At 63.7% G+C, this 57671-nt stretch carries 49 protein-coding genes (2 of these 49 only partly in view); 31 read left to right on the top strand and 18 right to left on the bottom strand.

From position 1 onward, the window contains the following. The 4 genes from LB568_RS04890 to LB568_RS04875 all read right to left on the bottom strand — a co-directional run. Positions 1-41, bottom strand: partial view of a sugar phosphate isomerase/epimerase family protein gene (locus LB568_RS04890; RefSeq protein ID WP_013896997.1) — the 5' portion only. The gene continues 898 nt to the left of window position 1, outside the view; the window shows 41 of its 939 coding nt (coding positions 1-41); its start codon is at positions 39-41; its stop codon lies off the left edge, out of view. Positions 42-141: 100 nt separating this feature from the next. Then, positions 142-1494: an ABC transporter substrate-binding protein gene (locus LB568_RS04885; protein ID WP_140572868.1), complete on the bottom strand. Its 1353-nt coding sequence runs from the start codon at positions 1492-1494 to the stop codon at positions 142-144. A 247-nt stretch (positions 1495-1741) separates the two neighbouring features. Continuing rightward, a complete protein-coding gene (locus tag LB568_RS04880) occupies positions 1742-3025 on the bottom strand; it encodes an NAD(P)/FAD-dependent oxidoreductase (protein WP_224729396.1) in 1284 nt (427 codons plus the stop codon). A 131-nt stretch (positions 3026-3156) separates the two neighbouring features. Continuing rightward, positions 3157-4260: a histidinol-phosphate transaminase gene (locus LB568_RS04875; RefSeq protein ID WP_224729394.1), complete on the bottom strand. Its 1104-nt coding sequence runs from the start codon at positions 4258-4260 to the stop codon at positions 3157-3159. 223 nt (positions 4261-4483) lie between these two features. On the opposite strand from LB568_RS04875, the gene LB568_RS04870 reads away from it, so the two are divergent. From LB568_RS04870 to LB568_RS04835, 8 genes are all read left to right on the top strand, one after another. Continuing rightward, positions 4484-5257 carry an SDR family NAD(P)-dependent oxidoreductase gene (locus LB568_RS04870; RefSeq protein WP_140572865.1) on the top strand — a complete coding sequence of 258 codons (774 nt, stop codon included), beginning with the start codon at positions 4484-4486 and terminating at the stop codon, positions 5255-5257. 82 nt (positions 5258-5339) lie between these two features. Further along, positions 5340-6662 carry a histidinol dehydrogenase gene (gene hisD / locus LB568_RS04865; protein WP_224729392.1) on the top strand — a complete coding sequence of 441 codons (1323 nt, stop codon included), beginning with the start codon at positions 5340-5342 and terminating at the stop codon, positions 6660-6662. A gap of 15 nt (positions 6663-6677) precedes the next feature. Continuing rightward, complete coding sequence (locus LB568_RS04860; protein ID WP_224729391.1) at positions 6678-7739, top strand: zinc-dependent alcohol dehydrogenase; 1062 nt, start codon at positions 6678-6680, stop codon at positions 7737-7739. After that, positions 7736-8467, top strand: a complete 732-nt coding sequence (gene hutC, locus LB568_RS04855; protein ID WP_013896990.1) for a histidine utilization repressor — start codon at positions 7736-7738, stop codon at positions 8465-8467. Before LB568_RS04860 ends, hutC begins: the two co-directional genes overlap by 4 nt. 108 nt (positions 8468-8575) lie before the next feature. Beyond that, a complete protein-coding gene (locus LB568_RS04850; RefSeq protein WP_224729390.1) occupies positions 8576-9868 on the top strand; it encodes a hypothetical protein in 1293 nt (430 codons plus the stop codon). Between the two features lie 250 nt (positions 9869-10118). Further along, entirely contained in the window at positions 10119-11126 is a 1008-nt protein-coding gene (locus tag LB568_RS04845; protein ID WP_224729389.1) for an ABC transporter substrate-binding protein, read from the top strand. A 124-nt stretch (positions 11127-11250) separates the two neighbouring features. Continuing rightward, positions 11251-12018 (top strand): ABC transporter permease, encoded by a 768-nt coding sequence (locus LB568_RS04840; protein WP_198028421.1) that lies wholly within the window; start codon positions 11251-11253, stop codon positions 12016-12018. A 10-nt stretch (positions 12019-12028) separates the two neighbouring features. After that, on the top strand, positions 12029-12811 hold the full coding sequence (locus LB568_RS04835; protein WP_224729388.1) for an ABC transporter ATP-binding protein: 783 nt from the start codon (positions 12029-12031) through the stop codon (positions 12809-12811). A 44-nt stretch (positions 12812-12855) separates the two neighbouring features. Here the strand turns inward: LB568_RS04835 and LB568_RS04830 are convergent, their stop codons facing one another. From LB568_RS04830 to LB568_RS04820, 3 genes are all read right to left on the bottom strand, one after another. Further along, a complete protein-coding gene (locus tag LB568_RS04830; protein ID WP_023764681.1) occupies positions 12856-13185 on the bottom strand; it encodes a hypothetical protein in 330 nt (109 codons plus the stop codon). 174 nt (positions 13186-13359) lie between these two features. After that, positions 13360-15252 (bottom strand): ABC transporter ATP-binding protein, encoded by a 1893-nt coding sequence (locus tag LB568_RS04825; protein WP_224729387.1) that lies wholly within the window; start codon positions 15250-15252, stop codon positions 13360-13362. Between the two features lie 48 nt (positions 15253-15300). Continuing rightward, on the bottom strand, positions 15301-17223 hold the full coding sequence (locus tag LB568_RS04820) for an ABC transporter ATP-binding protein (RefSeq protein WP_412033893.1): 1923 nt from the start codon (positions 17221-17223) through the stop codon (positions 15301-15303). A gap of 280 nt (positions 17224-17503) precedes the next feature. Between LB568_RS04820 and LB568_RS04815 the strand changes: the two genes are divergently transcribed. Together LB568_RS04815 and LB568_RS04810 are read left to right on the top strand one after the other, a co-directional pair. Continuing rightward, positions 17504-18850, top strand: a complete 1347-nt coding sequence (locus LB568_RS04815) for an NAD(P)/FAD-dependent oxidoreductase (protein WP_412033895.1) — start codon at positions 17504-17506, stop codon at positions 18848-18850. A gap of 124 nt (positions 18851-18974) precedes the next feature. Beyond that, on the top strand, positions 18975-20414 hold the full coding sequence (locus tag LB568_RS04810) for an NAD(P)-dependent oxidoreductase (RefSeq protein WP_224729385.1): 1440 nt from the start codon (positions 18975-18977) through the stop codon (positions 20412-20414). A gap of 57 nt (positions 20415-20471) precedes the next feature. Here the strand turns inward: LB568_RS04810 and LB568_RS04805 are convergent, their stop codons facing one another. The 10 genes from LB568_RS04805 to LB568_RS04760 form a co-directional block, all read right to left on the bottom strand. Continuing rightward, positions 20472-21677, bottom strand: a complete 1206-nt coding sequence (locus tag LB568_RS04805) for a glycoside hydrolase family 172 protein (protein ID WP_224729384.1) — start codon at positions 21675-21677, stop codon at positions 20472-20474. A 22-nt stretch (positions 21678-21699) separates the two neighbouring features. Next, a complete protein-coding gene (locus tag LB568_RS04800) occupies positions 21700-22548 on the bottom strand; it encodes a carbohydrate ABC transporter permease (protein WP_013896979.1) in 849 nt (282 codons plus the stop codon). Next, positions 22541-23485 carry a carbohydrate ABC transporter permease gene (locus LB568_RS04795; protein ID WP_224729383.1) on the bottom strand — a complete coding sequence of 315 codons (945 nt, stop codon included), beginning with the start codon at positions 23483-23485 and terminating at the stop codon, positions 22541-22543. Before LB568_RS04795 ends, LB568_RS04800 begins: the two co-directional genes overlap by 8 nt. Before the next feature lie 75 nt (positions 23486-23560). Next, a complete protein-coding gene (locus LB568_RS04790; RefSeq protein ID WP_224729382.1) occupies positions 23561-24907 on the bottom strand; it encodes an ABC transporter substrate-binding protein in 1347 nt (448 codons plus the stop codon). Between the two features lie 71 nt (positions 24908-24978). Next, entirely contained in the window at positions 24979-25983 is a 1005-nt protein-coding gene (locus LB568_RS04785) for a LacI family DNA-binding transcriptional regulator (protein ID WP_140780507.1), read from the bottom strand. 176 nt (positions 25984-26159) lie between these two features. Then, positions 26160-27656 (bottom strand): HAL/PAL/TAL family ammonia-lyase, encoded by a 1497-nt coding sequence (locus LB568_RS04780; RefSeq protein ID WP_224729381.1) that lies wholly within the window; start codon positions 27654-27656, stop codon positions 26160-26162. 147 nt (positions 27657-27803) lie between these two features. Beyond that, the gene (locus tag LB568_RS04775) at positions 27804-28907 is read right to left on the bottom strand and encodes an alcohol dehydrogenase family protein (protein WP_224729379.1); all 1104 of its coding nucleotides are present in this window, start codon (positions 28905-28907) and stop codon (positions 27804-27806) included. Between the two features lie 8 nt (positions 28908-28915). Then, on the bottom strand, positions 28916-30295 hold the full coding sequence (locus LB568_RS04770; RefSeq protein WP_140780504.1) for an aspartate aminotransferase family protein: 1380 nt from the start codon (positions 30293-30295) through the stop codon (positions 28916-28918). Positions 30296-30334: 39 nt separating this feature from the next. Next, positions 30335-31828 carry an NAD-dependent succinate-semialdehyde dehydrogenase gene (locus LB568_RS04765; protein WP_224729377.1) on the bottom strand — a complete coding sequence of 498 codons (1494 nt, stop codon included), beginning with the start codon at positions 31826-31828 and terminating at the stop codon, positions 30335-30337. A 129-nt stretch (positions 31829-31957) separates the two neighbouring features. After that, a complete protein-coding gene (locus LB568_RS04760) occupies positions 31958-32449 on the bottom strand; it encodes an Lrp/AsnC family transcriptional regulator (protein ID WP_041165110.1) in 492 nt (163 codons plus the stop codon). A gap of 83 nt (positions 32450-32532) precedes the next feature. Between LB568_RS04760 and LB568_RS04755 the strand changes: the two genes are divergently transcribed. From LB568_RS04755 to LB568_RS04690, 14 genes are all read left to right on the top strand, one after another. Continuing rightward, positions 32533-33918 (top strand): PLP-dependent aminotransferase family protein, encoded by a 1386-nt coding sequence (locus LB568_RS04755; protein WP_013896970.1) that lies wholly within the window; start codon positions 32533-32535, stop codon positions 33916-33918. Between the two features lie 180 nt (positions 33919-34098). Next, complete coding sequence (ehuA, locus tag LB568_RS04750; RefSeq protein WP_023764691.1) at positions 34099-34890, top strand: ectoine/hydroxyectoine ABC transporter ATP-binding protein EhuA; 792 nt, start codon at positions 34099-34101, stop codon at positions 34888-34890. A gap of 102 nt (positions 34891-34992) precedes the next feature. Beyond that, on the top strand, positions 34993-35844 hold the full coding sequence (ehuB, locus tag LB568_RS04745) for an ectoine/hydroxyectoine ABC transporter substrate-binding protein EhuB (protein ID WP_140780500.1): 852 nt from the start codon (positions 34993-34995) through the stop codon (positions 35842-35844). Positions 35845-36044: 200 nt separating this feature from the next. Further along, a complete protein-coding gene (ehuC, locus tag LB568_RS04740) occupies positions 36045-36704 on the top strand; it encodes an ectoine/hydroxyectoine ABC transporter permease subunit EhuC (RefSeq protein WP_140572843.1) in 660 nt (219 codons plus the stop codon). A gap of 16 nt (positions 36705-36720) precedes the next feature. Beyond that, positions 36721-37380, top strand: coding sequence for an ectoine/hydroxyectoine ABC transporter permease subunit EhuD (ehuD, locus tag LB568_RS04735; RefSeq protein ID WP_013896966.1), 660 nt, complete (start codon positions 36721-36723; stop codon positions 37378-37380). A 4-nt stretch (positions 37381-37384) separates the two neighbouring features. Beyond that, positions 37385-38164, top strand: coding sequence for an ectoine utilization protein EutA (gene eutA / locus LB568_RS04730; RefSeq protein ID WP_224729376.1), 780 nt, complete (start codon positions 37385-37387; stop codon positions 38162-38164). A gap of 5 nt (positions 38165-38169) precedes the next feature. Continuing rightward, positions 38170-39156, top strand: coding sequence for a hydroxyectoine utilization dehydratase EutB (eutB, locus tag LB568_RS04725; protein ID WP_224729369.1), 987 nt, complete (start codon positions 38170-38172; stop codon positions 39154-39156). Further along, positions 39153-40145: an ectoine utilization protein EutC gene (gene eutC / locus LB568_RS04720; protein WP_224729367.1), complete on the top strand. Its 993-nt coding sequence runs from the start codon at positions 39153-39155 to the stop codon at positions 40143-40145. The genes eutB and eutC overlap by 4 nt, the downstream gene beginning before the upstream one ends. 138 nt (positions 40146-40283) lie before the next feature. Next, positions 40284-41462 carry an ectoine hydrolase DoeA gene (doeA, locus tag LB568_RS04715; protein WP_140780497.1) on the top strand — a complete coding sequence of 393 codons (1179 nt, stop codon included), beginning with the start codon at positions 40284-40286 and terminating at the stop codon, positions 41460-41462. A 5-nt stretch (positions 41463-41467) separates the two neighbouring features. Further along, on the top strand, positions 41468-42469 hold the full coding sequence (gene doeB, locus LB568_RS04710) for a N(2)-acetyl-L-2,4-diaminobutanoate deacetylase DoeB (protein WP_224729365.1): 1002 nt from the start codon (positions 41468-41470) through the stop codon (positions 42467-42469). 287 nt (positions 42470-42756) lie between these two features. Next, positions 42757-43875 (top strand): acyltransferase family protein, encoded by a 1119-nt coding sequence (locus tag LB568_RS04705; RefSeq protein ID WP_224729363.1) that lies wholly within the window; start codon positions 42757-42759, stop codon positions 43873-43875. 127 nt (positions 43876-44002) lie between these two features. Then, positions 44003-44683: a GntR family transcriptional regulator gene (locus LB568_RS04700; protein ID WP_224729361.1), complete on the top strand. Its 681-nt coding sequence runs from the start codon at positions 44003-44005 to the stop codon at positions 44681-44683. 98 nt (positions 44684-44781) lie between these two features. Beyond that, positions 44782-45576, top strand: a complete 795-nt coding sequence (locus LB568_RS04695) for a DeoR/GlpR family DNA-binding transcription regulator (RefSeq protein WP_224729360.1) — start codon at positions 44782-44784, stop codon at positions 45574-45576. A 77-nt stretch (positions 45577-45653) separates the two neighbouring features. Beyond that, positions 45654-48131: a GcvT family protein gene (locus LB568_RS04690; protein ID WP_224729358.1), complete on the top strand. Its 2478-nt coding sequence runs from the start codon at positions 45654-45656 to the stop codon at positions 48129-48131. Here the strand turns inward: LB568_RS04690 and LB568_RS04685 are convergent. Continuing rightward, complete coding sequence (locus tag LB568_RS04685; RefSeq protein WP_224729356.1) at positions 48128-48997, bottom strand: LysR substrate-binding domain-containing protein; 870 nt, start codon at positions 48995-48997, stop codon at positions 48128-48130. The genes LB568_RS04690 and LB568_RS04685 overlap by 4 nt on opposite strands. Positions 48998-49265: 268 nt before the next feature. Here LB568_RS04685 and LB568_RS04680 point away from each other — a divergent pair, with 268 nt between their 5' ends. The 7 genes from LB568_RS04680 to LB568_RS04650 form a co-directional block, all read left to right on the top strand. Beyond that, positions 49266-50465, top strand: a complete 1200-nt coding sequence (locus LB568_RS04680) for a 2-aminoethylphosphonate--pyruvate transaminase (protein ID WP_140572834.1) — start codon at positions 49266-49268, stop codon at positions 50463-50465. A gap of 24 nt (positions 50466-50489) precedes the next feature. Continuing rightward, positions 50490-51746 carry a phosphonoacetate hydrolase gene (gene phnA, locus LB568_RS04675; protein ID WP_224729354.1) on the top strand — a complete coding sequence of 419 codons (1257 nt, stop codon included), beginning with the start codon at positions 50490-50492 and terminating at the stop codon, positions 51744-51746. Between the two features lie 142 nt (positions 51747-51888). Beyond that, complete coding sequence (gene phnY, locus LB568_RS04670) at positions 51889-53346, top strand: phosphonoacetaldehyde dehydrogenase (RefSeq protein WP_224729352.1); 1458 nt, start codon at positions 51889-51891, stop codon at positions 53344-53346. A 73-nt stretch (positions 53347-53419) separates the two neighbouring features. Further along, complete coding sequence (locus LB568_RS04665) at positions 53420-54775, top strand: aspartate aminotransferase family protein (RefSeq protein WP_224729350.1); 1356 nt, start codon at positions 53420-53422, stop codon at positions 54773-54775. Positions 54776-54831: 56 nt separating this feature from the next. Continuing rightward, the gene (locus LB568_RS04660; protein ID WP_224729349.1) at positions 54832-55788 is read left to right on the top strand and encodes a C-terminal binding protein; all 957 of its coding nucleotides are present in this window, start codon (positions 54832-54834) and stop codon (positions 55786-55788) included. 253 nt (positions 55789-56041) lie between these two features. Continuing rightward, entirely contained in the window at positions 56042-57073 is a 1032-nt protein-coding gene (locus tag LB568_RS04655) for a 2-aminoethylphosphonate ABC transporter substrate-binding protein (RefSeq protein ID WP_224729347.1), read from the top strand. Positions 57074-57105: 32 nt separating this feature from the next. Then, a protein-coding gene (locus LB568_RS04650; protein WP_224729345.1) for an ABC transporter ATP-binding protein crosses the window boundary here: on the top strand, positions 57106-57671 show its beginning. The gene runs 580 nt beyond the window's last position; the window shows 566 of its 1146 coding nt (coding positions 1-566); the start codon lies at positions 57106-57108; its stop codon lies beyond the right edge, outside the window.

Raw genomic sequence — 57671 nt, 5'->3', positions numbered from 1 at the left:
CCGATCGAGAAGCGCTGCCGCTCGGCGCGAGTCTGCGTCATGTGTTCTCTCCGATTGATGAGGCTGCCCCGAAGCGGGCGGCCCCTGTTTTCATGCTTGGCGCATCACTCGGCTGAATGCGCGTCCGCCCAAGATCGGCGCTTACTTCGGCGGCCAATTGCCCTGGGCCTTGAGGTCGTCGAAGGTGGTTTGGATCGAGGTGGCGGCATCCTCGGGCGTCGTCGTGCCGCCGACGATGCCGGCGATGGCCGAAGCCGTGGCCGTCGCAACTTCCGACGGCCAGATCCAGTCGAGGAACTTGATCGTGCTCGGGAAGGCTTGCTTGCGCAGTTCGACGGCATAGGCATCGTCGACCTGCGGCACCCCCTTGATCGAGGCCGCGATCGGCTGCTCCGGTGCAAGATAGAGCGTCGCCACCTCCGGCTTAGTCAGATATTCGATGAACTTGACGGCGGCATCGAGCTTCTCGGGCGGGATCGACGAGGAAACGCACATGCCGTTGTCGGCACCGCCGCCATGGCCCGGCGCCCCCGGCGTTCCGTCCATTTTAGGAAAGGCAAAGACGCCCCATTTGAAGTTCTTGACGCTGGTCTGGAGCGAGGGGACTTCCCAGGTTCCGCCATAATACATGGCGCTCTTGCCGGCGGCGAAGGCCGCACGCATGCCGTCCTGGTCGACCGAGAGCGAATCCTTGGAAAGGATGCCGTCATCGACCCACTGCTTGATCAGCTTGAACCCTTCGACATCGGGCGCATCGGTGAACTTCGCCGTGCCCTCGAGGTTCTTCTGGGTCTTGGCGACGGCATCGCCCGAGGCCTGCGAGAAGGTTTCGAAATACCACATCGGCCACATCACGGTGTTCGAGCCCTGATGCAGAAGCGGGATCACGCCGTCGGCCTTGAATTTCGGCACCGCCGCCTTCAGGTCGTCATAGGTCGGCGGCACCGGGATGGCGAGTTTCTGGAAGAGGTCGACATTGTAGAAGATCGTCGACGTCGAGAGCGTCGAGATCGGCACGCCGTAGACCTGGCCGCTGATGGTGAAGGCGCCAAGTGCCGCGGCGTCGATCCGGTCCTGGAACGGCTTGATCTTGTCGGTGATGGGCATGACCAGCTTGCGCCGGACATAGGCGCCATTGGTGTAGAAGGCCGGGCAGGCGATCAGGTCCATTTCCTGGTTTGCAAGCTTGGCGGTCATCAGGCGCTGGATCGAATCGGTCTGTGGCCCCTGCGCGTCCCATTCGACAGCGGTCACCTCGGGGTTGGCCTTGAGGAACCCGTCGATGACCTGCTGCTGGATCTTCTTCTGCTCGTCCGGCGGTTGGCGCGGCGCGAGTTCGTCAAGCGCCGAGCCGCCGAAAACCTTGAGTGTGATCCCATCGGCATGGCCTATGCCGGGCATTGTGATCAGGCTGAGGCTTAGCAGCGCGGTGGCGAGGATGGAACTGGCGGGGCTTTGTTTCGAACGATGGGTCACTCTCTGCTGAACGGGCATCTGGCTCTCCTTTTCGCCAATGCCGAGGGGCAACCTCGGGACCAAGATCGTTGATGGTCATATGATCTTGGTCCCCTGTTATGATTTTTGTCAATCGGCAAGTATGCCTATAATTTGGTCGGCCACGCGGTAGCGCTACCGAGCGAAAATGGCTGGCTTCGCGTTCGAATATGAAAAGGGCGCGGACCAAAAACGCCGGCAGCCCGTGACAGGTCCCAGGGCCGTCAGGCCGGGCGAACTCTTCGCGTCAGAGGCCGAACCGATCCTTCAGTCGCCCCGAAAGGATCGCCGCCTTCACGCCGAGCGGCCAGAAGCGGTGAAACCGGATTGGCTTGAGCGGCGATATCGGCATGGGAAACGGCGACGTCTCATCACCGCGCAGGCGCTGCGCCAGGGCAGCGCCCATCGCCGAGGCCATGGCGACGCCACGGCCGTTATAGCCAAGGCAGATCAGCACGCCATCTTCCGGCTCGTGAACGTGCAGGAGATGGTCCTTGGTGATTGCGACCCGGCCATTCCAGCCATGTGTCCACCGTACCCCCGCAAGCGCCGGCCAAAGCCGCAGTGCATAGTCGGTGAGATAGCGAATGGCGGAGGCATTTTCGATCGGACTCATCGGTCCCCGGCCGCCCATGAGAAGGCGCCCGTCGGCATCGATGCGGTAGTACACGGTGATGTTGCCGGCTTCGTAGACGACGGGCCTTTCGGGCAGGATTGCGGCCGCGAGCGCCGGCGTAAGCGGTTCGGTCGCCGCAATCGCGCTGAACACAGGAACAAGGGACTGCTCAAGCCCTGGCCATAGGGCGCCTGTATAGCCGTTGGTCGCGATAAGCACCTTCTCGGCGCTGACGGTGCCGCCGGTGGTTTTGAGCACCCACCGTCCAGCCTCCCTCTTCAGCGCGAAGACTTCGCTGCCGCCAAAAATCCGCGCGCCGGCGCTCTGCGCGGCGGCAGCCAGGCCAAGGCTGTATTTCAAGGGATGGAGGTCGCCGCCGCGGGCATCGAACATGCCGGATGTATATCTGTCGGTTCCGGTTCGTGCCGCCATCGCCTTTGCGTCCAGCATGTCGACCGGCATGCCTCGCCGCGCGCATTGGGCGGCCGTGGCCCGAACGGCGGCTTCCGGCTTCGGCCGGATGGCCGCGCGTATGGTACCGTTCTGCCGCGCCTCGCAGGCGATCGACAGGCGCTTGATGAGGCCGAAGGTGAAATCCGGCGCGCCATAGGAGAAATCGATCGTCCGCAGCCCCAGCTCTGGGCCGAACATTGCCTCGATCGTGTCGGGGTCGTATTTGAGACCGGGATTGACCTGGCCGCCATTTCTGCCCGAAGCGCCCCAACCCGGCTGCTGAGCCTCGAGCACGGCAACGTCGTCGCCGGCTTCCGCCAGATGCAAGGCGGTCGAAAGGCCTGTGAAGCCGCCGCCGACAATGGCGATCCTTGCCCGCTGCGCGCCGGCGAGCGTGGGATAACTGCCGGTGCCGTCTGCCGTTTCGCGGTAGAGGCTCCTGGGCGGGGTGCTCTCGGGCATATTGCGGGCTCTTATGACAGGGTGATGGGCTTGGTGGAGCGTGACCGCGCCCGCGAGAAATTTCGTGAGGGATTGGCAGACCCGCGAATATCGAGCCGGGCGCGCGGCAATTCAGCATGCCTTTCGGGAAATCACAACAGTTGCGAGAGCGCGGCCATGAAGTGATCGTTTTCCAACGGTGAGCCCATGCTGACACGTACATACGTGTCGAATCCTTCCTGTCTCCAGGGTTTGACGATGACGCCTTCGCGCAGCAAGCCCTCGACGAATGCGCTGGCATTTTGCCGGCAGTTGAAGAACAGGAAGTTGCCTCTGGAAGGCGCGACCTCGAGGCCTTTGCTGATGAGGAAACTCTCGACGCGTGCTCTCTCCGTCCTGGCCAAAGCTACGACCTTGGCGAGGTGTTCCTCATCGGCGAGCGCGGCGAGTGCTGCGGCCTGGGCGATGGCGTTGACGTTGAATGGTGTGCGGACACGATCAAACAGCGCACGCAGTTCCGGGTCGCCGACGATGCCGAAGCCGATGCGCAGGCCCGCTAGGCCAAATGCCTTCGAAAATGTCCGCAATACGATCCAGGACCGGTCACGTTTAGCGAGACAGGGCAGGGAGGAAACATAGTCGTCGCCCACGGCATATTCCGCATAGGCCTCGTCGACGACGATCAGCGTCTCGTCGCCGACTGCATCCAGCACCCTCGACAGATCGCTGCCCGACAGCCAACTGCCGACCGGGTTCATCGGGTTCGAAAACACCAGCATGCGGGGACGCTCGCGCACCGCCTCGGTCAGCGCATCGACATTGATCGTGAGGTCGTCGTTGACGGCAACGCGCCTGACGGTCGCGCCCATCAACGTGGCGTAGTCTTCGTGCAGCGGGAACGACGGATAGAGTGTGACGACGGCGTCGCCCGGCCGCAAGACGGCGCGGTTTATGACGGAGAGAAGGTCTTCGGAGCCGTTGCCAAGGATGACCTGATCCCCGGCGACGGTGTATTTGTCGCCGATCGCCTGGCGGAGCTTGCGCCCTGCCGGGTCCGGATAGAGCCGGAACATCTCGGAGCCGGCCTCCATTATCGTCGCCAGGGTCGGGCTCGGCCCAAGCGGGTTTTCGTTCGAACCTAGCTTGGCGATCCTGGCAGGCGCGTATCGCGCCATGACCTCGTCGATGGTCAGCCCTGAATTGTAGGGCAACAGATGCGTGACTTCGGTTCTGACCATATGCGAGGCTTTCGACACGGGGCGCGGGCTCCTCTTCGGCAGCCGACAGACTCCCGTCATCGGCCGGGTTCTCAAACACCGGATTTCGCTGCATCCTCCCGGGGGCAAGCCGGTCGCCTGCAGGGTGCACTGGTGGACGACGTCACAAATAGCCTAGCCGAAATTGTTTGTATATGCTTGTATATGGAACCTAAGGCTGGTTAGTCTTGGACTTGGCGCCGAAGCTGCCCAGGAGGATCACATGCGCAATGCTTCTCTCTTCGACCTCTCCGGCAGGAAAGCGCTTGTCACCGGTGCCAGCCGCGGCATCGGGCGCAGCATCGCCGAGGCGTTGAGCGCGGCCGGCGCCGACGTTGCGGTCACGGCGCGCAGCCTGGCCTCCCTCGATGAGACGATAGCGGCCATCCGCGCGGCCGGCGGAGTTGCGCATGCCGTCGCCCTCGACGTCACCGATGTCGGCCGTTGCCGGGCGGCCACCGCCGAGGCTGCTAGCCTGCTGGGCGGTCTCGACATCCTCGTCAACAATGCCGGGATGGAAGAAGTGCGGCCCTCGCTCGATGTCGACGAGGCGCTCTGGGACCGGATCGTCGACACCAATCTCAAAGGAGCCTTCTTCTGCGCGCAGGCAGCGGCGCGGCAGATGCGCGACGCCGGACGGCCCGGCGCCATCATCAATCTATGCTCGCTGACATCCGAAGTCGGCATTCCGACCGCGGTCCCGTACGGCTCGTCCAAGTCGGGCCTGCTCGGCATGACGCGGGCGCTGGCAGCGGAGTGGGCGGATCTGGGCATCAGGGTCAATGCCATCGCCCCGGGCTATTTCAGGACGGCGATGACGGACGTGTTCTACAGCAGCGAGGCGTGGCAGCAGTCGATGTTGGCCAAGATCCCGCAGCATCGTTTCGGCGATCTGCGCGACCTGCACGGCGTAGCCGTGTTCCTTGCCTCGGATGCTGCAGCCTACATCACCGGCCAATCCATTCCGGTGGATGGCGGCTTCCTGGCATCGATCTGAGGCAGCCCGCTATAGGTTCGAAATCAAAGTTTTCCGCAATGTGACCGGCCGGTACGTTGCGTTCCAACAGAAGGAAATTTCCATGTCCGACGTCAGCTTCCACGATCTGTCATCGCTCGATGCCACCCAGCGGGCCGGCCTTCTGAAACGCGCCGAGGGCGATCTGTCGGTCTTCGTCGAAAAGGTCCGCCCGATCATCCAGGCCGTCAAGGACGAGGGCGACGCCGCTTTGATCCGCTTCGCCAGGGAACTCGACAAGGCCGATGTCGCCGAGGGCGAACTGAAGGTGTCTCAGGCCGAGTTCGACGCGGCATTCGACAAGGTCGAGAAGGATGTCGTGGAAAGCATCGGCTTCGGCATCGACAACATCAGGCGCTTCCATGAAGAGCAGAAGCCGGAAACGATGTGGCTCAAGGAAGTCCGACCGGGCGCCTATGCCGGCGACCGGTACACGCCGATCGCCTCCGTGGCGCTTTACGTACCGCGCGGCAAGGGTGCATTTCCCTCGGTGACGATGATGACATCGGTACCGGCTGTCATCGCCGGCGTGCCGCGGATTGCGATCGTGACGCCGCCGACATCGGATGGTTCGGTGGACGCTGCGACCTTGGTCGCCGCTCGCCTCGCCGGGGTGAGCACCGTCTACAAATGCGGCGGCGCGCAAGCGGTCGCCGCCGTCGCCTACGGCACCGAGACCGTGCAGCCGGCACTCAAGATCGTCGGCCCCGGCAGCCCCTGGGTGGTGGCGGCCAAGAGCGTGCTGTCCTCGATCATCAACACCGGCCTGCCCGCCGGCCCGTCTGAAGCCATCATCTTTGCCGACGACAGCGTCGACGGTGGCCTTGCCGCGCTCGATCTGTTGATCGAAGCCGAGCACGGGCCGGATTCCTCGGCCTATCTGGTGACCCACAGCCGCAAGGTCGCCGAGGCAGCGCTTGCGGCACTTCCTGAACATTGGTCGCGGATGACCGAACAGCGCGTCGAATTCTCGCGCGCGGTGCTGACCGGAAAGCGTGGCGGCATCGTGCTGACCGCGTCGCTGGAAGACAGCTACCGTTTCATCAACGACTATGCGCCCGAACATCTGGAAATCCTGTCGAAGGAGCCGTTCGCGCATCTCGGGCACATCACCGAGGCGGCCGAAATCCTGATGGGCCCGCACACGCCGGTGACCCTTGCCAATTTCGTCCTCGGGCCGAACGCGGTGCTGCCGACCAGCCGCTGGGCGCGAACCTATGGGCCGCTCTCGGTGACGGATTTCGTCAAGCGCTCGTCGGTTGGCTATGTCACCTCGGCCGCCTATCCGGAACTGGCGCGGCACGCCCGCAGGCTCGCCCGCTACGAGGGTTTCAGCTCGCATGAAAACGCGGTCTCGGAGATCCGCGACCGCTACCTCGCCGGCTGAACGGAGGCGATCGCGATGATGGCGGCACGACTTTATGGCCCCGGCGATCTGCGCGTCGAAGATATAGCCACGCCTGGCATTCCGGATGCGGGCTGGGTGAAGCTCAGGGTCGATGCCGCCGGCATCTGCGGTTCGGACCTGCACAATTTCCGCACCGGGCAGTGGATAAGCCGCTCGCCATCGACGGCCGGCCATGAACTGACCGGCACGGTGATCGCCATCGGCGAGGGCGTCGATACCGTCGCCGTTGGCGACAGGGTGGTTGCCGATTCCCGGTTCTGGTGCGGGGACTGCGCGCAATGCCGCGCCGGCAGGCGGCATCTCTGCGGGTCGCTGGGTTTCGTCGGAGAAATCTGCGACGGCGGCTTTGCCGAACAGGCCATGTTGCCCGCACGTCTGCTGCATGTCATCGATGCCGACCTTGACGAGCGGGTTGCCGCGATGGCCGAGCCGCTTGCGGTGGCGCTGCACGCGGTGCGGCGCCTGCCAAAGACGACGGGCTCGGTGCTTGTTGTCGGCTGCGGGCCGATTGGCGGTCTTGCCGCGCTGCTGCTGTCGCAAACCTTCGCCGGCACGGTGCTGGTCGCCGACCGCAACCAGGCCCGCTGCGCCCGTGTGGCCCAGGTGACTGGAGCCACGATTGTCGATCTCGACCGCGATGCCATTGCCGCGGCAACCGCCAACGCCCCGCTGCTGGCGGCCGTCGAGGCGACGGGCAGCATCGCCGCATTCAACCAGTTGCTCGGCGTGCTCGATTCCGGCACCGCGGTGGCGATGGTCGGCATCTTCCATGGTCGCCTCGACATCGATCCCAACCTTCTGGTCGAACGCGAGATCGCTTTGCTGGGATGCCATGCCTTCGCCGACGAACTGCCCGATGCGGTGCGGATGCTGGGTGAACTCAGCGAACCGCTGCTCGCCCTGATCGATCGCGAGATCGGCCTGGACGAGGTTCCGGCTGCTTATGAACGGCTGTTGGCGGGGCGCAGCGATGGCTTAAAAACGATCATCCGCGTGCGGCAACCTGTTGAGTCCGCTTTGATTTCCGATAAATTGGCGGAAAGGATTTTGACATGATCGATTTGCCCGATACGGCGAGCCCGCTCTACGAGAAGGTGAAGGATTATATCCTGACCAACATCGGAACGGGCCGGTGGGGCAAAGATCGCAAGCTGCCGTCCGAGAATGAGTTGGTGGTTTCGCTTGGTGTGTCGCGAATGACGGTTCACCGCGCCCTGCGGGAACTGACCGCGGCGGGATTCCTGATCCGATTGCAAGGTGTCGGCACGTTCATCGCGCCGCCTCGGCCCCAGTCGACGCTGATCGAGATCAACAACATCGCGGCAGAGATCGTCGAGCGCGGCAACAGGCATCGCTCCGAGGTTCTCGTCCTCGAAACGATCATGCCGTCGAAGGAGCTCGCGCTGTCGTTCGAGTTTCCAAAGCGGGTCTCGATCTATCATTCGGTGGTCGTCAATTTCGAAAACGACCTGCCGGTGCAATTGGAAGAGCGCTTCGTCAATCCGAGCCTAATCCCAGACTACGACAAGCAGGACTTCACCAAGACGGCGACCTATGACTACCTCATGCAGAAGACCCCGGTGACCGAGGTCGAGCACATCATCTCCGCGATTCCGGCCGACAAGGAGACGGCACGGCATCTGGGCATCGATGTCGGCAGCTGTTGCCTTCTCCTGCACCGCCGCACGTGGACGGGCGCGGTCGTCGCCACGATCAGCAAGCTCACCTACGCCGGCAGCCGCTATTCGCTCGGCAGCCGCTATTCCCCCTCCAGAACCAACTGACGTCAACGAGAAAGCACAAGCCGCGGAGCGTTCGCTGCAAATGTATATACATGTATTGATAAAGGTGGCTTTGCCTCTGGTGGACGGCCTGGCTGGAAGGGACGGCGGATGACGCAGCCACAGAGCCGCACGGCGCGAATCCGGGCTCTCGCGCAGCATGATGTCGCGGCGGCGCAGCAAGCGCTTTCGGCATTACTGGGCGATCTGTTCGGAATGAGCCCCGGCAATGTCCGCATTAACGTGGACAAATACAGCCTCAATTCTCTGAACGGTTTCTTCGATAGCGACGGCGAGGCCTACTTCTTCAAGTTCCATCAGGAGGAACGGGAGGAGGGTATGACCGGTGAGTATTACCGGGCCGAGATCCTGTCGCGCGCCGGCCTGCCGGTCGACCAGCCCGTCCACATGTCGGCCCAGCCGGGCGAACAGATCCTTGTCTATCGCCGCCGCACGGATCCGAGATTTTCGGACGTGCTGTTCGCGCTGGATGCCGAAGATGATCCCGAGAAAAGGCGACAGGCGGTCCTTGCCGAGCGCGAGCTGTCGGCTAGGTTGCTCGAGGTCTATCTCGAGACGCTGCATCCCGTGACCGCCGCGGAAGTGTCTGCGGAGCCGATCCACCGGCTGTTTTATGAGCGGCTGATCGACCCGGATACACGCGCATCCCCAGGCGGCCGGCTGGCCGATTTCTATGTCGGCAAGTCGTTTGCCTTTCCCGGCGCGGAACTCGACTGGGACCGGTTTTCGCGGCTGAAGTTCGTCATCAACGGCCAGCTTTACACCAAGGGCATCGGTGAGCTTTTCGATGCCGCGACCGCGCGCTTGCGGCCGGATCGGCTTGCCGATGCCGGCGGCGTGGTCGCGCATGGCGACGCCCACAACGCCAATGTCTGGTACACCGAGAACGCGGGGAAGGCTGCACTGTCCTTCTTCGATCCCGCCTTTGCCGGCTCGCATATCCCGACGCTGCTGGCGGAGGTGAAAGCGACGTTCCACAACATCTTCGCCCATCCGTTCTGGCTCTACGATCCGGCCATCGCGACCGAGGCTTTTCGCGCGCAGGCGCGGCTGGACGGGAACCTGCTCCATGTCGACACGGACTGGGACCTGAGCCCCGTCCGCCGCGACTTGCTGGAGGTCAAGGCGACCGCGCTGTGGCGGCCATTGCTGCTGGAGCTTGAGCGGCGCGGCATGCTCCCTGCGGATTGGCGATCGGTGCTGCGCTCAGGGCTCTTCCTGTCGCCAACCCTGGTCATGAACCTGCGGGCCGGTGCGCGCAGTCACACGCCGGTCTCCTCCCTCATTGCCTTTTCGGTTGCGGTCATGGTCGGCAGCGAGCCTGACACCGGAGCCGATCGGGTGAGCGATTTCCTCGACCGGATCGATCCAGAAAGAGCATGATTGATGGCTGCGGGGGATGCGGGCGGAAGGCTTGCCCATGGTGGAAAATTGACTCATTCCAACTTGTATATGCATGTATGTATTTTAGCCTTGACATCCGCCGCCGCTGACGCTGAAATATCCTCGCACTTCACCATGAAGTGGCGGGCAAGACGCCGAGGCACAGTGCCGCAAGAGCAGACCCCGCAGTCTCACCAGACCGGACGCCTGGGTAAAAGAGCGGTCTGATCATCAAGGGGAACTAGAGACCATGCATAAGCTAGCAGGACAATTTCGCGCGCTCGTGATGGCCGCCGCCATCGGGCTCGCTGCCGCCCCGGCAGCCCACGCGGCCGATGCGGCCATTCCCACGACGCCCGAAGCCGGATCGTTCAAGATCGGCATCGAGCCTTGGCTCGGCTACGGCCAGTGGCACGTCGCCGACGCCAAGGGCCTGTTCAAGGCAAACGGACTGTCGGACGTCCAGATCGTCAACTTCGCCGAGGACAAGGACATCAACGCCGCGCTCGCCAGCGGCCAGCTCGACGCCGCCAACATCGCCACCCACACGGCGATGGGCATGGTTGCCGCCGGCCTGCCGGTGAAGATCGTTTTGCTGCTCGATGTCTCCATGACGGCCGACGCCATCATCGCCGGCAAGGACGTCACCTCCATCGCGGACCTCAAAGGCAAGCAGGTCGCTTTCGAGGAAGGCACGACGAGCGACATCCTGCTCAAATACGCGCTCTCCAGGAACGGCATGTCGGTCGCCGATATCCAGCCGGTTCCAATGCCTGCCGCCGATGCCGGTGGTGCCTTGATCGCGGGCCAGGTACCGGTCGCGGTCACCTACGAGCCATACCTCACTGTCGCCATGGCGCAGAACAAGGACGTCAAGCTGCTTTTCACCGCCGGCGAGGATCCCGGCCTGATCAGCGACGTGCTGGTGGTGCGCGACGAGGTGATCAAGTCACGGCCCGGCCAGGTGCTGGCCATGATCAAAACCTGGGATGCGGCGCTGAAGGACTACAAGGCTGACACGTCGGGTGGCCGAGCTATCATCGCCAAGGCCGTCGGTTCGGACGTCAAGGATCTCAACACCGCCTTTGATGGCGTGCGTTACTATTCGCTCGCCGAAAACAAGACGGCGCTCACCGGCGACTTCACCACCAAGACATTCGCCGATGTCGAGGCGGCGGCCAAGAACGCCAAGCTGCTGCAGGCCGACGTGACGCCGGAGCAGATGATCGACTCGTCCTTCGTCAAGGCGGCGGAATGACGACGGCCGGATCGCGGTGGTGACGCAGATGTCTGCAGATCCCTCCGCGAAAACGGCCCCGGCTCACGCGGCACCGGGACCGGTCACCAAACAGGCAAGGCGTCGCCGATCCTCCGGGATCGGGGTGCCGATCGCCAGGTCGCGTTTCCTGATGATCGCGGTGGCCGTCTTTGTCGGGCTTGGTCTCGCCTGGTGGGCGGCGACCGGCCTGGGATGGGTAAAGCCCATCTTCCTGCCGTCGCCGGGCAGTGTCGCGACCCAGATAGCCAAGCTCGCGACCGAGGGTACGTTGTGGCTGGATCTCAGGGCCTCGATGTACCGCATTTCCATCGGTTTCCTCATCGCCTCGGCACTGTCCATACCGATCGGCGTGCTGATCGGCAGTTTCCGCTCATGGGAAGCGGCCATCGAGCCGCTGGTGGATTTCATCCGCTACATGCCGGTCGTCGCTTTCGTGCCGCTTTCCATCCTGTGGGCGGGTACCGGCGATACGCAGAAATTCCTGATCATCTTCATCGGCACCTTCTTCCAGCAGGTGCTGATGATCATGGACAATGTGAAGCGGGTGCCAGCCGATTTCATCGGCCTCGGCCGCACGCTCGGCCTGCCGGACCGCAAGATCCTGACGCGCATCGTCGTTCCCAGTGCCTTGCCCGGCATCTGGGATACGCTGCGCATCAGCCTGGGCTGGGCATGGACCTGGCTGGTGCTGGCTGAACTCGTCGCGGCGACATCTGGCCTCGGCTATCGCATCACCGTGTCGCAGCGCTATTTCCAGACAAACACCATCATCGGCTACATCCTGCTGCTCGGCGTGCTCGGCCTCATCACCGACCAGGTCATGAAGGCACTGGAAAAGGTGCTGTTCAGGCAGGATGGCCACTCGCAATGAGGAACGGCCGATGAACCCTCCCAAATTGCGCATCGCGGGTCTCCACAAGAGCTTCGGCACGGGAGAGCGGCGCACCGAGGTACTGCGCGACATCAACCTCGATCTTGCCGACAACGAATTCGTTTCTCTCGTCGGCACATCGGGCTGCGGCAAGAGCACGCTGCTCTCGATCGTGGCCGGACTGCAGGACTTCGACGCCGGCGATCTCAGCATCGATGGCGCACCGATCCTGCAGCCGGGTCTCGATCGTGGCGTCGTCTTCCAATCCTACACGCTGCTTCCCTGGCTGACGGCGCGGCAGAACATCGAGTTTGCCCTCAAGGCCGCGGGTTACGATCGCGCGGCCTGCCACGAGATCGCGCTCGAGCATCTCGATCTCGTCAAGCTGTCGGACAGCGCCGAGCGCTATCCATCGGAACTCTCGGGCGGCATGAAGCAGCGCGTCGCCATTGCGCGCGCGCTTTCCTATCGGCCCAAGATGCTGCTGATGGACGAGCCTTTTGGCGCGCTGGACGCCTTGACCCGGCACCAGATGCAGGAACTGCTGACCCAGATATGGGAGGAGCACCGGCTCACCGTGCTCTTCGTCACGCATGACGTCGAGGAGGCCGTCTATCTGTCGGACCGCATCGTCGTCATGGGGATCGGCCCGGGACGCATCATGCAGACCTTCAACGTCGACATCGAGCGTCCGCGCCGGGAAGAGGTGATGGAAACTCCGGCTTTCATGGATTTGCAGCGCGGCGTGCACAAGGCGATCCGCGAGGCGTCAAGACGTCCCGAAATGGCGTAGCATCCGCGCGCTCACACTTTGCCGATCCGCTCAGCGGTCAGGACTCAAGGACCATGGGGACTGCATATGCCGAGCGTCCATGCAATGGTTCCGCAGAAGCCGCCGACATACCCACGATAGCTGCCGTAGCCATTGTAGTAGCTGTCCATCCCGCCATTGACGCCGGCCGAGTTGTCGCCAGTCAAACCGTCGCCAACCACCACATATTCGTGGTGAACGGCGTGCCGATACCTGTCACCATGATGAGTTGTGGTGTGGACAAAATGGTGCCTGACCGCATGGTGCCTGACCGCGGCATCGGCGATGGAACTGAATGAAATCGCGCTCGCGGCCGCCAATATGATGACACCGGTGAACATCATCTGCCGTTTCATGAGGATGCCTCCTGTTCATGCGAGACATGCATGACCAGAAAACGGCCTCCGCACCCGATGCGTTCCTTCACAAAATCGGGACAGGGATTCGCCGGATGCATTGTGTCCCTGGGCAACCGCTGACAGCGATCATCCCGCTGCTCTCTCCATTCCTGTCCGGTTCTGCCGCAACCCTCACGTCGCTTTGCCGACAGCCGCGTCCATTCTCATTTCCTCCTCGGAAATGTCGTCGAACGAAGCGTAGTTCATGTTGTAGAGGCGGGCGTAGAGGCCTTTCTTCCGCATCAGCTGTTCGTGGTTGCCGCTTTCGACGATCTCGCCATTCTGCAGGACGATGATGCGATCGGCGCCGCGTATGGTGGCCAGACGGTGGGCGATGACCAGCCCGGTGCGGCCTTCCAGCAGTTTGATCAACGCCTTCTGGATCAGCATCTCGGTGTAGGAATCGATGCTGGCCGTGGCCTCGTCGAGCACCAGGATCTTGGCGTCGGCCACCAGTGCGCGCGCAAAACTGATCAGCTGGCGCTGGCCGAGCGAGAGATTGCCGCCGCGCTGCTCGAGCTCGGTGTCGTAGCCATTGGGCAGGTGCTCGATGAAGTCGTGCGCGCCGACGGCTTGTGCCGCGCGCACCACTTCCTCGCGGGTCGCGCCGGTCTTGTGATAGCGGATGTTCTCCAGCACCGTGCCGGAAAACAGGAACGGCTCCTGCAGCACCATGGCCACCTGGTCTCCGAGCGAATCCTGCGTCAGGTCGCGCACATCATGGCCGCCGACCAGGACCTCACCCGACCAGACATCGTAGAAACGGTGCACCAGCGCCATGGAACTCGACTTGCCCGACCCGGTCGGGCCGACAAGGGCGACGGTCTCACCCGGATTGACGCGGAAAGAGATGTTCTTCAGCACCGGCTGGTTTTGCCTGTAGCCGAAGGTGACGTTCCTGAACTCGACCGAGCCGTCCATGTCGCGCGACAGCGTCACGGCATTCTCCTTGTCGCTGACATCCACCGGTACGTCTAGCACTTCGGAGATGCGCTGGCCCGAAGCCATGGCGCGCTGCATGACACTGTACTGCATGGTGAGCGAGCGGATCGGGTCGAAGAAACGCTGGATGTAGAACAGGAACGCCACCATGACGCCGACATCGAGGCTGTGCGACAGCACCATCGAACCGCCGACGACGATGACCGTCGCCATGGCGATGCCGGTCAGCGTATCGACGATCGGCACCATCACCTGCGCGTATTTGGCCGACCGCAGGTGGGCATTGAGATTGGCCAGCACCTTCTCGTCGTAGAGGTCGAAATTGACATGCTGGCGCTCGAGGCTCTGCACGGTGCGCACGCCATGGATGCCTTCTGCGAGCGCCCCGTTGGCGATCGAGTTGGTCTCGTGCGCCGCCATGAAGGCGACCTTGGCGCGCGGCAGCCAGAACAGGCGCACGATGAACAGCACCGGCATGGTCGATAGTGTCAAGAGCCCGAGCCGGAAGTCGAGCCACAAAAGCACGCAGACGATACCGAACAAGAGCACGATGTCGCCCACCGACATCACGGACGTTTCGAGGAACTCCTGCATCGAATTGACGTCGCCCTGCAGGCGCGACATCAGGCGGCCGACCTCGGTCTTGTCCATGAAGCTCAGCGAGACGCGCTGCAGGTGGCTGAACATGGCGCGGCGCAAATCGGACAGCACGTTCTCGGCCACCTTGCCGACGACGCTTTCCTGCACATGGCTGGCGGCATAGTTGATGAGGATGATCACCGCGAAGACACTGGTCGCCGAGATCATCAACGAGTGGTCGAGCCTGCCCGCGGCCATGCCATGATCGATGGCATAGCGGATGACCAGCGGGATCGCGAGCTGCGTCAGCGTGAACACCAGCACAGCGGCGACCGAGATGAAGATCCGGCCCCGATACGGCCTGACGAAGCTCCAGATACGCCTGATGATGCGCGGATCGTAAGCCTTGCCGAAAACCTCTTCCTCGTCGCGATGCGATCCGACGACGGCCTTGGTCGGCCGCCCGCTGGTGTCTTCCTTCTCATCGTCGATGTGTTTCGACATCACGCGGCTCTATCTCTTTAGTTTTGACGCAATTCCCAAGGGAAAGCGCTACGCGCTTTTCCCGGGAAAACCGGTTTCCACTTTTCCTGGAATTGCTCCCGAGGGTCGGTCCTCGTCCGGCCGCAATTGCAGGTCGTAGAGTGCGCGATAGCGTCCGTCGAGCGCCAGCAGCTCCTCATGCGTGCCGCGCTCGACGATCCGGCCGCCCTCGACGAACAGGATCTGGTCGGCATGCATCAGCGAACTCAGCCGGTGCGAAATGATCAGCGTCACCCGATCCCTGGCAAAGCGCTTCATCGCCGCCCGGATCCGCTGCTCGGTGCCGGCATCGATGGCAGCGGTCGAATCGTCGAAGACCAGCACCGATGGCCGCAGCATCAGGCTGCGCGCGATGGTCAGCCGCTGCCGCTGGCCGCCGGAAAGCGATGCGCCGCGCTCTCCGACGACCGTGGTGTAGCCGGCGGGGAGCCCGATGATGTAATTGTGCAACTGGGCATATTCGGCTGCCTGCCCGATGCGGGTCTCGCGCGCCCACGGATTGCCATAGGCAATGTTGTTCTCGATCGAGGTGGTGAACAGGAACGCGTCCTGCTGCACGACGCCGACCGCCTTGCGCAATGATTGCAGCGTGACCTTGCGGATATCCTGGCCGTCGATGGTGATCGCGCCCGATGTCACATCGTAGAAGCGCGGGATCAGATGCGCGATGGTCGACTTGCCGCTGCCCGGAGGGCCGACAATGCCGATGGTTTCGCCGGACCTGGCCTCGAACGAAATGCCCGACAGTGTCGGCCGCCCGCCTGAACCCTCGTAACGGAAGCCGACATCATCGAAGCGCAGCACGCCCTCGGTAACGACAAGATCCGTGGCGTCGGGCGCGTCCTCGATGTCGAGTTCGGTGTCGAGCAGTTCGAACAGCCGCGTGCCGCAGGTCGAGGCGCGCGCGAATGAGTTGACCATCAGACCGAGCTGGCGCACCGGCATCTGCAAAATGGTCATGAAGGTGAGGAACTGCGCCAGTGTGCCGACGCTGATCTGGCCTGCGATCACCTTCTGGCCGCCGAACCAGAGCACCAGGCCCATGGCGGCGAGGAAGGAAAAGTTCATGGCGCTGGTGTTGCTGACGCGGATGTCGACGCGCTTATTGGCGAGGTCCAGCGCATCCTGCTTGGCACGGTCGAATTTTTTGAGCTCGTGCCGCTGCGCCGCGAAGGCACGCACGACACGGATGCCGCCGAGGTTCTCGTCCATCACCCGGCTCAGCACCGACAGACGCTCCTGCAGCGTCAGCCAGGTGCTGCGCAGCGCCAGTTGCGTCACCGAGGAGCGCCAGGCGACGAACGGCACGAAGCTCAGACTGAGCAGCCCAAGCACGAGATCGGTGCTGATCAGAAGATAGGCGCCGACGCCGATCAGCACGCCGAGCAGCACCACGCGCAGGATGCCGGTGGAAAAGAACATGCGCACGCCGTCGAGATCGAGCAGGCCGAGCGTGATCAGATCGCCGGTATGGACCTTATCGTGGAAGGAGAAGCTCAGACGCTGGATCTTCTCGTAGAACGCCAGGCGCAATTCATAGCCGGTCCGGTGGCCGACGGCCTCGCCATAGTAGTTCTGCGCCATGGTGAAGAGACCGCGCAGGATGCTGATCACGAGCAGCGTCAGCGCCGTGTTCCACAGCGCCTGCTCCGCCGCCGCGCCGGCACCCGCGGCCATCACGCCCTGCGCCTGGTCGATGGCCCGTCCCAAGAGGCGTGGAATGAAAAGCTGCAGCGTCGCGGCGATGAAGGTCGAGACCAGGGTGATGGCGACTTGCCAGGGATGGCGCAGCGTCATGCGCACGATGCGCAGCAGCGTGCTGAGGCCCTTGCCCCAGGAGGCTTCGGCCACATGGGCAAACGATTTGCCGCGCTTCGCTGCGCCGCTGGTTGCATCCGTAAGCAAGGAAAATATCCAGTCCAATCCGGACATTAGCCCGGACGAATAAGACAGACTCAGTTCTGATGAGGCGATGTTACGCGTGTCCGACTTGACCCTTCAAGGGGCCAATGGCGGCATCGCACTGTGCCTGAAGCGGCGCCGTGATTGGCTTCCATCTGCATCAACAACTTTATTGCATTGGCACGCAGATTCTCCAGCTCGACCCAGCCATGACGGACTATCAGTTCGGTCAGGTATCACCGACATTCCACGCAAGCGGCCAGGGCGGCCAAGGCCAGCTACCGCCGTGGAACCAGGAGGATCGTATTCTTTGACACGTTTTCCCTTCACCGAAGCCATGCCGATCCAGTTTCAGGCGCCGTTGCCGAAGGACGCGGAGGTTGTGATCATTGGCGGCGGCATCATCGGCGTGACAACGGCTTTGTTCCTGGCGCGACGGAACATTTCGGTGACATTGCTGGAAAAGGGGCGCATCGCCGGCGAGCAATCGTCGCGGAACTGGGGCTGGATCCGGCAGCAGGGTCGGGATGCCGATGAACTGCCGATCGTGATCGAAGCGCAACGGCTCTGGCGTCAACTGGCCGAAGAATGCGGCGAAGACATCGGGTTGAAGCAGACCGGCGTTACCTATCTTGCGCGAACCGACAAGGAAATGGCCGGTTTCGCAAAGTTCCTGAAGATCGCCGAGATGCATGGCGTCGACACGCGTCTGCTTGACCAAAGTGAGACGGCTAGGCTGATCCCTTCTATGTCGCGTCCCTTCAAGGGCGCGATGACCACTCCATCGGACATGCGGGCCGAGCCTTGGGTGGCGGTGCCAGCGCTTGCTCGCCTGGCCGCACGGCAGGGTGTCACCATCATCGAGAATTGTGCGGCGCGGATGCTCGACATTTCGGCGGGACGCATCAGCGGTGTCTGGACCGAGCAGGGTCGTATCGTCACCTCGAACGTCGTCGTCGCGAGTGGTGCGTGGACGTCGCTCTTCCTGCGCGCGCACGGCGTTTCCATCCCGCAGCTCAGTGTCAGGTCGACGGTCGCCGCGACCCAACCCATGCCTGAAATCCATTCGGGTGCCGTCGCCGATGAGCATATCGCATTCCGGCGCAGGCAGGATGGCGGCTACACGCTCGCATCGGGAGGCTCCAGTCAACTCTATGTCGGGCCTGACGCGTTTCGCCACGCGGGCAAATATGTCCCCGCCCTGTTGGCCAATCCTCTTGGCATCCGCTACCTGCCAGCGGCGCCACGAGGCTATCCGGACAGCTGGTCGACCCCGCGCAAATGGAACGCGGACGAGGAAAGCCCGTTCGAACGGATGCGTATCCTCAATCCCGCCCCCAAAGCCTCCGCGCTACGCAATATCGACCGCGAATTCACTGCACTTTTCCCGCAGTTCAAGACAGTGCCGTTCAAGGCGAGCTGGGCGGGCATCATCGATGCGATGCCGGATGTCGTGCCCATCGTTGATCGCGCCGCCGAAATTCCGGGTCTCGTTATCGCCACAGGGATGAGTGGCCACGGCTTCGGCATCGGACCCGGGATGGGCCGCGTCGTGTCCGACCTCGTTCAGGGAAACGAGACAGGACATAGTCTTCACAGGTTCCGTCAATCCCGGTTCAGCGACGGCAGCCCGATCGAGCTTGGACCCAGCCTCTAGATCGTGTCGCAACTTGCTGCCGGTTTGCCGCCAGCGATCGATCTGACGCCCTTCCGGGCGGATAGGTTCTGATCGAGAGCGTGCTGTACCGGCAGGCCTTTCAGTTCTTGCATGGGGAAACGACGTGACCGCGAACACCAATACACAGGCCGCGAACCTAATCGATCCGCAACGCGCCTACGCCGTGCTGATCTGCGATCTGGTCGGCCTGCGTTTCGGGCCTGAGGGCAAGCCCGACCCGAGCGAAGTGCGCGCCCATATCGAAGCCAAGGGTGGCCGCTTCCATCTGTCCGCGCTTGGCGACAAAGCGGGTCTTGAGCATGGCCGCGCGCATTTCTTTTACCAGCCGGACCTCAGCACCCGCGAAGAGCTGATCGGGGCCGCCGGCGACGGGCGCTATGACGCCGTCATCGCCGCCGCGACTTTCCTTCCCGCGGAAACCGTTTTTCCGCTGGCCGGCGTGAGGATCGGTGCCGGCACCGGCAATATGGGCTCGCGCTCCTGGGGCGGCGGCAGCGGCGAGGGCGGCACGGCGGTGCTGATGAACACGCCCGGCATCAACAGCCGCGCCACGGCGCAGATGGTGATGAAGGCGATCCTGAAAGTGCTGCCAGACCTCCCGGTCGACACGCTTCATGAGCGGGTGGCGCGCGGCGCTTTCGACACCGGCAGGGAACTGCGCGATTTTCCGACCGAAAAAATCGAAGGCAAGAGGATCGCGATCATCGGTTACGGCAATATCGGCCGCGAGGTCGCCAAGCTCGCCCGCGCCTTCGGCATGCGCGTGGTGATCCACGCACGGCCGCGGCATCGGGGCTGGGTGGAAGCCGAGGGTTTTGTTTTCGCGCAAGACCTCGGCGATGCGGCTAATGGTGCCGATGTGCTGAGCGTCCATGTCGGCCTGGGCAAGCAGGACGCGCAAACCGGCCGCTACGCCAATGCCGGACTCATCGGTGCGGACGTCCTGTCACGCATGAACAACGGCGCGGTGCTGGTCAATTATGATCGTGGCGAGCTGGTCAACGTAGAGGCCCTTGCCGATGCCCTGAATACGGGGCAGGTGCGCCACGCGGCGATCGATGCCGACCTTTTCAGGGATGCCTCGACCGGCAGTCTCTCCGGCCCGATGCTGCCTTATCTCGATCTCGTCGGGAAGCATGGCGGCAGGCTTGAACTTCTGCCGCATGCGGCGGCCGATACGGACCATCCCTCGCGCGTCGCCGGCGCCAAGCAGGCCGTAGACCAGTTGTTCGACGTCATCTGCCGCAAATCGGTGACCAACGTGAAAGGCACGGTGCCGCCGGGCTATCTTTCCCTTGGGGCGACGACGCCTCCTGGCATCGGTCCGGTGACGGCGGATCACATTTTGAAACTCACCTCCAGCGAATGCTCCGAACTGGCGGATGTCTGTGACCGGCAAAGCCAGTTGTGGAAGGCTCTCTCAGACGCGGCAGCTGCCGAGCGCGGCGGGGTCGTGGCCGAACAAGGCAAAGAGCTTGTCCGACTGATCGACCGGTTTTGCCTGCTGGCCGAGAAACTGAATCTCCGCGGCCCTTATCAATAACACCGGCCTGCCGCCGCGGCCGACGCCTTCTCCCTCAGCCTGCTGGGCAGAGTGATTTCAGCGCCGCTCGCGCATCGCCGCGGCGACTGCCGCGTCCCAGCCCTCGTTGGGTCGGCGGAAGGTTGGAATGCGCTCGGCCGCAGGCGGCAGCGGCGCAAACGGCTTGTGCGGCTCGGCCTGGTACCAAAAGGCGACCGACGAGATGTCATCGGCGCGCCGGTTGGCGTGGCCGTGCTCGATGCTGACCCGGATGCGTTTGTGGAAGATCACCGGATCCTCGATATGCCAGCGGTAGAGCGTCACCGGTTCGGTCCAGTTCGGGCCGCCGGCGGCGATGATGCCGTGATAGGGCGCGGAATAGTCCTGCGTCGGGCACCAGGCAGTGTTGAAATAATCCTCCGTGCCGGTGCCGTGCAGTGTCGGCGGCCAGGCATCGTTGGCGCCCGCCGAGCTTTCCGCGCGCGGCTCGATGAGTGCCGCCTTCGGGCCGATGCGCGGGTCGGGCTTGCGTACCGTGTCGGGCACCGAGAGGCCGGGCTCGCCGTCGATGAAGATCATGTCGTCGCCCTCGCCATACCAGTCCCAGAGCTCGGAGCGGCGACGCGAATAGACGCTGTAGAGCACGCCGACATAGTGGCCGCGGCCCTCGGCCTCGAGGATCGTGTAATTGTCCTTGCCGTCCGTGGTCTCGCCGCCGAACAGGAACTGCTCGTTGGTGAGGCCGGTCTCCGCCATGCCCTGAGGCCGCGCCTGGCGGTATTGCGCATGGAAGCGGCCGAGATCGTCCTCCAGCCGCTCATGCAGCTCGAGGTCGACATAGTAGTAGAACAGGAGATCGTCCTCGGCCTCGTTGGTGATCGTCATCTTCATTCCGGCCGCGAAAGGCATTGGGAAATAGCAATTGAAAGCCTTGCCGTCCTCGGGGCTTGCCTGCACCGGCAGGCTGGCGAAGTTCTTCGTGCGGGCATGGCCCATGCCAAAGAAGTCGCCGACGGGGGTCTCGACGCTGGGCTGGTCCTCGCCGTCCCAGTAGGCGCGCAGCACGATCTTGCGCAAAAAACTTTCGCTCTTGCAGGCAAGCGTCGCCCAGATATGGGTGACGATGCCGGCGCCGTCGTATTCGGCGATTGTCACGGTCTTGCCCGGCTCGATGTGCAGGCGGTCGTCATTGCCGCCGGTGCGGTCGTAACTGGAGAAGCGGCGCGTGCTCGCATCGCGCAGCTTGGCGAGGCCGCGCAGCGGCGAAAGTCCGGCTTGGGTCATCGGTCGTTCCTATGCTTGTTACTCACTTGAGGCCGCTGGTCTTGATGGATTCGGTGATCTGCCGCTGGAAGATCACGAACAGCACGAGCATCGGCAGCGCCACGATAGTCGAGGCGGCCATGACATAGTTCCAGGCGCCGGCGTACTGGCTCTTGAAGTTGGTGATCGCCACCTGGACGACCCACAGCCTGGTGTCGGAGGCGACGGTGAGCGGCCACAGGAACGCGTTCCAGTTGGCGAGGAAGAACAGGATTGCCAGCGCGGCTAGGATCGGCCGGCTGAGCGGCAGCACGATCGACCAGTAGATGCGCCAGCGGCTGGCGCCGTCCATGACGGCGGCCTCCTCCAGTTCACGCGGCAGCGAGAGATAGTATTGCCGCAGCAGGAAGATGCCGAAGGCATTGAAGATCGAGGGCACGATCAGGCCGGCATAGGTGTTGATGAGGCCGAGCGCCTTCACCAGGATGAACAACGGCACGATGATCACCGGCAGCGACACCAGGAAGGTCGAGAACATGGCGAGGAAGATGAAGTCGCGGCCGGGGAAATTGAGCCGCGCCAGCGCGTAGCCGGCCATCGAGTGGAAGAACAGCGCCACGATGGTGACGGTCGCCGACATGAAGAAGGAATTGGCGAGATAGCGCAGGAAGGGGACTTCGGTCAGCACGTAGAGGAAATTGCCTGTTGTGGGCGAGACCGGCAGGAAGTTCGGCGAGAACACCTCCGGCGCCGGCTTGAAGGCGATGACGAGCATCCAGACCAGCGGGAAGATGGTCATCAGCGCCAGGATGGCCGATATCAGCATCCAGAGGAAACGCAGGATGTGCGTGGAGCCGGCGGCGCGCTTGTCCCTTATGGCGGCATCAGTCATGGTCGAACCGCCCGCCGCGGGTGAGCGCGAACAGCAGGAGCGTGACCAGCATCAGCAGCACCACCAGCAGCGAAGCCATTGCCGAGGCATAGCCGAAAGCGCCGAGCTGGAAGGCCTGCTTGTAGATGTAGACGATCAGTGCGGCGGTGGCGTTGACCGGGCCGCCATTGGTCATAACGTAAATCAGGTCGAAGACCTGGCCGCCAGCCGCGGCCATGACGATGGAGACGAGCAGCACGAAGAAGCTGGTCGGTTTGAGCAAGGGCAGCGTGATATACCAGAAGCTGACGACCGGCCCGGCGCCGTCGATCTTGGCCGCCTCGTAATATTCGGCCGGAATGTCCTGCAGGCCGCCGAGGAAGATCAGCATATAGAAGCCCATCAGGAACCAGACGCTGACGACCACCAGGGTGATCAGCGCAAGGTTCGGGTCGCCGAGAAAGGAGACGGCACCCCAGCCGAGCGAGGCGGCGAGGCGGCCGATAATGCCGACCTTCTCGACCAGCAGGATCTGCCAGACCAGCGCGACCACCACGAGGCTGACCATCTGCGGCGCGAAGAACATGGCGCGGATCACCGTCTCGAAGCGGCCGCCGCGCTGTACGAGCAGCGCCAGGCCGAGACCCGAGACATAGAGCGCCGGCACCAGCATGACGGCGTAAAGCACGGTGACGCGCAGTGCTGTCCAGAACAGCGGATCGTTCCACATGCGCGCGTAATTCTTGAAGGCGACGAATTTGTACGTGCCGAAACCGTCGACCTCGAAGAAGCCGATGCCGAGCGCGAGCAGCATCGGCAGGCCGACGAAGACGAGCAGCCCCAGCGCGTCCGGCAGCACGAAGAGATAACCGGCCAGCCAGTCGCGGCGGTTCTTGCGCGAGACCATGGGGCGGTCTTCCTCGGTCGTGGAGGTCAAGGCGGTAGAGGGATAGGTCATGTCGGGTCGGCCCGTTGGCGAACTCTCTCTTGCCTGGAGCGCAAGAGAGGGTTTCGATGCGAATTCTCCTGAAGGCTAAAGAATAGGCGCTCCCGAGTAGCCGGCCAGGAAGGCGTCGAGCTGCTGGCTGGCTGATGTCGCGGTCTGCTGCGGGTCGGCGCCGCCGAGCTGTGCGGCCTGGATGGCGTCGGAGATGATCTTGTAGACCTCGGGCGGCACGCGAGGCTCGGCCCGGGTGCCCGGATAGATGTCCTTGGAGAAGACGCCCATCTTGCCGTTGGTGAAGGCGGCACCGCCGGCAGCGAGCGCACTGTTGCGCGGCGGCATGTCGCTTTTGGCCACCGTGCACCAGTCGACGACGCGTTGGACCGAGCCCTTGTCCATGGAGGCGAGCGCCCAGGCGCAGAACTGCGCGGCCGCTTCCGGGTTCTTGCCCTTGGCGTTGGCGACGAAGGCCCAGCCGCCGCCGACCGTCACATATTTGCCGTTGGCCGGCGTGGGTAGCTTGAAGATACCGTAGGGCGTGTTCTTGGCGTTGTTGTCCATGGCCGAGATGCCCCAGATGCCGACATTCTGCATTGCGCAATAGCCGGAGCCGAGATTGGCGACCACATCGAAGCCGCCGCTCAATACCTGGCGTGGTGCGGCGCCCGATTTGATGGCGTCCTGCCAGAGCTTCAGCGCCTGGACCGTGGCCGGCGAATCGAAGGCACTCTTGCCGTCCTTGCCCTGGAATTCGCCGCCGCCCTGCCACAGGAAGGGATACCAGGTGAAATTCTGATAGTAGCCCGGCGTCGTCTCGAACAGAACGCCGTAGCGGTTGGGCGTCGTTAGCTTCTTGGCGGTTTCAAGCAGCTCGTCCCAACTCTTGGGCACGTCGTTCTCGTTGAGGCCCGCGTCCTCGAAGGCCTTGACCGAATAGTAGAAGGCCATCGGCTCGACCTCCATGGGTACGCCGTAGATCTTGCCGTCGACCATGCGGTTGGCGATCACGCTTTCCGGGAAATCGGCTCTTACGGCGGCGTCGATGTAAGGTGTCAGGTCGGCCAGCACGCCGCCATTGTAGTAGCGCAGGAAGTCGCCGGGGCTGATGATGAAGATGTCCGGCCCTTCTCCCGACGCAAAGGCCGTGGAGAGCTTCGAGCCGTTCATGTACTCGCTATTGGTCACATATTCGAGCTCGACCTTGACGTCATGGCCGGCGTTCCAGCCGGCAACCATATCCTCGAACCATTTCACCTGCGGCTTCACGTCGCCGCCCGGCGCGTAGAACTGCCAGAACTTCAGTGCCGCGCCCTCGGCGCGGGCGATGCGGTTGATGAAAGGCAAGCCGGCGATGCCGCCGGCGAGGGCAGCACCTTGCTGCAGGATGCGGCGGCGTGTCAGGCCGGATACGATTGGCGAAGTTGGTCGATCAGTCACGGTTTCCTCCCTGTTGATCGTCTCTGGTGAACTTTTCGGGCCGAGTGGTCTCCCGCTGGCTTTCAAACTCCTCACGCCGTGTCGAAGGGGTGGAGGAAGGACGGCACCACTACGGTGCGCGGTTCGCCGGCATAGGCGCCCGAGAGCCTTTCGAGCAGCATCCGCGTCGCCTCCCGAGCGAGGTCGGCCGGGCTGTTGCCGACACGCGTGAGGCGCGGCCGCACATATTCGAGCTGCGGCAGATCCTCGAAAACCGCGACGGCGATGTCGCGGGGCACGACGATGCCGAGGTCGTGGAACGTCGCCAGCGCGCCCGCCGCCATCAAATAGTTGGCAAAGAAGATGGCGCTCGGCAGCGGATCGCTGTGCCGTTCCAGCAGCCAGGCGACCGCCTCGACACCGGAGGGCGGCAGATAGCTGCCGGTGAAACGCAGGTCGGCCAGGGGCGGCGCGCCATTGTCGGCAAGTCCTTTCTCAAAACCTTCGGCGCGTTCCATCGCCTCCCGGAACGAGGTCGGCCCGGTGACGTAGGCGACGCGCCGATGGCCTTTGCGCGCCAGATACTCGCCCATCAGGTAACCGCCGCCATGGTCGTCCAGCCTGACATTGTCGACGGCGCGGTTAGGCAGGTCGCCGATGAAGACGGTAGGGATGTCGATGCCGATCAGCGTGTCATGCATGCCATGCAGCGCGAAATCGCCGACGATCAGCGCATCGACCCGGCGGTGCCGGATTTGGCGCAGATACTCATGGCCGTGCTCCTGGCTGTGGCCGCCGGGCACGTCGGTGTTGAAGATCAGCATGTCGAGGCCGACGGCCTCGAACTCGGACTGCGCGGTCTTGACCAACTCCGGATAGAACGGGTTGCGGATATCGGGAATGAGCATGGCGACCGTATTGGTGCGCCCGGTGCGCAGGCTCTGGGCCTGCGGGTTGGGTGAATAGCCAAGCTCGGCGATCGCCTTCTCCACCCGCTCGCGCAGTGATTTCGACACGCGGTCGGCGTGGTTGATCACGTGCGAAACGGTCGTCCGCGATACGCCTGCCCGCTCGGCAACCTTGGAGATCGTGCTCATGGAAAGGCACTATTATGCCTTGTGAATGCATTTGCAAATCGATTTTCAGAGAAAGTTGGAGATTTGGCCTGGCTCGCGGCCTCCATACAGCGACACACGGGTGATGTCCTGTGCGAGGAAATGATGCCCGGACAGCGAGTCGGGAAAAATGAGTGGCAGGCCGATGGAGCGCCGGCTCAGTACCGGGGACCGGCAACAATGCGGGCAATCCGCGTCATGTCGGCGCTCATCTCGCGGTCGTCGTCGAGCGGGCTGACGAGCGCGCGCACCGCGGCAAAGGTCCGCTGCGGCCCTTCGCCCATGCTGTCGACGACGCCGCGCAATTCCACGCCCGTCGCCGCGAAGATCAGCTCCATCGCAACCAGATAGCGCATGCGCTCGACGATCTCGGCGGTCTTGGCCACCACCCGCGGCGCCATCGACGATTGGTCCTCGATACCATCCGAAACGGCAAGCGGGCTGAGCGACATCGGGTTGGCCAGATGGCGGATCTCGGCTTCCAGCGCGGCCAGCGGCTTTTGCAGTTCGGCATAGCCCTGGCGGCTGCCGCCCCTGGCCGACAGGAAGCGCGGCAGTTCGGCAGTTATCGGCGACATCAGCTTCATGCCGCGGTTGGCGATGCCGACTGCGCAATGCGCCAGCGCCTGGCCAAGCTGTTCCCAGGCCAGCGTCATCGCCGTGAGATCGAAATTGCCGTTCGAGATCACCCGCTCGCCCTCGGCCAGGATCACAGGATTGTCGCCTGAGTGGGTCAGTTCGATCTCCGTCGCCAGCCGCGCCTGCTCGAACGCGTGGAGCAGGCCACCCCAGACCTGGGGCACGCAGCGATAGCTGAGCGGATCCTGGAGGCGCCGTGCCGCCTTGTCCTTCCACAGGCCGCTTCCCGCCAGTTCCTTGCGCAGCCGGGCACCGATCTCGCGCTGGCCGAAGGCCGGCCGCGCGGCCAGCGCATGCTCGTCGATCGCGGTGAGGGAAGAACGGAACGCCTCATAGTTGAGGGCCACCGCTGCCAGCGCCCAGTCGATGAGATGCGCGACGTCCTCGAGGCACAGGCAGGCCGTTCCGGTCGACAGGCTGTTGGCGACGATGATGGCGTGGCCGTCCTTCTCGCGCAGGTCGAGCGGCTCGAGCCCGGCCAGCGCCAGCGCTTCGGCGGACGGCATGATCCTGCCGCGGAATTCCGCTTCGCCGTCGCCGCCCAGCGCCCTTGCCATATGGCCGAGATGGGCAAGGTCCGCCGCCCCGATTGATCCCCAGGTGGGAATCATCGGATGGACGCCGGCGTTAAGCGCCGCCACAAGGCCCATCACCACGCGTTCGGAGGTGCCGGTGCCGCCGGCCGCCATGCCTGCGATGCGCGCGGTGATCATCGCCCGCACGGCCTCGGTCGGTAGAGCAGGCCCGATGCCCATGCTATGGCTGAGCGGCACGCTGTGCTGGAAGGCGATCAGGTCGGCCTGCGCGAGCGGTGTGTCGACACAGGCGCCCAGGCCCGTGGTGACGCCGTACATCGGCTTGCCGAGCTGCGTCAGATGCTCGATGAGGGAACGGCTCGCCCGGATGCGGCGCATCGCCTCGTCGCCCAGCATGAGCCGGGCGTTGCGCCGTGCGATCTCGGCGACATCCGCGACGCCGAGCGGCTTGGCGTCGAGCACTATCATTCGGGCTGTCATTCTCGCCTGTATCCTGTGACCGGAGGCCCGGACCAGCGGCGCGGCGGGCGTCACTGTTTGTGACGGCTTGCAGGCTGGACTGCAAGCCGTTCCCGTTATGGCAGCGGTGGGAGGACGGCAGAAGCGAGGATGCCTGGATTTCCGGAACTACGCCGATCGCTCCGCGACCGCGTCGGGCACCACCACCAGCTTGCCGACGAAATCCTTGGCGATGAAATCGGCCTGCGCGCGATGGAAATCCGACAGCCTGTAGACGCCGCCGACCAGCGGCCGGATTTTTTTCGCCTCGATATATCCGACGATGCGGCGAAAATCGGCGCGCGTGCCCTGGCTCGAGCCGTGCAGTTGCAGCTGCTTGAGATACATGGTCCTGAGATCGAGCTGCACGACCGGACCGGCGATCGCGCCGGCGGTGGTGTAGCGCCCCTCGGGCCTCAGGATGCGCAGCAGGTCGTTGAAGATCGCGCCGCCGACGAGGTCGGCGACCACGTCGATCGGCTTGCCACCGGTTGCCGCGTACACGGCGTGCGGCAGGTCGGCGATGCCACGGGTGATGACAGCCTCGGCGCCGATATCGCGCACCGCCTGCTCCTTGCCTTTGCCGACGACGGCATAGGGGATGGCGCCGCGCGCCCGTGCCAACTGCACGATGCCGGAGCCGACGCCGCCCGAGGCGCCCGTGACCAGCACGCGCTCACCGGCTTTCAGGCCGGCGCGTTCCAGCATCTGTTCGCCGGTAAGATAGGCGCAGCAGAAGGTGGCGAGTTCGACATCGCTCATCTCCGTATCGACGACATGCGCATTCTCGGCCGGCACGGTCTGATACTCGGCGTAACCGCCATCGCGGCCGTGCCCCATATAGTCGATGTCGGCCAGTGAATCGTCGTCGCGGTTATAGATGGAGAAATCGACCATCACCCGTTCGCCGAGACGATCCGGCGGGACGCCTTCGCCGACGGCGGCGATGATGCCCACCGTGTCGGTGCCCTGGACGCGCGGAAAGGTCAGCGTGTTGCCCTGGCGCCGCCAGGTCGACACGGCGGCGGCGTCCTCTTCGGTGCCATAGGCGCCCTGGCGCACCCACACATCGGTGTTGTTCATCCCGCAAGCGCTGACTTTCACCAGCACTTCGCCGGGGGCGGGCGCGGGCACTTTCACATCGGTGCGGTAGACGAGCTTTTCCGGTCCGCCGTGCCCGGTGAGCAGCACGGCGGCCATGGTGGCGGGAAGGGTTCTGGTCATGGCATTCATGGTCGATTTCAGAGATTGGCAAAGACGCTGTTCACCGCATCGGCGGTCCTGGAGACGACGATGTCGGCTTCTTCGCGGGTCAGGCAGAGCGGCGGCGCGAAGCCGAGAATATCGCCTTGTGGCATCGCACGGCCGATAACACCGCTGGCGGCAAGTGCCGTTGCCACCTGCGGACCGATCTTCTGCGAGGCGTCGAAGAACACCCGATCGTCCTTGTCGGCGACGAACTCGACCGCCGCCAGCATGCCGTCGCCGCGCACGTCGCCGACATTTTTGTGGCCGCCGACGGCCTTCGCCAGTTCGGCACGGAAATAGGCACCGGTCTCGCGGGCATTCGTCACCAGATCCATCTCGTCGATCAGTTCGAGATTGGCGACGCCGGCGGCTACGCAGATCGGATGCGCCGAATAGGTCCAGCCATGGCCGAGCGAGCCGAGCTTGTCGGAACCCTGCACCAGCACCTGCCACATCTTGTCGGCGACGATGACGCCCGACAGCGGCGCATACGCCGAGGTCAGGCCCTTGGCGATGGTGATCAGGTCCGGCTTGATGCCGTAATGGTCGGAGCCGAACATGGTGCCCAGCCGACCGAAGCCCGTCACCACTTCATCGGCGACCAGAAGCACGTCGTACTTTTTCAGCACCGCCTGGATCTTTTCCCAATAGCCGGCGGGCGGCGGCACGATGCCGCCGGTGCCGAGGATCGGCTCGCCGATGAAGGCGGCGACGGTCTCGGGGCCTTCGGCCAGGATCATCTCCTCGAGCTTGTCGGCGCAATGTTGCGAGAACTGCTCCTCGCTCATCGAGCGGTCGGCGCGGCGGAAGTAATAGGGCGCCTCGGTGTGCAGGATCGGCGCGCGTGGCAGGTCGAAGGCGTTGTGGAAGAGATCGAGCCCGGTCAGCGATCCGGTCATCACGCCCGAGCCGTGATAGCCACGCCAGCGCGAGATGATCTTCTTCTTTTCGGGGCGCCCGAGCACGTTGTTGTAGTACCAGATCAGCTTGATGTTGGTTTCGTTGGCATCCGAACCGGAGAGGCCGAAATAGACCCTCGACATGCCCTTCGGCGCGCGGTCGATGATCATCTTGGCCAATGTGATCGAAGCCTCGGTGCCGTGCCCGACATAGGCGTGGTAATAGGCAAGGTTCTTCGCCTGAGTGGCGATGGCGTCGGCGATCTTCTGCCGGCCATAGCCGACATTGACGCAATAGAGACCGGCGAAGGCGTCGATGCTCTTCCTGCCATTGTTGTCCCAGACGGTAACGCCTTCACCGCCGGCCATGATGCGGGTCGGGCTCTCGCCCCGCGCGTGCGTGCCCATATGCGTCGAGGGATGGAAGAAGTGGTCGCGATCCCAGGCGGCGAGTTCGTTGGACTGGTCGAGCATTTTTTTGACTCCTGACGAAAAGGGCGATTCCGATGCAGCTTAGGCTACATCGAGGCAGAGATATTTGAGATCGGTGAAAGCTTCGAGGCCATGGCGCGAGCCTTCGCGGCCGATACCGGACTGCTTGACGCCGCCGAACGGGATCGGCGCGCCGGTAATCTTGACGCGGTTGACGGCGACCATGCCGTAGTCGAGGGCACGGCCGAGACGCTGCTGGCGGGCGCCGTTCTCGGTCACGACATAGGCGACGAGACCGTATTCGGTGGCATTGGCGCGGGCGATCACCTCGTCCTCGCTGTCGAAAGGTGTGATTGCGGCAACCGGGCCAAAGGTTTCCTCGCGCATGATCAGCGCTTCGTCGGGCACATCGGCCAGCAATGTCGGCTGGTAGAACAGCGGCCCGGCCTGATGCCGCTTGCCGCCGACAAGGCAGCGCGCGCCGTGGGCGATGGCATCGGCGACCTGCTCCTCGACCTTGGTGACGGCGCGCTCATGCATCAGCGGCCCGATGTCGGTTTCCTGCATAAGGCCGTTGCCGGTCCGCAACGCTTCGATGCGGCTGGCGAAGGCGGCGCAGAAGCGATCATGGACCGGGCGCTGGACATAGATGCGGTTCGCGGCCAGGCAATCCTGGCCCGAAGTGGCGAATTTGGCGTCGATGGCGATGCTCACCGCCTTGTCCAGATCGGCATCGGCAAAGACGATCAGCGGTGCGTGGCCGCCAAGCTCCATCACCAGCCGCTTCATCGTCGGCGCACTCTGCGCGGCGATCAGCCTGCCGATTTCGGTCGAACCGGTGAAGCTCATGGCGCGAACGCGCGGATCCTCGCACATGCGGCCGACAATCGTCGCGGCCTTGCCGGTGATGATGTTGAAGACGCCGGCAGGCAGACCGGCGCGCTCGCCGAGTTCCGCCAGCCCCAGCGCCGACAGCGGCGTCTCCGAGGACGGATGCGCAACGATTGTGCAGCCGGCGGCCAGTGCCGCCGCCGCCTTGCGGGTCAGCATGGCCGATGGAAAATTCCACGGCGTGACGACACCGACGACGCCAAGCGGTTCGCGCCGCACCATCATTTCCGCGTTCGGCAGATGGCTGGTGACGCTTTCCGCGTTGAGGCGTTTTGCTTCCTCGGCGTACCACTCAACGAAGGAGGCGGCATAGTCGATTTCACCAATCGACTCCCGCAGCGGCTTGCCCTGTTCCAGCGTCATCAGCAGGGCAAGATCGTCTTTCGCGGCGATGATCAGCTCGAACCATTTCCGCAGGATTTTCGAGCGCTCTTGCGGCAGCAGCGCCCGCCAGGCCGGAAAAGCGCGCGCCGCGGCATCGATCGCTTTTGTCGTCTGGCGCGCGTCGAGCGCGGTCACGAAGGCGACGGTGGCGCCGGTGGCCGGATCGGTGACCTCGAAGCTTTCAGCGGCCTCGCTTGCCGTCCAGTGGCCGTCGACATAGGCGAGCTCGCGCAGCAGCCGGCGATCGGCAAGGCGGTCGAGCGCTTCATGGCGATGCGAGCGGGCAAAATGCGCGGACATGGTCGAAGCCTCCCGGTTCGGTCTGATGCGGGGAGATTATCCATCGCGGGCAGACAGAGAGGCTGTTTGGATGCACGCTGATAGAGAGAGTCTCTCTATTGCGGCGGTCGGGCAGACGATCTCTCCGCGCTACGGCGATGCCGGCAAAAGGTCGGCTATCGGAAGCGCTATCTCGTCCTTCACCGTCTTGATGACGATGTAAGTGAAGTAGCGGTCGATGCCGATCTCGCGATCGAGCAGGCCATCGACCAGCCGCTGATAGGCGTCGATGTCGCGCGCCATCACCTTCAGCACGTAGTCGACACCGCCGCCCACCGACCAGCAGGCAACGATCTCGGGGATGTCACGGACGACGCGTTCGAAGCGGTCGAAATCGGCCTGGCGATGGCTGGCCAGCGTCACCTCCATCAGCACGGTCGCGACGGGCGCCACGACACGCATGGCGATCCGGGCATGGTAGCCCGAGACGATGCCCGCCTTCTCCAGCTTGCGCAGCCGCATCCAGCATGGCGTGGGCGACAGGCCGACCTGCTCGGCCAGCGCCAGCTTGGTGATACGGCCGTCGCGCTGGATGGCGTCGAGGATTTTGAGATCGATCGCGTCGAGTTTCGCAGCAGTCATCACGGCCCACTTTTTCGTCGCCAGTACCATGACGGCGCATTATTTCGATTGTCAATTGCACTGATTTCGATCTCTAATAAGTCATGACATTGTGGCAACCCGATCCCGCTCTCATCCGGCGGCCGGCCTATCAGTCGCTGGCCGACCAGTTCGCGCGCGCCATTCATGACGGGCGCCTGGCCAATGGCGCCCGTCTGCCGACTCATCGCCGGCTCGCCGACGATCTGAAACTCTCGGTGCAGACGGTCAGCCGCGCCTATGAGGAATTGATCCGGCGCGGCCTGATTTCGGGCGAGATCGGCCGCGGCAGTTTCGTCCAGACGCAACGCCGCGAGCCGGAGCCGCCCTATCTGCCCGAACGCCTCGGCGAGGTCATCGACCTCTCGATCCTGAAGCCGGTCTGCGAGCCGATGCATCTGGAACGGCTGAAGCAGGCACTGGGCTGGCTGGCCGAGAACCTGCCGTCGAGTTCGGCACTGTCGTTCCGGCCCAACATGGTGTTTCCACGTCACCGTGCGGTGGCGGTCGAATGGCTGAAGCTATGCGGCCTCGATGTCTCGCCGCAGAACATCAGCCTGACCAATGGCGCCACCGCCGGCATGACCGTGGCGCTGATGAGCGTTGCGCCGCCGGGCTCGACGGTTGCCACGGAGGCGATCGGCCACCACACACTGGTGCCGCTGGCCCGGTATCTCGGCTTCAACCTCGAAGGCCTGCCCATCGACGGCAATGGCCTGATTCCCGAAGCGTTGGACGAAGCCTGTCGGCTCTCCGACATCCGCGCGGTGTTCGTGCAGCCCTCGGTGATCAACCCGACGGCGACCCTGATGGACGCGCGGCGGCGCGAAGAGATCGCGGCGGTCGCCCGCAAGCACGACATCGCCATCATCGAGAACGATGTGCTGGGTCCTCTGGTCGAGGATCGGCCGCCGCCGGTCGCCGCTTTCGCCCCGGAGCGCACGCTCTACGTCACGTCCTTCACCAAGATCGTGGTGCCCGGCCTGCGCATCGGCTATCTCGCCGCGCCCGACCGCTATGTCGCCGCCGTCGCCAACCGGCATCTGGTGTCGAACTGGATGGCGACGCCGCTGGTGGCCGAGATCGCCACCAAATGGGTGGCCGACGGCACGGCGATGGAGTTCGTCCGCTGGCAGCGTGCGGCGTTGCGGCGGCGGCTGGACATCGCGGCGGAAGTGTTGGCGGGGGTCGAATATCGTGCCCGGCATGACGGGCTGCACATCTGGCTGGAGCTGCCGGCCGATCGGGCCGAGGAAAGCTTTGTCGCCCAGGCGCGGCTGCGAGGCGTGGCGATTGCGCCGGGTACATCCTTCCGCATTTCGGATGCGCCCTGGCATCCGGCCGTGCGTATCTCACTGGGTTCGACCACGGAAGGGGAACTGCGCGCCGGCCTCGGCGTTGTCACAAAGCTGCTGCTTGGCGATCCGGAACATCTGCTGCTTGCAATCTGAGCACGTCGCCCAAGAAGGGCGAGCCGTTTTGGGATGATGACGTGCACAAAAATCAGCCGCGACTGATCGGAAAACATGCGCAATCGGAATAATTGTCATGATATTATTTTCCCGATTGACATGATTTGGCGCGTTCCGCATCGTTAAGGGCACAGGCTTCTCCAACACGGGGAAATTCATTTGTCCGCATCCATACCCATCATCAAGGTCGATGCCATTTCGAAGAGCTTCGGCACCTTCAAGGTGCTAGACGGCCTGTCGATGCAGGTCATGCCGCGCGAGAAGCTGGCGCTGATCGGGCCCTCCGGCTCGGGCAAGACGACGATCCTGCGCATCCTGATGACCCTGGAACGCATCGACGGCGGCCACATCCAGATCGAGGGCGAACAACTCTACCACATGGAACGCAACGGTCAGCTGCTGCCCGCCGACGAACGGCATCTGACCCGGATGCGCCAGAAGATCGGCATGGTCTTCCAGCTCTTCAACCTGTTTCCGCACAAGAGCGTCATCGACAATGTGACGCTGGCGCCGATGCTGACCAAGGGCACGCCGCGCGCCGCCGCCGAGAAGCGGGCGATGGAACTGCTCGACATGGTTGGCATGGCCGACAAGGCCAAGGCCATGCCGGCGCAACTGTCCGGCGGCCAGAAGCAGCGTGTGGCGATCGCCCGCGCGCTCGCTTTGCAGCCGAAGATCATGCTGTTCGACGAAGTGACGTCGGCGCTTGATCCGGAACTGGTCGAGGAGGTGCTCAACGTCTTGTGGCGGCTCTGCGCCGAGACCGACATGACGATGCTTCTGGTTACGCACGAAATGGGTTTCGCCCACGATTTCGCCGACCGGGTGCTGTTCTTCGATCGCGGCAGAATAGTCGAGGAGGGCAAGCCCGATGAGATTTTCCGCCATCCCAAACAGGAGCGAACGCAGGGTTTCCTGAAGAAGATCATCGCGGCCGGACATCGCGTCTGACCGTTATGCCCGGGACGATGAAGCCGTTCCGAAATCAACCAGAAACGGGCGGCGCTGCTGCCGCAACCAAACCAAGAAAACGAAACAAGGAGTTGGGAACAAATGAAGAAATTTGGCATTCTGGCCGGCGTCGCCGGTCTTGCGCTGACCGCGGTGCTTGCCGCCTCGACCGCGGGTTCGGCCGACGACAGCAAACTCGAACAGCTCAAGTCGCAGGGCTTCGCCCGCCTCGCCATCGCCAATGAGCCGCCCTATACGGCCGTCGCCGCCGACGGCAAGGTTTCGGGAGCGGCGCCTGACGTGGCGCGCGAGATCTTCAAGCGGCTCGGCGTCGCCGACGTCGTTGCCTCGATCTCGGAATATGGCGCCATGATCCCCGGCCTGCAGGCCGGCCGCTTCGATGTCGTCACCGCCGGTCTGTTCATGAAGCCGGAGCGCTGCGCCGCGGTCGCCTATTCCGAGCCCGTGCTGTGCGACGCCGAAGCGATGCTGGTGAAGAAGGGTAATCCGAAAGGCTTCAAGAGCTACGAAGACGTCGCCAAGGACACGTCCGCAACGATCGGCGCTCCCGGTGGCGGCACTGAAGAAAAGCTGGCGCTCAATGCCGGCGTGCCGCGGGAGCGTGTCATCGTCGTGCCGGACGGCCAGAGCGGCCTGAAGATGGTGCAGGACGGCCGCATCGACGCCTACTCGCTGCCTGTCCTGTCGATCAACGATCTGATGAAGAAGGCCAATGACCCCAGCCTCGAAGTCATCGCGCCGGTGCAGGGCGCGCCGGTCTATTGCGACGGCGCCGCCTTCAAGAAAGGCGACGAGGCGCTGCGCGATGCCTTCGACGTCGAACTCGCCAAGATGAAGAAGTCGGGCGAATTCGCCAAGATCATCGAGCCCTATGGCTTCTCGGCCGCGGCCGCGATGTCGACGACACGCGACAAGCTCTGCGCAGCGAAATAGGGCTCTTTTTCCTTCTCCCCGTTCACGGGGAGAAGGTGTCACGAAGTGACGGATGAGGGGCGGCGCCATACCTTCGTAAGTTCGCGCTGCCCCTCATCTGCCTGCCCGTCCTCCGCAGCAGCTACGGAGGGTGGACCGGCATCTTCTCCCCGCGAACGGGGAGAAGGATCTTAAAACCAAACGTTGGAACCTCTAATCGAATGACCCAGTGGTCCGGCTATTTCGGCCTGATATTGCAGGGAGCGCTTGTCACCATCGAGCTGACGCTGATGGGGTCGGTGCTTGCCCTGGTCATGGCCTTTCTTGCCGGCCTGGGGCGGCTGTCGCGCTTCTTTGCGCTGCGCGCGCTGGCCACCGCCTATATCGAATTCTTTCGCGGCACCTCGATCTTCGTGCAGTTGTTCTTCGCTTATTTCGTGCTGCCGCTGGTGGGCTTCGAACTGACCCCGCTGCAGGCAGGCGTGCTCGCGCTCGGCCTGAATGTCGGCGCCTATGCCGCCGAAGTGGTGCGCGGCGCCGTACAGTCGATCGGCCGCGAACAGCATGAGGCCTGCATCGCGCTCAACCTCGGCCGCTGGCAAGGCTTGCGCCACGTCATCCTGCCCCAGGCGTTTCTGGTGATGCTGCCGACCTTCGGCAACAACGCCATCGAACTGCTCAAGGCCACATCGGTCGTCTCGCTGATCTCGCTTGCCGACCTGACCTTCCAGGCGCAGGTGGTGCGCGCCCAGACCGGCAACACGATGGTGCCCTTCACCACCATCCTGATCATCTATTTCATCCTGGCGCTGCTCATTTCGTGGGGCGTGCGCTCGCTGGAGCGCCGCATGGCGCGCGGCCTCGACGGAGTGCGCGTCTGATGGCCGGGGCTTTCTGATGGAATGGGATTGGGATTTTGTCCGGCAGATCCTGCCGACGCTGATCCAGGGGGTGAAGATCACCATCCTTGCGACGCTGCTCGGCTCGGTGCTGGCGGCGATCGTCGGGCTCGGCATCGCGCTGGCGCGCCGCTCGCCCAACAAGGCATTGTCCCGCACCGTCGGTTGGGCGGCCGAATTCATCCGCGGCACGCCGCTTCTCGTGCAACTCTACTTCATCTTCTACGTGCTGCCTGACATCGGCATCCTGCTGCCGCCGCTCGTCGCCGGTGTCATCGGGCTCGGGCTGCACTACGGCACCTATACGGCCGAGGTCTACCGCGCCGGCATCGACAATGTGCCGCGTGGCCAGTGGGAGGCCGCCAAGGCGTGCAATCTCAGCGGCAGACAGACCTGGAGCCACATCATCATACCGCAGGCCATCCCGCCGATGATCCCGGCACTGGCCAACTATTTCATCGCCATGTTCAAGGAAACGCCGCTCCTGTCGGCGATCACCGTGCTGGAACTGATGAACCAGGCGAAAAGCGTCGCCAATACCTACTATCGCTATATCGAGCCGATCACGCTGGTTGGCGCTTTCTTCCTCGCCATCAGTCTTTGCTCGGTTATCCTGCTGCGCTGGCTGGAACGGCGCTACGGCAAGATCGAGAGATAATTTGATGAAACCCTTACCCGAGATCAAGGTCGCGCCCAACCGGCCAACGCTCGAAGACCGCCCGATGGCGCGCCGCGTCGGTCTTATCATCCTGGCCACGGATCACACCAGTGAGCCGGATTTTCGCCGCATGGTGGCGAGCGAGCGCATCGGCGTCTATGTCGCGCGCATTCCCTACGCCAATCCCACGACGCCGGAGAATCTGCGCAAGATGCAGCCGGCGCTGACGGCGGGCGCGGCATTGATCCTGCCCGACGAGCCGCTGGACGCCATCTGCTATTCCTGCACCTCGGCCTCGGTGGTGATCGGTGATGCCGAGATCGAGGTGGCGATTCAAGCCGCCAAGCCCGGCGTTCCCATCGTCACGCCGCCGATGGCTGGCGTGCGCGGGCTGCACGCGTTCGGCGCGCGCCGGATCAGTATTCTTACGCCCTACACGGTCGAAACCTCCAGGCCGATGGCGGCTTATTTCGCCGCCCGTGGCTTCGAGATCGCCAGCTTCACCTGTCTCGGTTTCGAGGACGATCGTGAGATGGCGCGCATCGCACCGGCAGAGCTTGTCGATCTCGCGCGCGAAGCGACGCACGCGCAGTCGGACGCACTGTTCGTCTCCTGCACGGCGCTGCGAGCTGCGCTCGCGGTCACCGGCATGGAACAGGCGATCGGCCGCCCAGTGGTGACCAGCAACCAGGCGAGCGCCTGGAACTGCCTGCGCCTTTGCGGTGATGAGACAGTCCATCCCGAATTTGGCCGTCTGATGACGCTGCCCTTGCCCCGCGATTGACGATCATGGCGACAGTCACTCTCAGCGATATCCGCGCCGCGCGCGAACGAATTGCCGGCAAGGTCGAGCGCACGGCGACCGTGCGTTCGCCGGGTCTCTCCGAACAACTGGGTGTGCCGGTTCACCTCAAGCTCGAGCACCGCCAGATCACCGGCAGCTTCAAGCTGCGCGGTGCTTCGAATGCCATCGCTTCGCTGAGTGCCGCGGAGAAAGCGCGTGGCGTCGTCGCGGCCTCGACCGGCAATCATGGCCGCGCGCTGGCACATGCCGCGAAGCTCGAAGGCATGCGCGCGGTGATCTGCATGTCACGGCTGGTGCCCGGCAACAAGCTTGACGAAATCCGCCGGCTTGGCGCGGAGGTCCGCATTATCGGCAACAGCCAGGACGATGCCCAGCAGGAGGTCGAGCGGCTGGTGGCGCAAGAGGGCCTGGTCATGCTGCCGCCCTTCGACCATCCCGCGATCATAGCCGGGCAAGGCACGCTCGGGCTGGAGATGATCGACCAGGTTCCGGATGCCGCGCTCGTGCTCGTACAGCTCTCCGGTGGCGGCCTGGCCTCGGGCATCGCCGCGGCCATCAAGGGGGTCAGCCCCGGTACGAAAGTGATCGGTGTTTCGATGGTACGCGGCGCGGCGATGAAAGCGAGCCTCGATGCCGGCCGGCCGGTGCCGGTGGAGGAATTGCCGACGCTGGCGGATTCGCTCGGCGGCGGCATCGGCCTCGACAACCGGCTGACCTTCGCCATGTGCCGCGACCTGCTCGACGATGTGATCTTGCTTGGCGAAGACGAAATCGCCGAGGGCATCCGCCATGCCTATGCGCAGGAGCGTGAGATCGTCGAAGGCGCCGGCGCGGTCGGTATCGCCGCTCTGCTCGCTGGCAAGGTCAAGGCGGACGGGCCGGTGCTTGTTCTGCTTTCGGGCCGCAACATCGACATGGACACGCACCGCAAGATCATCTGCGGTGACGCAACGATGGAGCGCGCCGCATGAGCCGCATGACGATCCTCACCGAGAAGGAACTGCGACAGATCGTGACGCTGGATCTCGACGCCGTCGCCTGCGTCGAGAATGCTTTTCGCGCGCTCGCCACCTTGCCGGTGGCGATGCCGCCGATCCTGCGCCTCGACATCCCCGAGCATCGCGGCGAGGTCGACGTGAAGACCGCCTATGTGCCCGGCATCGACGGCTTCGCCATTAAGATCAGCCCCGGTTTCTTCGACAATCCGAAGCTCGGCCTGCCCTCGGTCAACGGCATGATGGTGCTGCTGTCGGCCAGGACCGGTCTGGTCGAAGCGCTACTGCTCGACAATGGCTATCTCACCGATGTCCGCACGGCCGCCGCCGGCGCGGTCGCGGCCAAGCATCTGTCGCGTCCCGATGCATCCGTTGCCGCGATCTTCGGCGCCGGCGTGCAAGCCGGACTGCAACTCGAAGCGCTCAAGCTCGTGCGGCCGATCTCCGAGGCCCGCATCTGGGCGCGCGATGCCGCCAAGGCAGTGGCGACCGCGGCCGCCTTAAGTGAGAAACTCGGCATTGTCGTTCGTGCCGAACCCGACCCGGCTGAGGCCGCGGCCGGCGCCGACATCATCGTCACCACCACGCCCTCCACCGAGCCGCTGATCAAGGCCGGCTTCGTTTCCGCCGGCCAGCACATCACCGCCATGGGTTCGGACGCCGAGCACAAGAACGAGATCGCACCGGCGATCCTGCGTATGGCCGATCTCTATGTCGCCGACAGCGCGCGCCAGACACGACGGCTTGGCGAACTCCACCATGCCATCGCGGCGGGCGTGATGGCAGCCGATGCCGAGGTGACCGAGCTTGGCCAGATCATCGCCGGCGCAATGCACGGCCGTCGCTCAGCCAGCGACATCACCATTGCCGACCTGACCGGCACCGGCGTGCAGGACACGGCGATCGCCACGCTCGCCCGCGACCGGGCGCGGACGGCGAAATCCGGAACCATTTTCGAAAGCTGATGCTGGCCGCAGGAGCATGGATCCGCAAAGCGGAAATCGGTCTTCCGAGAAGATCGTGCTCGAACAAAAAGTTACCTGGGGCCGGATTCAACGACGTTGAAAACAGGCTCCAGGCCCAACAAACGAGGATCAAGAACAATGCAACCAAACCTGAAATTCTCGCGCGGCGAATTTGCGGAACGCCTCGCCAAGACCCGGAAAGCCATGGAGGCAAAGGGCGTCGATCTCTTGATCGTCAGCGACCCGTCCAACATGGCCTGGCTGACCGGCTACGATGGCTGGTCTTTTTATGTGCATCAGGCTGTCATTGTGCCGCCGTCGGGCGAGCCGGTCTGGTATGGCCGCGGCCAGGATGCCAATGGCGCCAAGCGCACCGCCTATCTCGCCCATGACAACATCGTCGGCTATGCCGACCACTACGTGCAGTCGACCGAGCGGCACCCGATGGATTTCCTGTCCAGCGTGTTGGCCGATCGCGGCTGGGGCAAGCTCACCGTCGGCGTCGAGATGGACAATTACTGGTTCTCCGCCGCCGCCTTTGCCGCGCTGCAGAAGCATCTGCCCAATGCCCGCTTCGTCGACGCCACCGCCCTGGTCAACTGGCAGCGCGCGGTGAAGAGCCCGACCGAGATCGACTACATGCGCAAGGCCGCCCGCATCGTCGAGGCCATGCACCACCGCATCGTCGATAAGATAGAAGTCGGCATGCGCAAATGCGATCTCGTTGCCGAGATCTATGATGCCGGCACGCGCGGTGTCGACGGTATTGGCGGCGACTATCCGGCTATCGTACCTTTGCTGCCGTCGGGCGCCGACGCCTCGGCGCCGCATCTGACCTGGGACGACCAGCCGATGAAGCGCGGCGAGGGCACCTTCTTCGAGATCGCCGGCTGCTACAACCGCTATCACTGCCCGTTGTCGCGCACCGTCTTCCTCGGCAAGCCGACGCAGGAATTCCTCGATGCCGAGAAGGCGACGCTGGAAGGTATGGAAGCCGGCCTCGCAGCCGCCAGGCCCGGCAATGCCTGCGAGGACATTGCCAATGCCTTCTTCGCCGTCCTGAAGAAATACGGCATCGTCAAAGATAATCGCACCGGCTATTCGATCGGTCTTTCCTATCCGCCGGACTGGGGCGAACGCACCATGAGCCTGCGCCCTGGCGACCGCACCGAGCTCAAGCCCGGCATGACCTTCCATTTCATGACCGGCCTCTGGCTTGAAACGATGGGACTGGAGATCACCGAATCCATACTGATCACCGAAACCGGTGTAGAGTGCCTGGCCAATGTGCCGCGCAAGCTGGTGGTTAAGGATTGAAACCGATGTCCAGTCTTCGCCCTTCTCCGATCGCGCCGACTGTCGATTTCGATCGCGACGGCGTCCAGCATGGCTTTCTGCGCCTGCCCTACAGCCGCGACGATTCGGCCTGGGGTTCGGTGATGATCCCGATCTGCGTCATCCGCCACGGCAAGGGACCGACGGCCCTGCTGACCGGCGGCAACCATGGCGACGAATATGAGGGTCCGCTGGCGCTCCACGATCTCGCCAGGACGCTCGACCCGAAAACCGTCAGCGGCACGGTGATCATCGTGCCGGCGATGAATTATCCGGCCTTCCGCGCCGGCACGCGCACCTCGCCGATCGACAAGGGCAACATGAACCGCAGCTTTCCCGGTCGCCCGGACGGCACGGTGACCGAGAAGATCGCCGACTATTTCCAGCGCGAATTGCTGCCTCGCGCGGACATCGTCTTCGACTTTCATTCCGGCGGCAAGACGCTCGACTTCGTGCCGTTTTGCGCCGCGCACACTCTGCCCGACAAGGCGTTGGAGCAGAAAGCCTTCGACGCGGTGGCGGCGTTTTCCGCCCCCTTCTCGATGCGCATGATCGAGATCGATGCCGTCGGCATGTACGACACAGCGGCCGAGGAGATGGGCAAGGTCTTCGTCAGCACCGAGCTTGGCGGCGGCGGCACCTCTCGTGCACAAACCGTGCGCATCGCGCGACGCGGCGTCCTCAATGTGCTGCGTCACGCCGGCATTGTCGATGGTGCGGTCGAGAAGAGCCAGACACAGTGGTTGGACATGCCCTCAGGCGATTGCTTCTCTTTCGCCGAGGACGACGGCATGGTCGAAACCATGGTCGATCTCGGCGAGCCGGTGGAGAAGGGGGCCGTGCTGGCCCGCATCCATCCAGTTGGCCGCACCGGTGTCGCCCCGCAGGAGATCAGGGCGAAGATGTCCGGCATGCTGGCGGCGCGGCATTTTCCCGGGCTGGTCAAGGCCGGCGACTGCGCCGCCGTTGTGGCCGTGCGGGTCGATTGAGCAAAGCGATTGTGCTCAGACGGCATGTAGACCGCGGCGGTCCGCACATTGCGGGAAGCCCCGGCTGAAGAGCCGTCGTACTTCGACCAATTTCGGTCGGCGGCTGTTCGGTCGCCGATCCGTGCCGGGGAAAATTTCCCCAAAAAGTAAGAAGTCTAAATTAACGAGAGGCTGGCAAAATAGGAGTCGTGGGCGAGGTATACTTGCTGCGCTGCCGTTGCTGGCTCAGCCACAAGCGAGGCAGTGCGGCGACGATCGTCCAGGGCGCAGGGCGGCTGGTTTGAATCATGAAGTCTTCGACTGGAGAACATTATCCGGCGCTGGACCATATTCGCGGTCTGGCGGCTTTTCTGGTCTTCACCTGGCATTTTCTTCACCAGTCTCCTGATGGGCCGGTCCCCTATGGCTTTGTGCCGGCTCTGCCAATCTTCAGCCTTCTGGATGAAGGGATCACCGGCGTTTCGCTGTTCATGGCGCTCTCCGGCTACCTGTTCGCCAAGCTTCTTGATGGAAAACAGGTCAGCTACCTGCCCTTCTTTGCCAACCGGGCGCTAAGGCTGCTTCCGCTTCTGCTGGCCGTAATAGCCATCGAGGCTTGCCGCAGGGATCTCGCGGGTCAGCCTCTGGGCGAGTACTTCACCGATGTCGGCAAAGGGCTGATTTTCCCCACCCTTCCGAATGGCGGCTGGTCGATTACCGTGGAAGCTCACTTCTACATTTTGTTGCCGTTCTTGCTGATGGCGTCGAGGCGATTCCCGTTCGCGCCCTTGCTGTTCATTGCGGCAGCGATTTTGCTGAGGTGGGCGCTCTATGTGCACATCGGCGAGGTGCAGTCGGCGGCAGCCTGGACCATCATAGGCCACGCGGACCAGTTTCTGGCCGGCATTCTTGCTTTTCACCTCCGTGCCTATGCGAAGGATCGGCACTGGCTGGCGCTGGCCGTTTTCATCGCATTCTCGGTTTTCTTCTGGTGGTTCGATGCCGCCGGCGGATTTTACCAGTTGGAGCATTATCCGTCGCCGCATCCGATATGGATCATCCTGCCGACCCTGGAGGCCGCGGCCTATGCTTTCGGCATCGCCTATTACGACACCAGCTTTTCGAGGAAGCGCACAAGCCTGCCGTTCAAGATCCTTGAGAAGGCCGGGGCCTACAGCTATTCGATCTATCTCCTGCATCTGTTCTTCGTCATGCAACTGGCGGCGTTCATAAACACGAACGTCATGAACATAAGCAATTTCTATGTTGCTTGCCTCTGGTCCGGCCTGTGCTTCATGGCGACGATTCCGATCGGCTATCTCAGCTACACCTGCATCGAAGCGCCGTTCCTGCGCATGCGTATGCGGTATGCGGAGCCGGCAAGCGCTGTGCCGACCTCGGCTAGGGGGCGACCCGCTGCGGCATAGGCGCGCGCCACGATGCCGCTTCCGAAGCGACGGTAAGGTCAGGCTAGCTATCCTGTACACAAGGATACTTATATCCGCAAAAGCGGTTTTCCACTAGGCTGGATATCGGATGAAGCGGGAGCATCGTTTGCGCGGATTTGTGGAAGGCCTGATCGAGAGACCGCAGACGGTGGCGGAGCAGGTAGCCAATGTCCTGCGCGAAGCTATAGCCAGCGGATCCTTGAAAGCAGGCACCGCGCTGCGCCAGGACGATCTGGCCGAACGGTTCGGCTTCAGCCGCATGCCGATCCGTGATGCGCTTCGCCAGTTGGAGGCCGAGGGCATCGTGTCCATTCACCCGACCAAGGGCGCGCATGTCGCCCGAATGGACAGTGCCGAAATCACAGAGATCTACGCGGTGCGCGAATTGCTCGAATGCGAGGCGCTCCAGCTCTCTGTTCCCGTTCTGTCGGGCGACAAGCTCGATGAGGCCGGACAAGCACTCGACCAGATCGATGCCGAGCGCAATGTCGGCAGATGGGGGGCGCTCAACCGGACCTTTCACCTGGCTCTCTATGATGCCTGCGGCAACCGGCGTTTGCTCGGCCTGATCGAGGCGCACCACAATGCGGCCGATCGCTATGTCCGCATCCTGTTGTCGAACCTCGACTATCGCACCCGCTCGCAGGCCGAGCACCGCGACCTGCTGGCCGCCTGCCGGCAGCGCGACGGCAACAAGGCCGTGAGCATTCTGAGCCAGCATCTTCGCGAAGGCAGCGAGACACTCGTCAACGCCATAAAGGACGAAGGTCTGTCGCGAAAATCCTAGACAGGCAATATCAATGCCGCCGGTCACGCCGGCGTGGTTGCGTCCATGCGGGTTCACTGCCACATATTGCAACATCATCGCTCGACACAAGGATCGCCATGTCTCCCGTCAGCCGCCTGCCGGTGCGCGCACTTGCCCCAAGACGCCACGACGAGATCCTGAGGCGGTTGAGCGCCCAGGGTTCCGTCAGCGTCGCCGAGCTTGCCGGGTTCTTCGATGTCTCGCGCGAAACCATCCGCCGTGATTTGAAGCTGCTTTCGGACCAGGGGAGGCTCGGCATCGTGCATGGCGGCGCCGCCCGCTTCGAGCCGAGCGAGCCGGCGATGAGCCTGCGCAGCCAGGAAAATGCCCACGGCAAGGCGGCGATCGGCAAGGCGGCCGCCGGCCTGGTTAAGGACGGAATGGTGGTCTTTCTCGATTCCGGCACCACCACTTTGGCCGTCGCGCATGCCATGGCCGGCCTGCGCGATCTCACCATCTGCACGGCCAGCCTGCCGATCGCGCTGCATCTGTGCCATGTCCCCGGCATGCGCGTGCATATGCTGGGCGGCGAAGTCGATCCCGGCGAGGAGGCGGCTTCCGGCATCGACACGCTCGATGCGATGGCTCGCTTCCGTGTCGACATCGCCTTCCTCGGGGGCGGTGCCCTGTCCCCGGATGGCGAGGTGACCGACTTCACCCGCGCCGGCGCGGAGCAGCGTGGCCGCATGATCGCTTTTGCCGGCAAGGCCTATTTCGCCCTCGACAGCAGCAAGTTCGGCAAGCTGACGCCGCTCAGGATTCCGAATTTCGAGCGCGCCGCCGGCGTGATCGTCGACGCCAATCCGGACACCGGCCTTGCCGAGGCGCTTTCGCAAAAGGGACCCGAACTCATAGTGGCAAGTCTGATGTGATATTTTGTGACTCTTTGGGTTGATATTTGGCTTTTCCCTGCTAATGTCCAGCCATCCCTTCAAATGGCGGAACGCCCATGGCACATGAATTTCCAACTCAGGCACGAATTGTCATCATAGGCGGCGGCATCATCGGCTGCTCGGTCGCCTACCATCTGACCAAGCTCGGCTGGACCGATGTCGTCCTGCTCGAACAGGGACAGCTCAGCGGCGGCACCACTTGGCATGCAGCCGGCCTTGTCGGGCAGCTCCGCAGCCATTCCAACATGACCAGCCTGATCCGGTATTCCACGCAGCTCTACAGCGAACTGGAAGCCGAGACCGGTCTTGCCACAGGCTGGAAGAATTGCGGCTCGCTGTCGGTGGCGCGCACCGCCGACCGCATGACAGTGTTGAAACGCACGGCCGCATCGGCCCGCGCCCAAGGCGTCGAGATCGATGTCATCTCGGCAAAGGAAGCAGGCGAGCTGTGGCCGGTGATGGCGACAAACGATCTGGTCGGCGCCGTCTGGCTGCCCGGCGATGGCAAGGCCAATCCCACGGACCTCACGCAATCATTGGCCAAGGGCGCGCGCAACCGCGGCGCCCAAATATTCGAGCGGGTGAAGGTCACCGGCATCACGGTGAAAAACGGTGTCGCCTGCGGCGTCGAGACGGATCGCGGCGACATCGCCGCCGAGATCGTCGTCAACTGCGCCGGCCAATGGGCGCGCAAGGTCGGGCTGATGTGCGGCGTCTCGGTGCCGCTGCACTCGGCCGAGCATATGTACATCGTCACCGGCAGGATCGAGGGCGTGCATCCGGACCTGCCGGTGATGCGCGACCCCGACGGCTTCATCTACTTCAAGGAAGAGGTCGGCGGCCTGGTCATGGGCGGCTTCGAGCCGCACGCCAAGCCATGGGGCATGAACGGCATCCCTGAGAGTTTCGAGTTCGCGCTGCTGCCCGACGATTGGGACCAGTTCGAGATCCTGATGGAAAACGCGCTTATCCGCGTGCCGCAACTGGCTGAGGCCGAGGTCAAGAAATTCTACAACGGTCCCGAGAGCTTTACGCCGGACAACAATTTTCTTCTCGGCGAGGCGCCGGAGCTGAAGAATTTCTATGTCGGCGCCGGCTTCAATTCGATGGGCATCGCCAGCGCCGGCGGCGCGGGCAGGGCACTGGCCGAGTGGATCGCCAACAGTGCGCCGACCATGGATTTGTGGCCGGTCGACATCAGGCGCTTCGCGTCCTTCAACAACAATCCGCGCTGGCTGCATGACCGGGTCAAGGAAACGCTTGGCCTGCACTACGCCATGCCATGGCCAAACCGGGAACTGGACACCGCGCGACCGTTCCGCCGCTCGCCGCTCTACGATCGGCTGGCCGCCAAGGGTGCCTGCTTCGGTTCCAAGATGGGCTGGGAGCGCGCCAACTGGTTCGCAGCACCAGGTGAGAAGGCGCAGAACGACTATGCCTTCGGCCGCCAGAACTGGCATGAAGCGGTCGGCCAAGAGATGAAGGCGACGCGCGAAGCCGTCGCCCTGTTCGACCAGACCTCCTTCGCCAAGCTTCTCGTCCAGGGTCGCGGCGCCTGTGCCGCGCTCAACTGGATCTGCGCCGCCAATGTCGATATGCCCATTGGCACCTCGGTCTATACCGGCATGCTCAACGCCCGTGGCGGCTACGAAAGCGACCTCACGGTGATGCGGCTCGGTGCGGAAAAATTCCTCATCGTCACGGGGTCCGCGCAGGCGGTCCACGACGCCGACTGGATCGTCAAGAACATCCCGGCCGATGCCCATGCGATCCTGACCGACGTCACCTCGTCCTATGCGGTGCTGGCGCTGATGGGGCCGCGCTCGCGCGATCTGCTCGGCAAACTGTCTTCGGCGGATCTTTCCAATGCCGGCTTCCCCTTCGGCACGATCCGCGAGATCGATATCGGCTACGCCACCGCCTACGCAAACCGCATGACCTATGTCGGCGAGCTCGGCTGGGAGCTGATCGTGCCGACCGAGTTCGCGGTCGGCGTCTATGAAGCGCTGCATGAGGCAGGCCGCGAGTTCGGCTTGGCTGACGCCGGCTACTACGCGCTCGACGCCTTGCGCATCGAAAAAGGTTTTCGCGCCTGGGGCAGGGAATTGACGCCTGATATCGACCCCTGGCAGGCGGGGCTTGGCTTTGCCGTCGCCATGGACAAGCCGGGCGGTTTCATCGGACGCGATGCGCTGATCAAGTCAAAGCCGTTGGCCGCGCCGGCCAGGCGTGTCGTGCTGTTCACGCTCGACGACGCCGAGCCGATGCTATGGGGCGGCGAGTTGATCCTGCGCGACGGCAAACCGGTTGGCGAAGTGCGCTCTGCCGCCTACGGTCACACGCTCGGCCGCTCGGTGGCGCTCGGACTGATCGAACACGAAGCCGTCGTCGATGCTGCGTTCCTCAGCGGCGAGCGGTTCGAGATCGACCTCGCCGGCGAGCGGCATGCCGCCACGGCGCATTTGCGCAGCCCCTACGATCCGAAGTCGGAGCGGGTGAAGGCGGACGCAGTGGAGATCAGGGCCGCCGCTTAATCCGCCGACATCGATTTTGCCATGTCGAGAAAGGCGCGCACCAGCTTGCCGCCGCTGCGCTCGCGCAGGCAGATCAGCGCTTCGTCCATCAACGTCTCGGGCGCGTCGATGGTGATCGGCATCAGCCGTGAATCCTGGCCGAATTCGGCGGCCGAGACGAAGCCGATGCCGGCGCCCGAGGCGACGATCTCGCGGACCGCCTCGCGGCCCTCGGCTTCGATCGCTGGCCGCAGTTCAACCTTCGAAGCGGCAGCCAGGTCTTCGAGCTTCTGGCGCGTCTTCGAGCCACGCTCACGCATGACCAGCGATTCCTGCGCCAGCTGCGCGAGCGTCAGCGACTTTTTGCCCGCCAGCGGGTGGTCGATGGAGGTGAAGGCGATGATCGGTGTCGAGTTGAGTTTCAAAACCTCGAAATCGCGTCCGGTCGGCACCTCGCCCAGCACGCCGATATCGGCATCGTAGCTGTAGAGGCTGCTGATTACCGTCTCGGTGTTGCCGGCGCGCACCGAAACCTGGACGCCGGGATAACGGGCCCGGAAGCTGCCGAGGATATGCAGCAGGTGATGCGCGGCGTCGGCGACGATGCGCAGCGTGCCGGAACGCAACGCCCGCGACTCGGTCAGCAGCTCGAGCGCCTGCTGCTCCGTGTCGAACATGCGGTGGGTAATTTCGAGCAGCTTCTGGCCCGAATGGGTCAGCGTGACCTGCTTCTTGTTCCGGTTGAACAGCAGCACGTCGTACTCTTCCTCGAGCTTGCGCACCTGGTCGGATATCGCCGGCTGGGTCAGGAACAGCGCTTCGGCCGCCCGCGAAAAACCACCCGAAATCGCCACCTGATGAAAGGCCCGCAGCTGGACGTAGCGCATTTACCGTGCCTCCGGGATACCAAGGGTCGTCGGCAGCTTACCGCAAGTTCTGCTAACTGAAAGATTGAAATGAACGATTTTATTTATGAGGAGAGGGCGAAGTTACCCGGCTTCACAAGCATGTCATGACCGGCATGCAGCTTATGTCGCGGTGCTCGCACCCTGCATCGTAAAAATCGATACTTCGATACAAAATAACGATTTTACAAATATGTCATTCGGGCCGAGAGTAGGGCCGCAAAAAGCAGCGACCTGTCGGAGGACACTCATGCTCGCCGAGACGAAATTTGCCCCAAAGCCCCTGGAGGCACCGGCGCTGGGCGAGCCCTATCTGCTGACCCCGGGGCCGCTGACCACGGCCTATTCGGTCAAGCAGGCCATGCTGCGTGACTGGGGATCGTGGGACGGCGATTTTCGCGCCATGACCGCCGATTTGCGCCGCCGCCTGCTGGCGCTGACGGGCGATGCGAAAGATGAATTCGATTGCGTGCCGATGCAAGGCAGCGGCTCCTTCTGCGTCGAGGCGATGCTCGGCTCGTTCGTGCCGAAGGATGGCAAGGTCCTGGTGCTGGCCAACGGCGCCTACGGCCTGCGTGCCGCGCAGACCATGCAGTATCTCGGCCGCGCCTACACGCTGATCGACAAGGGCGACTACCTGCCGCCGCGCGGCGACGAGGTGGCAGCAGCGCTTGAGGCCGATCCTGCCATCACCCATGTCATCGCCATCCATTGCGAGACCAGCTCCGGCATTTTGAACCCGGTCGCCGAGATTGCCGAGGCCGTCCATGCCAAGGGCCGCAAGCTGCTCGTCGATTCCATGAGTGCCTTCGGCGCCGTCGCCCTCGACGTCAACGAGATCCGTTACGAGGCGATGGTCTCGTCCGCCAACAAATGCATCGAGGGCGTGCCGGGCTTTGGCTTCATCATCGCCCGCAAGAGCGAACTGGAGGCGGCCAAGGGCCGCAGCCACTCGCTGTCGCTCGACGTCCACGCCCAGTGGGCGCATATGAACAAGACCGGCCAGTGGCGCTACACGCCGCCGACGCACGTCGTCGCCGCTTTCCTTGAAGCGTTGCGCCAGCACGAGGCCGAGGGCGGTGTCGCCGGCCGTGGCGCCCGCTACACCAGGAACCGCGACGTCATGGTGGCCGGTATGCGCGACCTCGGCTTCGAGACCTTGCTCGGAGACCGCTGGCTGTCGCCGATCATCGTCACGTTCTTCAACCCGGCCCATGCCAGCTTCGCCTTCGACCGTTTCTACGATCTGATGAAGGAAAAGGGCTTCATCATCTATCCGGGCAAGCTGACCGCCGTCGATAGCTTCCGTGTCGGCTGCATCGGCCAGATGGACGAGCATGTCATGCGCCGCGTCGTCGAGGCGGCAGCCTTCTCGCTTCGTGAAATGGGCGTCGACACCGCCACCCCACCCGCCGCGGCACTCGCCGAACGCGCCAAACTCGCCGCCTGAAGCGGCCGATATCGAGGATTTTCGATGAACCAGATGTCTCCCATCAATGTCGCGGTCAACGGCCGCACCTACGCTTGGCCGCGCGTGCCGGCCATCGCCATCTGCCTTGATGGCTGCGAGCCCGCCTATCTCGACGAAGCGATAAAGGCCGGGCTGATGCCGGCTCTGGTCAGGATCAAGGAGACGGGCACGATGCGCTTTGCCCACTCGGTCATTCCGAGCTTCACCAACCCCAACAATCTGTCGATCGCCACCGGCCGTCCGCCGTCGGTTCATGGCATTTGCGGCAACTATCTCTACGAGCGTGAGACCGGCAAGGAAGTGATGATGAACGACCCGCGCTTCCTGCGCGCGCCGACCGTTTTTCAAGCCTTCTACGACGCCGGCGCCAAGGTTGCGGTGGTGACCGCCAAGGACAAGCTGCGTGCGTTGCTCGGCAAGGGCCTGGCCTTCGACGAAGGTCGCGCGCTGTGCTTCTCGGCGGAAAAGTCGGACACCACGACCGTGGCCGAGCACGGCATCGACAATGCCTCGAAGCACTTTGGGCTGCCGGTGCCGGAGGTCTATTCGGCCGAACTGTCGGAATTCGTCTTCGCCGCCGGCGTTCAGCTGCTCAGGGAATTCCGCCCCGACATCATGTACCTGACGACCACCGATTACGTGCAGCACAAATACGCGCCTGGCGTGCCGCAGGCCAACGCCTTCTACGAGATGTTCGACAAGTACCTGACCGAGCTCGATGGGCTGGGCGCCGCGATTGTCGTCACTGCCGATCACGGCATGAAGCCCAAGCACAAGACTGACGGCTCGCCGGACGTCGTCTATGTCCAGGATCTGCTGGACGAGTGGCTTGGCAAGGACGCCGCCCGCGTCATCCTGCCGATCACCGACCCCTATGTCGTGCATCACGGCGCGCTCGGCTCGTTTGCCACCGCCTATCTGCCTGATGGCGCCGACCAGGCCGGCATCATGGCCCGGCTCGCCAAGGTCGACGGCATCATGCTGGTCGTCGACAGCCCGACGGCCTGCGAGCGCTTCGAACTGCCGGCCGACCGCATCGGCGACATCGTGCTGGTCTCGACCGAGAACAAGACGATCGGCACCTCGGAACACCGCCACGACCTGGCGGCGCTGAACGAACCGCTGCGCTCGCATGGCGGACTGACCGAGCAGGAAGTGCCGTTCATCGTCAACCGCGTGCTGCCTGACTTGCCTGATGAGCCGACCTTGCGCAATTTCGACGCCTTCTATTACGCGACGATGGCGGCGGCACTGGCTTGATGTCGAACGTGGATGTCGACCCCCACTCCGCCGAGCTTCGCTCGGCACCTCTCCCCCGATCGACGGGGGAGAGGTGGCCCGGAGGGCCGGAGTGGGGGTCGATCCTCGGCCGCAACGCCTAACATCTGCTGGAGCAGAGTGCATGACCAAACTCGACCCCGCCATCAAAGTTCGCCACGAGCCGATGCGCATTGCTGGCAGGAAAGTCGATGCCGAGGGCGTCGTCGAGGTGCGCTACCCCTGGAACGATACCGTCATCGGCACCGTGCCGGCCGGGAGCGCTGAGCACGCGCGAAAAGCCTTCGAGATCGCCGCCGGCTACAAATCGAAGCTGACCCGCTACGAGCGCCAGCAGATCCTGTTTCGCACCGCCGAAATCCTTGCATCACGCCGCGAAGAGATTTCCGATCTCATCACGCTGGAACTCGGCATCTCCAAGACGGACTCGCTCTATGAGGTCGGCCGCGCCTATGACGTGTTCACGCTGTCGGCGCAGATGTGCATCCAGGATGACGGCCAGATTTTCTCCTGCGACCTCACCCCTCACGGCAAGGCGCGCAAGATATTCACCACCCGCGAACCGCTGAAGGCGATCTCGGCGATCACGCCGTTCAATCATCCGCTCAACATGGTCTCGCACAAAGTGGCGCCGGCGATCGCCACCAACAATTGCGTGGTGGTCAAGCCGACCGAACTGACGCCGATGACGGCGCTGCTCCTGGCCGACATTCTCTATGAAGCCGGCCTGCCGCCGGAGATGCTGTCGGTGGTGACCGGCTGGCCGGCCGACATCGGCAACGAGATGATCACCAACGAGAACATCGACCTGATCACTTTCACCGGCGGCGTGCCGGTCGGCAAGATGATCGCCCGCACCGCTGGCTACAAGCGCCAGGTCCTGGAACTCGGCGGCAACGACCCGCTGATCATCCTCAACGATCTCTCCGACGACGATCTGGCGAAAGCTGCCGATCTCGCCGTCGCCGGCGCGACAAAAAACTCCGGCCAGCGCTGCACGGCGGTCAAGCGCATCCTGGTCCAGGAAAGCGTCGCCGACCGCTTCGTGCCACTGGTGCTGGAGCGGGCGAAGAAGATCCGCTTCGGCGATCCGATGGACCGCTCGACCGACCTTGGTACGGTCGTGCACGAGAAGGCAGCGGCGCTGTTCGAGGCGCGTGTCTACATGGCGGCCGAGCAAGGTGCTGAAATCCTCTACAATCCGGGCCGTCAGGGCGCGTTGCTGCCGCCGATCGTCGTCGATCGCGTGCCACACACATCCGAATTGGTCATGGAAGAGACGTTTGGGCCCATCATCCCGATCGTGCGCGCGCCCGATGACGACGAGGCGCTGATCGCATTGTCCAACTCGACCGCCTTCGGGCTGTCGTCGGGTGTCTGCACCAACTCGTTTCCCCGCATGCAGAAATACATCGCCGGGCTGCAGGTCGGCACGGTCAACATCTGGGAAGTGCCGGGTTATCGCATCGAGATGTCTCCCTTCGGGGGCATCAAGGATTCGGGCAATGGCTACAAGGAAGGCGTTATCGAAGCGATGAAGAGCTACACCAACGTCAAGACATTCTCGCTGCCCTGGTCCTGACCGGACCGTAACAACTGGCAGACCCACCGAGGGGGCGTTTCGACGCTCCCTCCTTCGCGTTTCGGAGACCGTGATGGCCGCGACCAAAGAACTTGTGCATACCGAGGGCGATTCCAACACGACGGCGGCGCGCCGCCGATGGGACGCCGGCCAGGAGGATCCCCGCATCCGCGGCCTGCTCGATCGCGACGCGGCCGCCTTCATGCATCAGAGCCTCTCCAGCCCCTGTCTGTCGACCATCGCCAAGGCTGAAGGCATCTGGATCGAGGACACCACCGGCCGCCGCTTCATGGATTTCCATGGCAACAGCGTGCATCACCTCGGCTACGGCCATCCCAGGCTGGTGGCCGCGATCAAGCAGCAGCTCGACGATCTCTGCTTCGCGCCACGCCGCTTCACCTGCGAGCCCGCCGTCGAACTGGCGGAGAAGCTGGCGGAACTCGCGCCCGGCGATCTCGGCAAGGTGCTGTTCACCACGGGTGGCTCGGATGCCATCGAGGTGGCGCTGAAGATCGCGCGCGCCGCGACCGGCCGCTTCAAGACGGTGTCGTTCTGGGATGCTTTCCACGGCGCCGGCTTCGGCGCGGCAAGCGTCGGCGGCGAGGCGACCTTCCGCTCGCACATCGCTGGCCCGATGATGACCGGTACCGAGCATGTCGCGCCCTGGGATGGCTATCGCTGCCCCTATGGCCACGATTCCCTTGAGGCTTCGGGCATCGCCTGCGCCAACATGATCGCCTATGTGCTCGACCGTGAGCAGGACGTGGCCGCGGTCGTCGCGGAGCCAATGCGGGCGACGCCCAACCCGCCGCCGCCAGGCTTCTGGAAGCGGGTGCGCGAGGCCTGCGATCGCCATGGCACGCTGTTGATCTTCGACGAGATCCCGACCGGTCTCGGCAAGACCGGAAAATTCTTCGCCCATGAGCATGATGGCGTGACGCCCGACATTGTCGTTCTCGGCAAGTCGCTCGGCGGCGGCATCCTGCCGATCGCCGCCGTCATTGCGCGCCGCGACCTCGACGTCACCGGCGGCTTTGCCATCGGTCACTACACCCACGAAAAGAACCCGGTGACGACGCGCGCGGCATTGACCACCATCGACATCATACTGGAGGAAGGGCTGGTCGAGCGCTCGGCCGAGCTTGGCCGGCATATGTTCGGGCGCATGCAGGATCTGATGGCGCGCTCGCCGCATGTCGGCGACGTCAGGGGCAGGGGCCTGATGGTGGGCGTCGAACTCGTCGAGGACCGCGCCACGCGCCAGCCCGCGCGCGAGCTTGCCGAACGGGTGTTCTACACTTGCCTGGAACAGGGCCTGAGCTTCAAGGTCACCCACGGCAACGTGCTGACCTTGTCGCCGCCATTGGTCATTTTGAAAACGGATCTCGACCGCGCTCTCGACATCGTCGAGGCAGCCGTGCTGGCCTGACCGTGAAGGCGGTGCGCACCGATCGGGAACTCGAATGTCCGGGAATCGACGCCGGCTTGCGGGCGAGGGGCGTCGAGCTGGTGACGTTACCCGACGGTATTCCCGAGGCGGACCTGATCGATGCTGTCGCCGACGCCGATCTCCTGCTGATGTGCTACACGCCGATCACCGCGCGGGTGATAGAGGCGGCGCCCAAATTGAAGGGCATCGTCAAATATGGCGTCGGCATCGATGCCATCGACATTCCTGCCGCGATGCAGCGCGGCATTCCCGTCGTCAATGTGCCTGAGTATGCCGAGGAAACCGTCGCCGAGGGTGCTTTCGCGCTGATGATCGCGCTGGCCAAGCGGCTGCCGGCGATCACGGCGGCGGTGTCACGCGATGGCTGGATCTGGCCCGAGCAGCGCTGGCTGGGGCGCGACATTTCCGGCGCCACGCTCGGCCTCGTCGGCTGCGGCAAGATCGGCCGCAGCATGGCGCGCATGGCAGGCCAAGGGTTTCGCGCCCGTGTGCTTGGCTTCGATCCCGGCGTCGATGCGGCGGCCATGCATACCGCCGGCATCGAGAAGGCTCACGATCTCCAAGCTATGCTGCGCGCCTCCGATTTCGTTTCCATCCATTGCGTGCTGAACGACAATACGCGCGGACTGATCGGTAAGGCCGAACTCGCCTGCCTGAGGCCCTCCGCCGTCATCGTCAACGTCTCGCGCGGCGCCCTGATCGACGAGACAGCTCTTGTCGAGGCGATCGTTGCCGGACGCATCGGCGGCGCCGGGCTCGACGTCTATTCGGTCGAGCCGCTGGCCCGGTCAGGCCATCCGATGAGCGCGCTGTTCGACCGCGACGACGTCATCCTGTTTCCGCATCTCACCTTCTTCACGCAAGAGGCGATGCGCCGGCTCGAGGACGACACGCTCGCCCGCTGCTTCGAAATCCTCGACGGCCGGCCAGTCACGGTTCGCTCGTTCGACCCACGACTGCGGGCTCAGGCCACAGGCGTTTCCTTCGGCTGATCACCACTGGCTCCGCCGGTCGCCGACGTTTCAAAGGGTCGAAACGCCTCCAAGACAGGCACGCGACAGTTCCATGACAAACATCAGAAGAAGTTTGCCTGTCATAAAATAAATAGATTTTACTTATCGATCGCCAATCCCCAAAGTTGACGCAACGACGACATCCACAAGCGCTACAAGGCCCGAAGGTCCCGACGGCGCGATCGTCATAGTGCATCGCAGAATGTGCCATCAATTACAGGGGAACTGATCCATGAAATCGCGCAAAACAAACATCGCCATGGCCTTCGCCGCGTCGCTGCTGGCGTCGTCGGCTCTTGTCGGACCGGCGCTCGCCGACGGCGTGGTCACCATCTATTCCGCCGACGGCCTGCATGACGGCAATGGCAGCTGGTTCGAAACCGAGTTTGCCGCCTTCACCAAGGCCACCGGCATCAAGGTACAGTATATCGAGGCAGGCTCGGGCGGTGTCGTCGAACGGGTTGCCAAGGAAAAATCGAACCCGCAGGCCGACGTGCTGGTGACCTTGCCGCCCTTCGTCCAGCGCGCCGCGGCTGATGGCCTGCTGCAGGACTACAAGCCCGAAGGCGCCGACCAGATCGTCGGCGGCACCGACAAGTACCGGCCGCTGGTCAACAACTACATGAACTTCATCTATAACAGCGCCGTGCTCTCGGAAGCGCCGAAGAGCTACAACGACCTGCTCGATCCGAAGTTCAAGGGCAAGATCCAGTATTCGACCCCCGGCCAGGCCGGCGACGGAACCGCCGTCATGCTGCAGGTCATCCATGCCTTTGGCGGCGAGGATGCCGGCTTCGAGTTCATGAAGAAGCTGCAGGACAACAATGTCGGCCCGTCCGCCTCGACCGGCAAGCTGACCGCGCTGGTCAACAAGGGCGAGCTGCATGTCGCCAATGGCGACCTGCAGATGAACATGTCGCAGATGGCCGACAACCCGAACATCAAGGTGTTCTGGCCGGCGGGCCCTGACGGCGTGCGCTCCACCTTCGCGCTGCCCTATGAAATCGGCCTGGTCACCGGCGCGCCGAATGGCGACAACGGCAAGAAGCTGATCGACTTCCTGCTCTCCAAGGAGGCGCAGTCGACGGTAAGTTCCGTTGCGCTCGGCATGCCCGCCCGCAAGGACGTAACGCCATCCGATGCCAACTTCGCCAAGGCGCAGGAAGCGATGAAGGGCCTGACCATCTGGGCGCCGAACTGGGACGAGGCGCTGAGCAAGCTTCCCGACTACGTCAAGAAGTGGAACGAGGCGACCGGAAGCTGACACCCGAGGGCAGAAATCCGGAGGACCAAGCCATGTCGGCCGCCGCCTTTACTGGTACCAGTGTCATGGACATCGACGCCGCGAAAATTCGCGGCGCCGGTTCCAACGTCCACTTCGACAAGGTCAGCGTCGCCTATGGCGCGCATGTCGTCCTGCATCCGCTGACCCTGGACATCGCTCCCGGCGAGATCCTGGCGATGATTGGCCCTTCCGGCTCCGGCAAGACGACGGCCTTGCGCGCCGTGGCCGGCTTCGTGCGGCCCGCAAGCGGCCGCATCCGTATCGGCGCCACCGATGTGACCGACCTGCCGCCCTACGAGCGCGGTCTCGGCATGGTGGTGCAGAACTACGCGCTGTTTCCGCACATGCGGGTCGAGGACAACGTCGCCTTCGGCCTCCGGGCACAAGGCGCCGACAAGGCGCTGATCGCAGAGCGGGTCAAGGATGCGATCGGCACCGTCGGCATGGCGACTTTTGCCAGGCGTTATCCGCGCGAGCTTTCGGGCGGCCAGCAGCAGCGTGTTGCGATTGCCCGCGCCCTTGCCGTGCGGCCGCGCGTGCTCCTGCTCGACGAGCCGTTGTCGGCGCTCGACGCGCA

The sequence above is a fragment of the Mesorhizobium sp. B263B2A genome (assembly GCF_020165775.1).
Lineage (GTDB): Bacteria > Pseudomonadota > Alphaproteobacteria > Rhizobiales > Rhizobiaceae > Mesorhizobium > Mesorhizobium opportunistum.
The sequence above is the reverse complement of the archived record's forward strand: the minus strand, read 5'-3'. Positions and strand labels throughout refer to the sequence as shown.

What these genes read in the sequence shown, in the direction of transcription:
- LB568_RS04885 (WP_140572868.1), bottom strand. Translation starts at nt 1,494, where the DNA reads ATGCCCGTTCAGCAGAGAGTGACCCATCGTTCGAAACAAAGCCCCGCC.
- LB568_RS04880 (WP_224729396.1), bottom strand. Translation starts at nt 3,025, where the DNA reads ATGCCCGAGAGCACCCCGCCCAGGAGCCTCTACCGCGAAACGGCAGAC.
- LB568_RS04870 (WP_140572865.1), top strand. Translation starts at nt 4,484, where the DNA reads ATGCGCAATGCTTCTCTCTTCGACCTCTCCGGCAGGAAAGCGCTTGTC.
- hisD (WP_224729392.1), top strand. Translation starts at nt 5,340, where the DNA reads ATGTCCGACGTCAGCTTCCACGATCTGTCATCGCTCGATGCCACCCAG.
- LB568_RS04860 (WP_224729391.1), top strand. Translation starts at nt 6,678, where the DNA reads ATGATGGCGGCACGACTTTATGGCCCCGGCGATCTGCGCGTCGAAGAT.
- hutC (WP_013896990.1), top strand. Translation starts at nt 7,736, where the DNA reads ATGATCGATTTGCCCGATACGGCGAGCCCGCTCTACGAGAAGGTGAAG.
- LB568_RS04850 (WP_224729390.1), top strand. Translation starts at nt 8,576, where the DNA reads ATGACGCAGCCACAGAGCCGCACGGCGCGAATCCGGGCTCTCGCGCAG.
- LB568_RS04845 (WP_224729389.1), top strand. Translation starts at nt 10,119, where the DNA reads ATGCATAAGCTAGCAGGACAATTTCGCGCGCTCGTGATGGCCGCCGCC.
- LB568_RS04835 (WP_224729388.1), top strand. Translation starts at nt 12,029, where the DNA reads ATGAACCCTCCCAAATTGCGCATCGCGGGTCTCCACAAGAGCTTCGGC.
- LB568_RS04830 (WP_023764681.1), bottom strand. Translation starts at nt 13,185, where the DNA reads ATGAAACGGCAGATGATGTTCACCGGTGTCATCATATTGGCGGCCGCG.
- LB568_RS04825 (WP_224729387.1), bottom strand. Translation starts at nt 15,252, where the DNA reads ATGTCGAAACACATCGACGATGAGAAGGAAGACACCAGCGGGCGGCCG.
- LB568_RS04820 (WP_412033893.1), bottom strand. Translation starts at nt 17,223, where the DNA reads ATGTCCGGATTGGACTGGATATTTTCCTTGCTTACGGATGCAACCAGC.
- LB568_RS04805 (WP_224729384.1), bottom strand. Translation starts at nt 21,677, where the DNA reads ATGACCCAAGCCGGACTTTCGCCGCTGCGCGGCCTCGCCAAGCTGCGC.
- LB568_RS04800 (WP_013896979.1), bottom strand. Translation starts at nt 22,548, where the DNA reads ATGACTGATGCCGCCATAAGGGACAAGCGCGCCGCCGGCTCCACGCAC.
- LB568_RS04795 (WP_224729383.1), bottom strand. Translation starts at nt 23,485, where the DNA reads ATGACCTATCCCTCTACCGCCTTGACCTCCACGACCGAGGAAGACCGC.
- LB568_RS04785 (WP_140780507.1), bottom strand. Translation starts at nt 25,983, where the DNA reads ATGAGCACGATCTCCAAGGTTGCCGAGCGGGCAGGCGTATCGCGGACG.
- LB568_RS04780 (WP_224729381.1), bottom strand. Translation starts at nt 27,656, where the DNA reads ATGACAGCCCGAATGATAGTGCTCGACGCCAAGCCGCTCGGCGTCGCG.
- LB568_RS04775 (WP_224729379.1), bottom strand. Translation starts at nt 28,907, where the DNA reads ATGAATGCCATGACCAGAACCCTTCCCGCCACCATGGCCGCCGTGCTG.
- LB568_RS04770 (WP_140780504.1), bottom strand. Translation starts at nt 30,295, where the DNA reads ATGCTCGACCAGTCCAACGAACTCGCCGCCTGGGATCGCGACCACTTC.
- LB568_RS04765 (WP_224729377.1), bottom strand. Translation starts at nt 31,828, where the DNA reads ATGTCCGCGCATTTTGCCCGCTCGCATCGCCATGAAGCGCTCGACCGC.
- LB568_RS04760 (WP_041165110.1), bottom strand. Translation starts at nt 32,449, where the DNA reads ATGACTGCTGCGAAACTCGACGCGATCGATCTCAAAATCCTCGACGCC.
- LB568_RS04755 (WP_013896970.1), top strand. Translation starts at nt 32,533, where the DNA reads ATGACATTGTGGCAACCCGATCCCGCTCTCATCCGGCGGCCGGCCTAT.
- ehuB (WP_140780500.1), top strand. Translation starts at nt 34,993, where the DNA reads ATGAAGAAATTTGGCATTCTGGCCGGCGTCGCCGGTCTTGCGCTGACC.
- ehuC (WP_140572843.1), top strand. Translation starts at nt 36,045, where the DNA reads ATGACCCAGTGGTCCGGCTATTTCGGCCTGATATTGCAGGGAGCGCTT.
- ehuD (WP_013896966.1), top strand. Translation starts at nt 36,721, where the DNA reads ATGGAATGGGATTGGGATTTTGTCCGGCAGATCCTGCCGACGCTGATC.
- eutA (WP_224729376.1), top strand. Translation starts at nt 37,385, where the DNA reads ATGAAACCCTTACCCGAGATCAAGGTCGCGCCCAACCGGCCAACGCTC.
- eutB (WP_224729369.1), top strand. Translation starts at nt 38,170, where the DNA reads ATGGCGACAGTCACTCTCAGCGATATCCGCGCCGCGCGCGAACGAATT.
- eutC (WP_224729367.1), top strand. Translation starts at nt 39,153, where the DNA reads ATGAGCCGCATGACGATCCTCACCGAGAAGGAACTGCGACAGATCGTG.
- doeA (WP_140780497.1), top strand. Translation starts at nt 40,284, where the DNA reads ATGCAACCAAACCTGAAATTCTCGCGCGGCGAATTTGCGGAACGCCTC.
- doeB (WP_224729365.1), top strand. Translation starts at nt 41,468, where the DNA reads ATGTCCAGTCTTCGCCCTTCTCCGATCGCGCCGACTGTCGATTTCGAT.
- LB568_RS04705 (WP_224729363.1), top strand. Translation starts at nt 42,757, where the DNA reads ATGAAGTCTTCGACTGGAGAACATTATCCGGCGCTGGACCATATTCGC.
- LB568_RS04695 (WP_224729360.1), top strand. Translation starts at nt 44,782, where the DNA reads ATGTCTCCCGTCAGCCGCCTGCCGGTGCGCGCACTTGCCCCAAGACGC.
- LB568_RS04690 (WP_224729358.1), top strand. Translation starts at nt 45,654, where the DNA reads ATGGCACATGAATTTCCAACTCAGGCACGAATTGTCATCATAGGCGGC.
- LB568_RS04685 (WP_224729356.1), bottom strand. Translation starts at nt 48,997, where the DNA reads ATGCGCTACGTCCAGCTGCGGGCCTTTCATCAGGTGGCGATTTCGGGT.
- LB568_RS04680 (WP_140572834.1), top strand. Translation starts at nt 49,266, where the DNA reads ATGCTCGCCGAGACGAAATTTGCCCCAAAGCCCCTGGAGGCACCGGCG.
- phnA (WP_224729354.1), top strand. Translation starts at nt 50,490, where the DNA reads ATGAACCAGATGTCTCCCATCAATGTCGCGGTCAACGGCCGCACCTAC.
- phnY (WP_224729352.1), top strand. Translation starts at nt 51,889, where the DNA reads ATGACCAAACTCGACCCCGCCATCAAAGTTCGCCACGAGCCGATGCGC.
- LB568_RS04665 (WP_224729350.1), top strand. Translation starts at nt 53,420, where the DNA reads ATGGCCGCGACCAAAGAACTTGTGCATACCGAGGGCGATTCCAACACG.
- LB568_RS04655 (WP_224729347.1), top strand. Translation starts at nt 56,042, where the DNA reads ATGAAATCGCGCAAAACAAACATCGCCATGGCCTTCGCCGCGTCGCTG.